Consider the following 57,671-nt stretch of genomic DNA (forward strand, 5'->3'; position numbering starts at 1 on the left):
CGTGTGTTTCCTAGGCCTCGTAGTTTGTTTGATGCTGGTTTGGTTAGGGGTTTGAGGGAGGTTATGTCTTATCGGGTTGGTGTTGGGTTTTACCCGGTTGATGTTTGGGTTAGGGTTTATGAGACGCGTGAGGGTGGTTATATTTATCATGTTGAGGAGCCTAGGCTTAATGAGCTTGAGGTTTCTATGTATGAGGATATTATGAATCTCTTGTATTTCGAGCCACCTGAACCGGAGGATTCTTCGAGGTTTTTTGAGGCTGTTGTTAAGAGGATTGAGGAGCTTTTGTTGAGGTATGCTGCTGTTTATGAGGGTGCTAGGACGGGGTTTATTCGTTATTATTTGTATAGGGAGGCTCTTGGTTTTGGTTATATTGATCCTTTGATGAGGGATCCCCATATAGAGGACGTCTCCTGTAACGGTTATAATTTGCCTGTTTATGTGTGGCATACTAATTTCGAGTATGTTCAGACTACTATGAGGATTCCGGAGAAGGATCTTGATAGGCTTGTCTTGAAGCTTGCTCATATAAGCGGTAAGCACTTGAGTATGGCTAATCCTATTGTTGATGCTATTTTGCCTGGTGGGCATAGGTTGGCTGGGACTTATAGGAAGGAGGTAACAACTACGGGTTCGAGTTTTACGGTTAGGAAGTTTAGGGAGAAACCGATATCTATTGTTGAGTTAATTAAATTCGGTACTATTGACCCGTTCATAGCTGCTTATGCGTGGGTTATGATGGAGCATAAGAGGAACGGTTTGATCCTCGGTGTCACTGGTGCGGGTAAAACCACGTTGCTTAATGCTGTAGCTACTCTGATACACCCTAGCTATAAGGTAGTGACGATAGAAGATACTCCCGAACTCAGGTTACCTCTACCTAACTGGGTTCAACTTGTGTCCAGAGAGTTTGCGATGAGGACAGATATCGTTACCTCTATAACACTGTTTGATTTAGTGAAGCTTAGCCTGAGATATAGGCCTGAGATAATTATGGTGGGAGAGGTACGAGGAGAAGAGGCATACGTATTATTCCAAGCAATGGCGAGTGTGTCGGGGGATACGCCTATTGTTATCAGAGATAGTGATGGCATGGTTAAGTTCATGAGTATTGGAGAGTTTGTGGATAAATATTATGAGGAGGGTGAAGGGAGGGTTGCCAAATCCGTTGAGGGTGTGCAGGTTCTGAGCCATGATGGTTATAATGTTGCTTGGAAGCCGTTGAGGTATGTTTTGAGGCACAGGGCTGATAGCATTTATCGCATTGTTGCTGAAGGCGGTGTGGAGTTAAGGGCTACGGGTAGCCACAGCGTTTATGTGCTTGACCCGGAGACCCTTGATGTGGAGGTCAAGCGTGTGGATCAACTTGCCCCTGGGGATTTATTGTTGACTTTTGTGAGCGAGCCTAGGGGTGGTGGAGGAGATTATCGTGATGGAGGTTTGGTGGAGGTTGATAGTCTTGGCGTTTTGGATGAGGATATGGCGTTTGTTTTCGGGGTGTATATTACTGATGGCTGTGTAAAGCATTACAGGGGGTCAAGGATATGTTTTACTAGGGGGTTGAGTGAGAATAGTTTGGCAGATAGAATGCTTAGAGTGATGTATGAGAAATTTGGTGTGAAACCTTATGTTGATGGCCGTGGGTCTTATAAGATATTCGAGTTTAATAATACTGAGCTTGCAAGGAGGTTTGAAAAGGTTCTCGGAGGAAAGCTTGAAGAGAAACGGGTACCGCATGCGTTATGGAGTTCTTCTTCTAAGATTGTCAGGGCATTCTTTGAGGGATTGAAAGCTGATTCTAGAAGGACTTTTAAGGAGAGATATGTGAACTATGTGACTGCTACCGAAAGACTGGCCCAGGAACTGTTGTGGCTTGCGAGGATGAAAGGGTTCTATGCTTTCTTACATGTTGAAAAAGGTACAGGTAGGAATGTCGGGAGGGAATACTATAATGTTAATGTTTACTTGGATACTGATTACAGGAAGCCTGATGTAGCTGAACGAGTTCCAGCCGGGTCTCTGCTTAGGCTTGTAAAGCTTCTAGGATTGTCTTCGCTCCCATATAATTTAGAGTATATTAAAAGGAGGAAGTTTGTGAGTGTGAGAACTGCTGATAAGGTAGTTGAATGGGTTGGGTCGAGGAAAATACTTGGTAATGGGGTAGGAGAGCATGTTAATAGAATAAAGGAATATGCCGCGGGTAACCTTAGGGTGGTGCTTGTTAAGGAAGTTAGTTTAGAGTCGTTTGACGGGTATGTGTATGATGTGAGTGTGCCGGGGACGGAGTCGTTTATAGGCGGTAAAGTTCCCGTGTTACTGCATAATACTGGTCATGGAGGTGTTTCTACTATGCACGCTGAGAGTCTTGAGAGCGCTGTTGACCGTTTGACTAGTCCTCCTATGAATATTCCTCCTAGTTATATTCCGTTGATTCATTTCTCTATGATGATTAGGCGTGTGGATAAGGGTGGTAAGGCTGCTAGGAGAGTTACTAATATTTGGGAGGTTGAGGATTATGGTAAGTATGTTGAGGTGTTTAAATGGAGGGCTAGCAAGGACGAGTTCGTTAGTAGGCTTAAGAATTCTGTTACACTTAAGAGGATTGCTAAGGAATTGCTGGATGTCCCTGTAAGCGACCTAGTGTACCGGGAGATCCCTGTCAGGGCATTATTGTTCCACAGTATGGCTTTGCGTAATATGATATCGTTTAAAGATGTAGCTGAGGTTATCTCTAGGTATTATCATGATCCGGGTATGAGGGATAGGATTCTCGAGGAATCGAAGGATTTGGCTAAGAAGGATGAGAGTGGTACGGTTAAGAAGTTGCTTGACCAGGTTAAGAGGTAAAAACAGAATAGAAACTTTTTTGACAAGTTTATATTAAAAAGTAGTGTGAATCTTTACTTGTAGGGTGTAATTATTGAAAGTTAAATTGTTTATATTGATTGTTATTGTTGCAATGCTTATATTACCACTTTTCACCGGGTTTACAGAGGTTTATAGTGATTCACCCGTTTCCCAGGGTAATGGTTGGGGAGTTTTCAGTGTAGAAACACATGGACTAGCAGTCTACGACTATGATAGTGATAATGTTCAGGAGGTGATAGTTTCTCCTGATAAGGTGATTGATATATACAGCTTATTTAAGGGTCCCTACAAGAACTTGGAGAACCTTGAAGTTATAGGTTACTATTTAGTAACCTATGGAAGCTCAGGTGTTAGGGTATTCAAAGGAATGAACCAGGTTTACACTTATGCTAATGTTCACAAGGTTACTAGTGACTTGGAGAAACAGGGCTTCATATTGGATGATAAAGTAGTGACCGCCTATAAGACTTGGGATATCTTCATCCCGTCCTCGAACCCTGTGTTAGCTTTCCATTATAATTCTCCCATAATTGCCTATCAGAGCACAGTAAACGGAAATATCAATATTATATACGATGGACATACTAGTGAAATAGGTATAAAGGCTCAGCCGATAGCTGCTCATGTAGTTGGTAGCTCTTTGTTTATACTAGCAAAGACTGCTTCACAACTTATACTAGTGGATGTTACGAATATGACTTCATGGAGTTTTGTCACAGAGGGATTATCTCTTCCTACTAACTCTAGTGTCATAGGATTCGATATACCTGAGGCTAGTTTTGTTGTAGCTGCTCGAGGTATGATTTATCTTGCAGGTTTAAACGGTGCTGTTACATTGTTTCCCGCGAGACCCCTTTGTACTTATGGTTCTGACATGCTTATACTGCAAGAGGATAAAATAGTGGATTTCAACGGTTACTCTGGGCTTATAGTGAGATCTTATCCACTCCCACCTATAGATGATATAAAGTATGCGGCCTGTAATAGGAATGTGATTGCTGTATCAGATGGATCTAGTGTTGCCGTCTACTATCCAGCGGAGAAGCCTAGGCTAACGATAATCGCGGATAGAACGGTTTTCGCCCTCTCACCCCTGTATTACAGGGTTGACTATAGTGGAGCTGAGAATGTATTAGTAACGGTAAACGGGAGTATAGTTAGTAGTGTGGGTTCTATTGTTTTCAATAGGAGTGGAGTATATAGAATAAAGGCTGTTGCGTCTAATAAGTTCATGGAGTCCACGGCGTACGCTGATATTACGGTTCTTCTAAGGCCTTTGAAAGTAGATATTAAGTTTAATGGGACTCCCATCGTATTTAAGAAGGCTGTAGTAACCGTTGAAACATATGATGCGTTGACTAATGAGAAAGTCATTACTCCTTGTACTATGACGGTTCCGGGTTTGAGTAAGCCGCTTTTGACTGATAGTTGGATGCAGGAATCCTTCCTTGTTAAACCAACACCGGGAACATACGCTGTTTCTGTGACATGTGGTGATGGTGAAGTTTATCAGAAAACGAATTCCTCGTTTGTAATGATTGTCAAGCCCGCTCAGACATTCCTAGAAGTACGTCACCCCTACAAGGGTGTCGTGGCGTTCTATGTAACAGATGAGCTGGGACAATTGGTTAGAGGGAAGTTATCCGTAGCATGTTGTAATGGTACGGTGGAGAGCAGTAACCCGTTGACATTTCAGTTATCACCCGGTAACCATTCAGCGTTAGTTACTTTTACACCGTATGAGAGCTACTATCAGCCTCTTAGAGTGAGAGCTCAACTTGTATATAGTTCTCCAGTGAATGGGACTTTAAAGGGATATAAGGTTTATGTAGAAAAGGTTCCATACAATGTTACGAAAACTCTTACTCAAATGATTCCAACAACATTAACCAAAAATGTAAAGCAAACAAACTATATGGTTCTGGCTTTGGCTGTCATCGTTACTGCAATAGCCTCGCCTGTTGTTTATCATTATATGCATGAGAAAGGCTTACTTGCTAGGATATCCGCGTTTTTCTCTAGAAAACGTAAAGAAGGAGTTACTGAGGTTGGTGAGGAAGAGTCTGGAGCAGAATCAGAATAGCATTTCATTCATTCAAGGTAGTATTCTAACAATCTCTTCTTTACCATTTCTCTGAATAACCGCGTTTATCTCTGTGTATTTCCCAATTCTTGTTCCATGTATTTTTGGCAGGAGTATCTTCTCTATCTGGAAGAACCCTGCTCTATCATCCATTAGTACGGATATTTTGACAGGTCTCTGGTCTCCTTGTTCTAGATATACTTTTTTTATGCTGAGTGCTGAGAGAGCATGTATATCGCTCTTCCCTCTTTTATATGGGTATCTAGCTCTGCCTTCAGCCATATCTGTACCGTCCCCTATTTTCACTACTCCAGCTTCCACGGTAAGGGCTTCGGCATCCATGTTCGTCGCGTAGATGGTGTGGAGTATTTCTTGCCTAATAGTGTATAGATAGGGATGGTTTTTCCCTAGTATTTCTGGTAGTAGCCTGTTAAGTATATCTATGGATAGGAGTGCTCCAGTGTACTCGTGGTAAACCCGGTGAATAGAATTGCCGATATCGTGTAGTAATGCTCCGAGCATGACGACCAGCTTTGCCTCTTCGATGCTTCCTACAGTTTTGTCTGCCAGTGTTGTCGGTTCTACTCCCCTTTTCACCAGCATGTCGAAGAGTTCTAGTGCTGATCCCGCGACTATTTTAGCATGGACAGGGCCGTGGTCATTGTATAGTAGTCTGGATACTGCGTTCACATTACTCATCTTCCATAGTTCCTGGACTTCCCGGTCTTTAGTGAAGAGTGTGTAGGCGTTGTATAGGAGCCTGCTTGACCTAACGTGTTTCTCTATTAGATCTGGGCCTACCTTGCTTGCCATTGTCTACACCTCTTCTTGGCCTAACGAATCACTTATCCATTTGAGGTAATCCGGGTTTCCACCTATTATGGGGAGAGCGATTATCTCCGGTACCTCGTAGGGGTGGAGTTCCTTTACCTTTTTGGCTAGTTTTCCTAGGAGGCCTAGTTCTGTTTTCAGTACAAGTAGGCTTTCACTGTCTCTCTCCACTTTTCCTTCCCACCAGTAAATACTGTCCACCTTATTTACTATATTCACACAAGCGGCAAGCTTTTCCTCTACTAGTTTCCGGGATAATTCCTCTGCTTTATCCCGCGGTGCTGTTATGAAGACGACTATCCTCTGGTAGAAAGCCAAGCTGTATCCCCCCACTTTTTGGCTAGTATTTCGTGTGTGCCTCCCTGAATACTTCAGGGATCAGGTGTACTAAGTCTTTCGCCATAATCCTCTCACCATACAATTCGGCAGCCAATACGCTTGCCCTCCCAGTAATGTAGGCGGCTGTAGCGGCAGCGTTAAACGGGTCGATCCCCATGGATACTAGAGTGGCTATTACCCCGGTTAACACGTTACGAGTACCGCCTGTACTCATAGCTTCATGGCGGATTCTATTCAACCTGTAATCTCCGTCGGGATTAACTATAACGTCTACTGGAGCTTTCAATAGGACGATTGAACGGTATTTCCTAGCTATATCTAACGCAGCTTGAATCCAGCTGTCCTGGTCTTCTCCCACTCTCCTACCCAGTAGTAGGGAGGCTTCCCCTATATGGGGGGTTAGAATGAATTTGTCTGAAAGTTTCATGTCTAGGTTAGCGAGGGTTTCCAAACCGTCAGCATCTAATACGACGGGAATATTCTTCTCTAATGCTAGCCCTATAATATTCCTAGCCGCTTTAATTGCCTCAGGGTTCGAACCTAGGCCTGGGCCGAGAACTATAGCTGTTGCTCTCCCCCACTCGCCTCTGTAAAGCTCTATGCACTCCGGATTAAGGCGGTCTCCCGGGCAGCTACGCACTATTAAGTCAGGGTCAAATCCTGCTATGATGGGAGATGACAGGTTTCCAGTGTAGATGAAAACGAGGTCTGCACCTGTCCTGAGGGCTGCTAGTCCTGATAGGGCGGGGGCACCTGTATATAGTTCTGATCCTCCTATAACGGCTATCCTACCGCCTATACCTCCACTGGCTTGAGAGGGTTTACTAGGGATCCTGTGTTTAACATCCCCTGGACCCGTATATACTCTGGCTTCTCGTGGTATACCTATTTTTGCAACTATTACCTCACCAGTATGTTTCACGGCTTTCCTAAGTCCGGGTTTCATATATTGCATTGTTACGGTCACATCAGCCTTGACAGCCGGCTTAGCTGTCTCCCCCGTATCACTGTTAACACCCGTGGGAGCGTCGATCGCCACTTTAAGCGAAGCTTTGCCTTCATTGAATTGTTCTACAGCTGCTTTAACAGGGTTTCTGAGATTCTTACCGGAGAAACCTATTCCTAGAAGGGCGTCTATGAAAGCATCTCCTATTAACAGTCTTTTCTCACAGTAATCTTTGACAGCTGAAATATGTATGCTGTTAAGCCTGGTAATCAGGTTTAAATTAAACTTAGCGTCCCCGTGTGTTATGGATTCTGGGGGATAGTAGAGTAGGACTTTAACGTTCGCCCCCCTTGAAGCCAGATGTCTTGCAGCGACAAACCCGTCCCCGGCATTGCCTCCTTTACCGGCAAACACGATGATATCTTTTCCTTTGACACTACCACCGAGCTTCTCCCCGACTACGTCGGCAACACTCCTTCCAGCATTCTCCATTAGATATATTAGAGGAAGTCCTAGGAAAACGGTGTTCGTCTCTGCAACTTTTATCTCTAGAGTGTTAAGAGTCTCGTAATTACTCACTGTTATTCGCCTCATCTAGTAATAAACCGACGATACTATATTAGATTCATTTTAGTAGAATAATAACATTGACGTCATGATTACAGTAGTATTGTCCTTTGGGGTCGGGTTCCATGGTCAAGGTAGATGTCCCTGGAATAAAAATAGAGGACAAGGTTATTCTCCCCGCGAAGGAGACAGCAGTCATTGTTGTCGATATGCAGAATGATTTTGTTAAGGAAGGCGGTAAACTGGTTGCACCTGCAGCGGAGGGCACTGTTGAGCCTATTAGAAGGCTTCTGAAGAAAGCTAGGGAGAACGGTGTGAGGGTGATCTATACGCAGGATACTCATTGGGAGGGAGATCCGGAGTTCCTACTGTGGGGTGAGCATGTGAAATACGGGTCTTGGGGCTGGAGGATAATTGATGAGCTTAAACCGGAGGAGGGGGATATAGTCCTAGTTAAAACAAGGTATGATGGTTTCTACGGTACACCGATGGATGACATACTCAGGAGTTATGGTTATCAGAATATTGTCATAGTGGGAACGGTGGCTAACATATGTGTATTGCATACAGCTGCAAGCGCTGGCCTCAGATGGTATAAGATACTGATCCCCATGGACGGGATATCCGCGTTAACAGAGTTCGATTACTATCTAACTCTAAGACAGGTTTCCTGGCTTTACAATGGACTGATAGTTAAGACCGTTAACTCCATTGAATTCAAGTAGAGATAAGGGCAGCACCATTGTTTCGAGGTTTAACCACGCTAACTTCAACTGCATGGAATCCCAGGCTAGTGGAAACCTCTTTTGCTAATTCAGCTATTTTAACAGCATCTTTACTCGCCGTTATAGTATATAGTGTGGGCCCCCAGCTTGATTGCATTAGAACAACACCTTCTCCACTCAACGCATTAACTAAGTCTATAACTAGACCATCTGTTACCCCTTGGTTTAGGGTGGAGAAATACTGCCCAGTTAACCTGTCTAGTTCCACAGCAGCTTTTACGAACGAATCCAGATCTCTCAAATTAGCAGCATAGGCTAGGGTTTTAACTATCCGTTCACCCTTATCATTCATTTCCCTCTGAGCAACTGGTAGGGTAGCCCACATGTTCTCCTCCCACTCTTCCCCGGGCCCAGGCGTACCGCCGGGATCAACTAGAAGTATAGTCCAATTCCTAGGCAAGCTCGCGTGATAGAGTGATTTAATGCTTTGATGGCCTCCCACTACTTCACTGCCATCGATTACTAGTCCACCGTACTTGAATAGGAGTGCTCCCACTCTACTAGTCTTAAAACGACCTAGCTTCGACACCATTTCCTTCCAATCGAAACGTTCACCTTTATACAATGCTAGTGCTTTCGCAGTTGCTAGATACAATTGTGTCGATGATCCCAGCCCCCTGTGTGGAGGTATACATCCATGTATTTCAACACCCGCTTCCTCTCCAACTAGTCCTATAACATTATTCCTTTGCTCTGCCCCTATACAGCTAGGAAAACAGGATTTACCCTGGGTAATACATACAGTTACGTGAGGGGAAGATAGGTATATTCCCGAGCCTCTCCAGGGATTAGGATGGGGAGGGTAGGTATAGAATCCCAGGTGAATACGGGCAAAGGCTCTGACGCAGGCATTCATCTAGATCAACCTTGCCAGAATAACGATGAAGCCTGTGTGACTGGATGGTGTGTTAACAGGCCTTGTTTTCCTTGGCAACACTACCCACTCTCTAATCCATGACTCGTATGTACCAAGCCAATAATACTTATCTGACCCCTCTAATTGACCCTTCAGTCTCTCCACCTGGCTTATAGTGGGTAGGTAGACAGCAATCCTAGCACCCGACTTCATGTACTGGTGGATATTAAGTAGAGCTCTATAGGGGTTTGGTAGATCGAGTAATGCATTATCGTAGGGAGGATCCTTGAAGTCTACTTCCTCTATATTGCCAGTAAGAAGCTTAACATTCCTATATCCTAGCTTAGCCATATTCTTCTCTGCAACAAGGATCATATCCTCCCGGAGGTCAACACCGGTAATCTCCCCGCAGTCACCTAGCAACCCCGCGAAGAATGCTAGAGAGTATCCAGCACCCACTCCACTCTGAATCATCCTCATACAGGGTCTCACTCCTAGAAGCATAGATATAATGGCCAGATCCTTGGGGTATATTACTTGGCTTTTCCTTGTGAAAACCTCAAGCTCCTCAATAATGCTGCCTCTTAAAGCATAAAACTCGACTCCAGCACTGGTCTTAACGATCGAGCCCGGTTCGATGCCAAGCAGGTCACTCGCCTTTATGAACCCTCCTACAGTCATATAAACACCGGATTCTTCGAGTAAGATAACGTATTTCTTACGATTATCCCGTTGAACTAGTAATACTATATCGCCTGGTTCGAAGATGTCTCCACTCAATACAGACAACCACCCTCGTTAGGAGTGCTCAGTCCTGATGTCTTTCCTCATGTTTAAATCGGGAATACCAGCCTGCATCACAGCACCCCGAATATCTATCTACTAGTATTGAGGTCTAATAATTTAGAAGTAGATATAAGGGATCCCCGGTTTATCGTATACTGTCTAACCTGCTATAGCTATTTTTACATAAGACGGTATGGTGACCGGTTCGAACGGTATTCCCCTACCACTGTAGAATTTGCTGAACCATTCATAGAAGTGAAGCCTTAAGCTGTGAGCGAATGCTATAATCGCCTCTAGACCTGCTGTAAGTAGATTACCAGCTATGTATGTGAGTATGGCGACCACAGCCATTACAGGTCCTTTCCATAGGAGCTCTGTAATTATGGTGAAGCCGAACATTAGGCTGGCATGTGCTAGGCTTAACCCCATGATCCTGAAGAATGAAGGTATGTTGCCTAGGAGCATTAGTATAACCTCGAATGCTTCCATGAATGAGGAGGATAGGCCGTGTTTAAGGCCGGCGATTCCTTCTTCCATTAAACCTAGGAAGGGTTCTCCTAGTAGTATCCATAATAACGATAAGCCGCCCACAGTGGCGACTAGTTTACCGAATGGAGTGTGCATCCCCCCTAAAGTAGCGTCTTTGATTACTCCACCACCTTTATATGCATCCATATAGACGAGAAACGGGAGTGTTACTATTGTGAATAAAAGGAATTTTGGCAGTTTAATGGTAAGTAAATCTCCATATTCCCTTTTAATTAAATCGTTTACTACTCCAAGGAATGTTCCGAGAATCAAGACTATAGCGGCCACTACCAAAGGGACTGTTAAAGCTAGTTTAACCAGTTGATTCAGTATTAACGTGTTATTTTTCTCAATACCGTATAATGGAGTCGCGTAAGGCGGGTATTGGAACCCCATCTTATTCCATACTTCGGCGAAGTGGGTGAGAGGACCGAAGAACTCTCCTGCAAGGAAGCCGGTGACCATTCCAGCTGCTCCAAGTATCATCACTAGGATCCATGTGAGTTTGCTATTCTCGTTCCTAGCTCTACGGTAGAATAAGTAAGCAACTAGTACAACAAGTAACCCGTGCCCGAGATCAGGGAACATTAAACCGAAGATAACCGGCATTGTTATCGCTAAGAAAACCGTCGGCACTACCTCATCCGGATCAGGTTCACCGTACATCCTAACTATCTGATGGAAGGGTTGGAGAATTTTCGGGATGACTATTCTACTAGGCGCTTGCCTTTTCCCCGACCTCCTCAAAAGGCGTATTACCTGGAGTATGAAGTTCCCATTAGTTGCATCCATTAGGGCTTTCTCGAGTTTATCTATATCTGACTTATCGACGTAGCCTTGTATTACCACGACCCTGCTTGTAATTTTCGCGTTTGCCAGAAGCCTAAAAGCCTCCCTGAGAGCTAGGAGTGTATGATAGTATTCTCCTGCATCGTTTATTGTTTTAAGGAGATTCCTCCTCTTTTCCTCTGCATCCCTTAGTATATCCTCGATTCTCTTCTCAAGGTGTTCGACAAGCTTTTTAGGGTTACCCGGCATACCTTCAGGTATCCTGAGGGGCTGAAATTCATAGTCTGAGAGCAGTTTAGCCAGCTCGCTTTTCAGGTCATATGAGCAGGAGATAAGTATGATGTAATCCTCCTTCCCAGACTCATCGTATGTTAGGACGCATCCCTTCTCCTCTGCAAACGATTCAATGTTCTCTATATATTCTTTAGCTATGAATCCAACAACTACGCTGACGAGGGATAATTCCATTACTTCTGGAACTTCTAGGTCTATATAGGATATTCTATCATAGAACTCCTTCAATCTCAGAAGCTCCGTTGCCTTGCCCTCTGCTTCTGTAATGAATCTGATTCCCTCGTCATAAGTCTTTTCTAGCTCCGAGAATTTACCCTCAATTCCCTGGACAGCTTCTAACCATCCTCCTGCTTTTAGCTCTATACTATCAGGATGCGGGGGTGCTGTTTTTAAAACATCAAAGTATCTCTCGAATTTTGATGTTTTATCCGCTAGATGGCTAAGCCATCTTTTGTGTTCCTTGTTTAAGTCTCCAGGTAACTCTTTTTCAGGCTGGATAGGGTGGAAGAGGCTTTCCGGGGCAAGCGTGGCAACAGTCCTGTCAAACATTTCTAGAGGTAGTACTATCGCTGTTTCTGCGACCATTCTAGGTATAAGCGTTAGCCCCACTAATTCTACACCCCTTACACTCCAAGGAATTCGGGTTTCCTGTTTGGTTATATAAAATTGTATTAAACGGGGAACAACACTTATAAAAATCCCGAAAGTCCTCCATAGCGAATATGGATTATAGGAGCGGGATATAGCTAGGTGTTAGATGTGGGTAAAATAGTGGTTTTGGGAGACGAGCATACACTGATCCCTTTCAAGCTCGCTGGAGCGGAGGTTAAAGAGGTTTCTAGTTGGGATGAAGCAAAGGCTGTTATAACAACTGAATTAAACGGGGAGAAAGGCGTCTCTATAGTTCTTTTAGCCGCTCACCTTATCCCAGAGGAGAAGAGAGCAGAGTTCAGGAGTATTGCTAGTACTGTACGCTTTACACTTGTAAGCCTTCCAACTAAATGGGCTCCTCCCAAACCCGTCGATATGAAGAAACTTCTTCTCGAGGCATTAGGTTTTGGGTGATTTAGTTTGAAAACAAAAGGAAACATAGAAAGGTTCGCATCAACCATAATCTCAAAGGAAATGGAGGAGTATAAATCGAAGATTGAAGAAGCATACAAAGCGGCTTTGAAGTTGATTGAGGAGACGAGGGATACAGAGTATAATGAAGCCTCCAGGAAAATACAGCAGGACATTGTTAACGCTGAGGAGAGGCTTAAAAGCGAGGGATCATCACTCGAACTTCAATTGAAAACCTCTAAGTCTGAATCTATTAGCAAGTGGGTTGAGCAGGTGCTTGACGAAGCTATAAGCAGAGCGTTAAAGGAGAGGGATTCAGACTGGTATAAGAAGTTTATGAAAGGTTTAGTTGATAGGTTATCAGAGGAAGCTAGTAGTACTTTTATTGTAAGATGTGCTAAGGAGGACTACAAACTTGTAGAAAAATTATTGAAGGATACAGGGTTATACGGTAAAACACTTAAGCTTTCCAGGGAGCCGGCTGATATTAAAGGCGGTATTATAGCGGTCTCAGAGGATGGGGACGCTGTTCTTGATTACAGTTTCGAACTTTTCTTGGAGAATATTAAACCTAAAATAAGGACTAGAATAGCTAGATTACTAGAGGGGTGAGGTATAGAATGGCGATTAAAGGTAGAATAACGAGGATATCCGGCCCGCTTATCATAGCTGAGGGTATGAAAGGAATACAGATGTATGAAATGGTTGGTGTGGGAGAAGAAGGCCTCATAGGAGAAGTTTCTAGGATTATGGGCGATAAAGCTTACATACAGGTGTATGAGTCCACTAGCGGTCTAAGGCCCGGAGACCCTGTCGAGGGAACGGGAGCCCCGTTAAGCGTTGATCTAGGCCCTGGACTATTGACAAGCATTTATGACGGTGTTCAGAGGCCGTTGAATAAAATAGCTGAATTCACTAAAGACATTTTCATTAGAAGAGGAATACATGTAGCTCCTATTCCCAAGGATAGGAAGTGGACTTTCACACCAGTCAAGCTAGAGAAGGGAGATAAGGTTTCAGGTGGAGACATAATCGGAACAGTCCAAGAGACAAGCCTCATAGAGCACAAGGTAATGGTTCCGCCTAACGTTCACGGGAGGATAAAATGGATTGCAATGGAGGGAGACTACACTATTGAGGATATGATTGGAGAAGTGGGGGTGGACGGGAAGAATATACCGCTTAAACTATCTCACCGTTGGCCGGTTAGACTACCAAGACCGTTCAAAGAAAAATTAGAGCCCAGTGAACCACTAGTCACAGGTGTTAGAATAATTGACACAATGTTCCCAATGGCGAAAGGAGGAACAGGAGCCATCCCCGGAGCCTTTGGTACGGGTAAATGTGTATTACCCCATACGCCTATATTGCTCGCTGACGGTGAATTGCTTCCAATAGAGGAGGTATATGAAAAATTCCATAATAAGGGTATGATGGTTGAATCTCGTGAAAACGAGGAGATTATAGATGTCTCACGGCTAGGCCTCACTGTTGTTACCTTCGATGGTAAGCAGCTTAAAACAGCTCCTATAAGCCACTTATACAAGGGTAGATCGAGGCATATTATGAGAATACATACTAGCCTTGGAAGAACCCTAGAAGTTACCCCTATTCACAAACTGCTTAGACTAGAAAGGAATGGAGCTATAAGAGAGGTTCATGCTGCTAACCTTAAACCCGGCGATCAGCTCGTAGTTCCAAGGAAGATTCCAATAAATGGTATGCCCCAAGAGATTGACCCCTATAAGCTTGGTCTTACGGATGCTACTGTTGCTGATAGAGATGCACTGGAAGATATGCGTGTTATACTTGAAAGATTACTTGAAAAATTAGGGGGTTATAAACGGCTTGCTAACGAGCTTGGTGTTCATCCTAAGACGCTTGAGTTGATAGTTCATGGTAAGAATAGGCCGAGTCTTATGCTTGTATTGAAGGCGTGTAAGCTGGCTGGACTTGAGCCTCCGAAACCAGAGTATTTAGGTCTTCCAAGGTCAAGTCTTCGCATGAGATTACCTAAAGTATTGGACGAGGATTTCGCTGAGTTCTTGGGCCTCCTCCTATCTGGCGGTGATATAACCGGCAGGGGCATTAGATTCTATAACTCCGATCCTATTCTTAGGCAAAGGTTTAGTCAGCTAGTGGAGAGGCTCTTTGGCATTAAAGGTAGGGAGGAAAGGTATAATACTGTTTTAACTGTGGTTGTGAACTCTAGGTTGTTAGTAACCTTGCTGGGAAGACTGGGCACCCCTAGTAGGTTGAGGGCTAGAAATGTAATGCTACCTAAACCCGTCTTAGCTTCACCTACTCCGGTGATAGCAGCCTTCCTTCGAGGCTACTACCTCGGCGGCGGTGCTTTCAGCGAAAACGAGGTTGAATTCATAACAGCTTCAAAGAGGATGGCATCAGGTCTTTCATATCTTCTGGCACGCTTGGGGGTATTCTATAGTTTTGTTGTAAAGAATGTTAGGGGAGAGGAGTATTATAGAGTTATAATAATGGGTAGAGATGAGCTTGAGAGGTTCTATGATACTATAAAGCCTAGTGAACAACTAAGCCTTGCAAAACTAGAGAAGATAAAGTCTTATCTAGTAGCAGAGGATCAAGGTGGAAAGCCTAGAGACGTTGTATACAATGGGTCTCAGCTGCTTACCAGGACAGCAGCGGATTATAGAAGCAGACTCGAGAAGATTATAGGCGAACTCTCAGATTATACTGTTCAAAATGATAGGATAGGTGTAGCTAAAATAGCACTTATGACTCAAGTAGCGGGGTCAGAGTCATCGGGTAGTCTTTCCATAGCTTTCGAAGATGTCGCTGTCGATACTGTGAGGAAAATAGAATGGTTAGAAGGTGATTTTGTAGTATATGATGTTACAGTCCCTATTACTCATAACTTCGTCGGCGGGGATGTCCCTTCAATACTACATAATACTGTCACACTCCACTCCTTTGCACAGTGGAGTGCAGCTAAGGTGGTCATATACATAGGTTGCGGTGAGAGAGGTAATGAGATGACTGAGGTTCTGGAGAGGTTCCCACAGTATATTGATCCTTGGACGGGGAAGCCCCTCATGGAGAGGACTATTCTAATAGCTAACACAAGCAATATGCCTGTAGCAGCGAGGGAAGCCAGTATTTATGTAGGTATAACACTTGCAGAGTACTATCGCGACATGGGTTATGATACTCTCATCGTCGCAGACTCTACTAGTAGATGGGCGGAGGCCCTCCGTGAAATAGCTGGCAGATTGGAGGAAATGCCTGCAGAAGAGGGATACCCGAGCTATCTAGCTAGTAGGCTTGCAGAGTTCTACGAGCGTGCAGGTAGGGCGGTAGTGACAGGGTCTCCTGAGAGAATTGGTAGTGTGACAGTTGTAGGCGCTGTATCACCTCCGGGAGGAGACTTTACGGAACCAGTTACTAGTCACACGAAGAGGTTCATAAGAGTATTCTGGGCGCTTGATGCTAGATTGGCGTACAGTAGGCACTACCCTGCTATTAACTGGATAGATAGTTATTCAGCATACATTGACTTGGTTGCCAAGTGGTGGCATGAGAATGTTAATGAGGAATGGAAGGGGTATCGTGAAGAGGCTATGGATATTTTGTTGAGGGAGGATGAGTTGAGGGAGATAGTTAGGCTAGTAGGGCCTGAGAGCCTCAGTGAGCACGATAAATTAATACTTGAGACGGCTAGATTGCTGAAGGACGGGTTCCTTAAGCAGAACGCTTTCGACGAAATTGACGCATTCTCTCCGCCTGAGAAACAGTTCTTACTACTTAAGATGATTATTAACTTCCATAGGGAAGCGGATAGACTTGTAGAGAAAGGCATTACTGTTTCAAGGATAAAGGAAGTCGCCCAAGATGTGGTTGTTGAAATGTCGAAGGCTAGATTCACAATACCCAACGATAAACCGGAGCTCGTTGAAGACCTGGAGAAGAAGGCTGTTGAGAAGCTTAAGAGTCTAGAGGTGACTGGGTGAGAGGTGAAGGAAATGGCAGCCATAGGAGTAAGGGAGTACCATAGGATAAAGGAAATAAAAGGCCCACTACTAGTTGTTGAAGGAGTATCAAGGGTAGCGTACGACGAAATCGTAGAAGTAGAACTGGCTTCCGGAGAGAGGAGGAGAGGCCGTGTCCTAGATGTTTCACATGGAATAGCTGTTGTTCAAGTCTTCGAGGGAACGACTGGAATAACGAGTACAGGGACTAAAGTTAGATTCCTCGGTAGGCCTCTCGAGATCCCGGTAAGCGAAGATATGCTGGGGAGAATATTCAATGGTCTAGGGGAACCTATAGACGGTCGCCCGCCTATACTAGCTGAGGAGAAGAGGGATATTAACGGAGAACCTCTTAATCCATCCCAGAGAGCTTACCCGGAAGATTTTATACAGACAGGTGTAAGTGCAATAGATGGCATGAACACTCTTGTCAGAGGGCAGAAGCTACCTATATTCTCGGGAAGCGGTTTACCTCACAATATCCTTGCGGCACAAATAGCTAGGCAGTCAACTGTAAGAGGAGAACAGGAAGAGTTCGCAGTAGTCTTCTCAGCTATTGGAATAAAATATGATGATGCATTATTCTTTAAAAACTTCTTCGAGGAGACAGGTGCATTAAACAGAGTTGCAATGTTCATGAACCTAGCCGACGAACCTGCTATGATCAGGCTTGTAACACCTCGTGCTGCATTAACATTAGCTGAATACTTAGCATACGAGAGAGACATGCACGTCCTCGTCATATTAACGGACATGACCAACTACGCTGAAGCTCTCCGTGAAATTAGTTCTGCTAGGGAAGAGGTGCCTGGAAGACAGGGATATCCTGGTTACATGTATAGTGATCTTGCCAGTATTTATGAGAGAGCTGGAAGAGTGCACGGCAAGAAAGGCAGTATAACGCAAATGCCCATTCTAACAATGCCCAACGATGACATCACACACCCTATACCAGACCTCACTGGATATATTACGGAAGGCCAGATAGTGCTTGATAGAAACCTACATAATAGGGGGATATATCCGCCGATAAACGTTCTAATGAGCTTATCAAGGTTGATGAAGGAGGGGATAGGCGCCGATAAAACAAGAGAAGACCATAGTGACATAAGCAACCAGCTATATGCGGCTTACTCTAGGGCAGTAGAACTGAGGAGTCTTGCAACTGTTGTAGGAGAGGAAAGTCTTAGCAATGTAGATAGATTGTACCTCAAATACGCTGATCTATTCGAACATAAATTCCTTGCCCAGGATCCAAGGGAGAACAGGAGCATAGAGCAAACGCTTGATCTGGCTTGGGAAATATTATCTATATTGCCTGAAGCTGAGTTAACCAACATTAGAGACAAGCATATCAAGAAGTACCATCCTGCATATAAGTCAAAATAACCCCCTTTATAACTAACATCTTTATTCCTCTTTGAATAATACCCAGTAACCTGCGAACAATACGATAGCTAGGAGAGTAGCTGACAGCCACATAGATATTTTAATGGTAAGTAAATCCCATCCTTTCCTAGGCGGTTTAAATAATATCCAGGTGTATAACAAGTATAATACTACTGTAACTAGCAATCCTATCCTTAGTTTGCCCATATTACTCACACTATTCTAGATGGGATTTATTGTAAAATATATAATTTAGATTATCCAGCTAGATCCAACGGGAGTCCGGTAACAAGAATAGGTGTGGCAATATGGCTTTGGATGCTAGGAAAGTTTTGCCGACGAAGATTAACCTCATACGGTTAAAGAGAGAGGAGAAGGTTATAAGGAAAGTAAGGATGGTTATGGAGGAGAAAAGAGAGGTTCTACTCCTATATATTAGGCAGGCTATTTCTGACTACGAGAAATACTACAATGATGTGGCGAAATCGCTTACCGAGTTCTATGACAATTTTTACCTTGGTGTTGCTGACGAGGGGTTCTCGTCTGTTCAGAGAATGGCTGGAAACGTTAAGCCGGATCTTATGGTTAAGAAGTTTGAGAAAGTCCTTTTTGCCGTCAAGGTTCCTAGCTACGAGATTGACGAATCAACATACCCCAATCTCAGGTATTCCCCTGGTACGAGTCCTTATTTAGTGGATTCGCTGGAAATGATGAAGTCAATTATGCCTAACTTGATGAAGCTGGCTGAGCTGGAAGAAGCTCTTAGGCTGTTGATTAAGGAATTGAAGGAAACCCAGAGGCTTATAAACGCGATAGATTACGTTATACTTCCAAGCTATGAGAAGGTTACTAAGTTCATTAACATGGTTCTAGAGGAGCGTATGAGAGAGGAGTTCATTAGGCTCAAACTGTTGAAAAGGAAGTTGGAGAGGAGAGAAGAGGCTGCTTCTTAGAATACTTTCTTACTCTGCTAAGCCTTCTCCTCCCTTATAGTTCAAGTATTCCGCTATCGAATAGTGTTGCCTCATTAAAAACCTGTTAATGTAAAGTTTTATACAATCTTCAATGATTTTATAGAAAATATTTATATATATCAAATGGCTACACTAAATATATTCTGAGGTGGTAGGAAATGGCTCAATCAGACAAGGAAGTCAGATTAAGGGTTAGAGAAGCCGATCAAAGAGACGTGGGTAGGAAGATTGCTAGAATAGGTAGAAATGTAATGAAATTACTAGGACTAGAAACAGGCGATTTCATAGAGATAGAAGGACCCAAAGCAATAGCTGTCGCTACTGTTTGGCCTCTGCATGGCGGTGAGACGCAGAAGGATATAATCAGGATAGACGGTTACATAAGAAGTGCTACAGGAGCAAGCATCGGAGACTATGTTAACGTTAAGAAAGCCGAAAACGTAGAGCCCGCGAAGAAAATAGTTCTCGCTCCGCTAGAACCTATAAGATTCGGAAGGGACTTTGTTGACTACGTTAAGAATATACTTAAAATGAAGCCAGTGGGACGCGGTGAGACTATAGTAATCCCGGTCTTCGAGGGATTGCCCTTAGTAGTAGTATCGACACAGCCAAGCCACTATGTCTATATTACCGATGATACCGAGGTTGCTATTAGAGAAAAACCGTTGAAAGAAGCAGAACTTGAGAAAGCAAGGGGAGTTCCGAAGGTCACTTGGGAAGATATAGGTGACCTGGAGGAGGCTAAGGAGAAGATAAGGGAGATCGTGGAGTTACCAATGAAACACCCGGAGCTATTCAAGCATCTGGGTATAGAACCGCCTAAGGGTGTACTACTTTACGGCCCGCCTGGGACAGGTAAAACATTATTAGCAAAGGCTCTTGCAAACGAGATAGGAGCATACTTTGTAATGATTAATGGACCCGAGATTATGAGTAAGTTCTATGGAGAAAGTGAACAGAGGCTTAGGGAGATATTCAAGGAGGCGGAGGAGAATGCTCCGAGCATAATATTCATCGATGAGATAGATGCGATAGCGCCTAAAAGAGAGGAAGTGACAGGTGAGGTCGAGAAGAGGGTAGTATCTCAGCTTCTCACGCTTATGGATGGTATGAAGGAAAGAGGGAAGGTCATAGTTATCGGTGCCACAAATAGGCCAGATGCTTTAGACCCTGCCCTTAGAAGGCCGGGTAGGTTCGACAGGGAAATAGAGATAAGACCTCCAGACAAGAGGGCTAGAATGCTAATATTGCAAGTTCACACTAGAAACATGCCGCTCTACGATGATGTAAATTTAGAGAAGCTAGCAGAACTGACTCACGGCTACACAGGCGCTGATCTTGCAGCTCTCGCCAAAGAAGCTGCCATGAGTGCTTTACGGAGGTTCATAAGGGAGGGCAAGGTAGACTTATACCAGGCAAAAGAGCTTCCGGCTAACATGCTGAAGAACATTACGGTTACAATGACGGATTTCCTCGAAGCTATGAAGCTGATAAGGCCTACCCTAATCAGGGAGATATACATAGAGGTTCCCCAAGTTAAATGGGATGATATCGGTGGATTAGACGAGGTAAAGCAAGAAGTCAGGGAAGCTGTAGAATGGCCTATTAAATACGGCGAAATATTCGAGAAGATGGGTATAAGGCCGCCGAAAGGTGTAATGCTATTTGGCCCTCCTGGAACGGGAAAGACTTTACTAGCCAAGGCTGCTGCCACTGAGAGCGGTGCAAACTTCATTGCAGTCCGTGGCCCTGAAATACTCAGTAAATGGGTTGGTGAAAGCGAGAAGGCTATTAGGAAAATATTTGAGAGGGCAAGGCAAGCCGCTCCAACGATAGTGTTCTTCGACGAGGTAGACTCGATAGCTCCAGCTAGAGGATTAAGGCATGACAGCGGAGTAACAGACAGAATAGTTAACCAGATACTAACAGAGATGGATGGAATTGTGCCGTTAAACAAGGTAGTAGTGATGGGAGCGACCAATAGGCCTGATATAATGGATCCAGCTCTGCTGAGGCCTGGAAGATTTGATAGGGTAATATATGTACCGCCGCCGGATAAGGAGGCTAGGAAGGAGATATTCGAAATACACACTAGGAGCATGCCTCTAGGAAAGGACGTTGACTTCGACAAGCTTGCAGAGATGACGGAAGGATATACGGGAGCTGATATAGAAGCGGTTTGCCGCGAAGCAGCTATGATAAAGTTAAGGGAGAAGCTTGAATTAGGACCAGTGGAGATGAAGCATTTCGAAGAGGCGTTAAAGAAGATACCGCCGAGCATAACTAGAGAAGACATAGAGAAGTATATGAAACTCGCGAAGGAATATAAGAGAATGACTCTAGGAGGCTAAGCTTCCTTCATTCCTTTTTCATAGATAACCTTGCCTTCACGATCCTTTATGTAGACTATCCTATGTAACGGTATAACAGTCCACTCGTCATCCAAACTCAACGCCCAGTTATCAGCTGAAACGATACGCTCTAGAGGGATCTCCTTAATCATGGAGCCAGAAACATCCCTTGTTCTATGGATATAGCCTATAACAATTCCATTAGGCCTCTCATGTAAGAGCCATCTCAACTTATCATACAAAACGCTTCTCCCCAAAGCAACACACCACTATCGATACTGTGGGGAGGGGTAGAGCCTCTCGGTCATACCTCGTACAATACGGGCTGATCCCGGGATTGTCGCGTCCCTCCCCAGGATTTATTGTGGTATTCTAGATGTATAGATTTTTGTATGAAGATGGTAGCCGGGCGGGGATTCGAACCCCGGTCACGGGGGTTCTCCCAGCAGGCCCCGGTACAAGCCTGCTGTCCAAAGCCCCGCATCCTTGGCCGCTAGACGACCCGGCTCTCCACCGGCCGGTGGCTTCCCATATTATTAGTATTTCATATTAACCTATGTAGGATATATTTATTCTTCGGATTCTAAGAGGGGTGTTATCCTGGATTGACGTCGAAAAACGGTCTCATAGTAATTATAATTCTCTTCATAGTAATTCTCGGTGGTGCTGTATACTATCTTCAGCAAAGTAATAACGGTGCAGGTGGAGAAACTTCTACAACAACTCAGGTAACTCAGACTCAGGGGAATCTTTCTTGTAAGGGTGATCAAATAATGCTTGATGATGGGGTATACATTTATACTTCTAAAGGTATAACGAAGACGAGTCTGGGCAAAATAGCAGAGTTAAAGGATAAGCCGATAATAATGTTATTCTATAATAATCAATGCCCTCATTGTAGGGATTTCGACCCTACCTGGTGTCAACTAGTCGAAACTTCCTCCCTTTCATCAAGGTATTATATGGTTAAGGTAGTATGCGACTGGTTCACAACGGCATGTACGAGCCAGGATGCTCAGCTGCTCTTCACCAATATGGGTGTAAGGGTGTCACCTACTATGGTTATAGCTAAGGCTAGTGGGAAGAGTATTACCGGTATCCGAATGCTAGTTCCAGGTGATCCTGTTGGTTTTACATATAAGGATTTGCTGGATTACCTCTCGAATTATACTCCGAGCAGATAATGATGATGGAAAAGTTTAAATAGCACAACTCCTATTCCTTCTTCCCGTATATAAGGTTTTCTCTATTATTTAATGGAGGAAGCCTTATATATGGATGGGTGAATGCGGTGGCGAGGAAAGAACGTAGGGAGGAGAAACGTAATAGTCATCATGATTGCCCCCCTGATCAGATATACTTTGACCCGGTGAGAGGGGAGAAGATCTGTTTGCTTACGGGAGAGGTTATCGAGGAGCAGATAATTGATACAGGCCCGGATTGGAGAGCTTATAATCAAGAGGAAAGCGAGAGGAGAAGCAGGGTAGGAGTTCCTCTAACTTATACAATGCATGACCTAGGAGTTTCAGCTATAGTGGATTATAAGAATAGGGATGCTGCGGGGAGAAGGCTAACAGGTAGGAAAAGGCTTGATGCTATTAAAATAAGGAAATGGCAGAGTAGAAGCAAAGTACAGACAAGCATTGACAGGAATCTCCAGCAAGCAATGCAGGAATTGGATAAACTGGCAAAACAACTAGGTGTGCCAAGACACGTCCAAGAAGAAGCAGCTAAGATATACCATATGGCTGTGAATAAAGGATTGGTACGGGGTAGGAGCATAGAGAGCGTTATAGCTGCAAGCTTATATGCAGCATGTAGGATTCACAGACTACCCCATATGCTAGATGAGATAGCTCAGAAAGTTAGGGGTAGTAGGAGGGAGATCGCTAGATGTTATAGGCTAATAGTCCGAGACTTAAGCCTTCGTGTGCCGGTAATAGATTCCAAGACCTTTGTTGCGAGAATAGCCGGAGCACTCGGTCTACCGGATGAGGCCATAGTTCAGGCGAGCAAATTCCTTGAAATAGCAAAGAAAAGAGGACTAACAGCAGGTAAAGACCCTGGTGGATTGGCAGCCGCTGCTGTTTATTTAGCAGCACTCATGCTGGGAATAAAGAAGACCCAGAAAGAGGTCGCTAAAATAGCTGGAGTTACGGAAGTAACTGTTAGGAACAGATATAAGGAATTGGCACACGAGTTGCATATTTCTATAGATCTTGAAGACGATTCCAGTAAAAAGAAGAAAGCTGAAGCGAGTGCTTCAAAAACAAATTAATTTTTCATGGTAAAAGGATTTAGGCGCTTTTCTTCGCTTTTATCCTTTCCATCAGCACAGGCAGGAATTGGTACAGATCGGCAACAACGCCGTAATCAGCGTTCTTGAATATTGGAGCGCTTTTATCCTTGTTTATGGCAACCACTATTTTAGCGTCAATTATACCTGCAAGATGCTGTGGAGCTCCGCTTATACCTATTGCGAAGTAGACTTTCGGAGCTACCTTCTTACCGCTGAGGCCTACCCAGTGTTCTTCACTTAACCACTGTAGATCAGCTGCTACTGGCCTGCTACAGCCTATTTGAGCGCCGAGAAGATCGGCTAGTTCGAAGGCTAGTTTCAAGTCTTCCTTGCTCCTAAATCCTCTGCCTGCGCTTACAATTACCTCCGCCTCCTCTAGGTTAACTCCACCCTTCTCCTTAGGCTTTCTTTCAATTACTTTTACCTTGCCTTCTTCCTCGACGGCAACATCTTCTATTTCAACAGCTTGGTCTCCCAGTGTTGCTGGTTTGAATTTCCTAGGCGGTAGGCTCACAATACTGGGCAGTGGGAGCGATATCTTGGCTACTGCTCTACCGCTTAGTATGCCTCTCTCGATAGTTATCTTAGCTTCTTCAACTGAGAAGGTTAATGCATCTACTACGAATGGGATATTCTTCTTGGCCGCCAACCTTGAGATAGCGTCTCTAATGTTCTTTGCAGTTATAGTAATCACTAGGTCAGGGTTCACCTTGTCGTAGACTTTTTCAAATGCCTTAGCGAGTGGTTCCGGCTTGTCTGTTTTGATGCTAAAGGCTTTCTTAGCGCCTTTGGATACTTCGGGTAATATATTGATTGCACTACCTGCCCCGGCTACATATACTTCTCCGCCTAGGGTTGAAGCTGCACCGATGGCTTCGGGTATATCTTTTTCATTAATCGCGAATACGAGAATCTTCATCTTCCTCCTCACCTCATTAAAGCTTGATTGCTCCCTCATTAACGAGGGCTTCTAGGAGCTTGTCTGCTATCTCCTCGGGGTTGTCGCCCTCTATTATCGTCTGCTTCCTTTGTACTGCTAGTACTCTAGCTTCTAGGATGCTTGATATGCTTGATATATCTAGCCCTAAGTCACCTAACGTGTATTTTGTCAACGGTTTCTTGAACGCTCTTCTTATTTGTATCAGGGTAGGGAGCCTTGGAGTGTTTATTTCTCTTGTAACGCTTACAACTGCAGGTAGGTTGGCTTCGACTTTTTCCATGAAATCTTCTAGGTCTCTTTCAGCGGTTATTTTGTCACCGCTTATCTCTATTTTCTTTGCAAAGCTTATGTAAGGTAATCCCAGTAGCGCTGCTAGTCTTCCAGGTACCTGTCCGGTGAACCCGTCTACAGTGGCTTCACCGGCAAGTATGAGCTTCGGGTTTATTCCTAGCTTGTCTAGGAGGGCTTTTAGTGTAGTAGCTGTGGTAGTGGGGTCTCCTGGGATTAGCTTGTCATCTGCTAGTATATGGGCTTCATCCACTCCCATTGCAAGAGCTTCTCTTAGACTGCTCTCAGCGTCTTTCATTCTCTTAGCAACAGGCCCCCATGTTAGTACCGCTATTCCAATGATCTTGTCTGCACCAATAGTTGACTTGATATCACTGGCTACTTGTACTGCGTTTCTATCGATGTCACTGAGTTTTAGAGGTATGGAGTCTACGAGGAGGGTTCCCTGGACGTCTGCTTTTATCATCCCCGGATTCAGGGCTGGTTTCAATAATACTACAATTTCCGCCAATGACTACACCTCTCTACTTTATATAGCTATAGCCGTGGAATAGGGTGGTTCCCACTGGTTTATAATGCTTGTTTACATTTTGTAGTCTAGAAATAGGAGATTCAGTGAATTACAAGTGATTGGTGAAGAATATGAGGGGAATGTTGTTTGTTTAGCTTTCTGCATTACTCATTTTACGGAGCTCTTCGTCTCTTAGCATTCTTCTCAGAATTTTACCTACAGCAGTTTTAGGGAGGTCATCTCTGAATTCCACCACTTTAGGAACCTTGTAGTCCGCAAGGCCCTTCTTAGCGAACTCTATAATTTCTCCGGGCTTTACCTTGCCTTTACACTCGTCTTTGAGTACTACGAAAGCCTTTACATATTCGAACCATTCTTTGTGCGGTGCTCCTATGACTGCTGCTTCTTTCACACAAGGATGCCTATATAAGACTTCCTCTACCTCTCGCGGGAAGATACTATACCCCTTGTATTTTATGAGGTCCTTCTTCCTGTCTACAATATAGAAGTAGCCTTCATCATCCATCTTCGCTATATCTCCTGTTCTAACCCACTTGTATTCACAGCATTCAAAGAAGGCAGAATCATTTTCTTCAGGCATATCTTTATAACCGAGCATTACTTGTGGCCCGGCTATGACAAGTTCCCCCTCCTTGCCTGGAGGCAGGATTTCGGGTTCTTCTATATCTGCAACGGCTGCTATTGCATTAGGGACAGGTAATCCTATACTACCATGCTTTGCCTTACCCATTATCGGGTTGACGTGTGTAACAGGGCTTGTCTCCGTTAAACCATAGCCTTCCCGTAATTTGGCTCCCGTCAGCTCCTCAAACTTCTCTGCAACCGCGACTGGTAAAGGTGCCGCTCCACTGATACAGGCTTCGAGGCTGCCTAGATTAAACTCCTTTACCATAGGATGATTAACTATAACTTGATACATCAATGGAACTCCATGGAATAAATTAGGCTTATGCTTATCTATTCCCTTCATTACCTCTATAACATCCCACTTAGGATAGACCAAAATGGTTGCAGCCCTAAGCATCGCCGAGTTCAACACGGCGCTCTGTCCATATATATGGAACCATGGGAGAACCCCCATCATAATGTCTCTAGCCTTGTTTCCCCTCTTATACCATGAGTCTACTTGGTAAGCGTTAGATACCAAGTTGAAGTGTGAGAGCATAGCGGGCTTCGGTAAACCAGTTGTTCCGCCGGTGAACATTAATGCTGCGATGTCTTTTTTCGGGTCAACTTCTGAGAGTTTTTCAATGGGCTTAAATCCTTTGAAAACGTCTTTCAGGAAGGCTATTCCATTTTCTCTCCGTATTTTCGGTATTTCCTTCCTCATCTTTACCCTGTAAAGAAAACCACCTAGCCCAGGTAGGAAATCATCTAATCCTGTATATATTATAGTTTCTACATTAATGCCTGCGGTATCTATTTTGTTCTTAAAAATGTCCAGGGCTACCATTACTCTAGCTTTTGTTTTCCTCGCCTGATGCTCTATTTCTCTTGGTGTGTAAAGCACATTCATCGGTGAAACAGTTGCCCCGGCAATTAGTGTGCCATAGTAAGCGATAGCGAACTGAGGCGAGTTAGGCAACATTAAGAGTACAACATCCCCCTTCTCGACACGTTTATTTTCTAGGAAAGACGCGAATCTCTTTGCTTTATCAAAGAGTTCACTGTAACTTAAGTCTCTCCTAAGAAGGGAGCTGGTTTTTCCACCGTAGAAAATCATTGCCCTATGGCTTGGATATTTTTGGGCGGAATCTACTAGGAACTGGTAAAGCGGTATTTCCGGGATCTCTATCTCCGGCGGAACATCTGGATCGTAATTCTTTATCCAGGGTTTCTCAAGGTAACCCTTTGCAGCTTTCTCACTCAATACATGCACCTCTCGCTTGATATTATAAAGCCTAGAATCGTTTTGTATGTCATAGGAGTATAAATGGAATAACCGTTATAAACTGGGGTTGGAATAGAGTTATCCTGGATGCCTTGCCGCCGTAGCTCAGCTGGGAGAGCGCCCGGCTGAAGACCGGGCGGTCCGGGGTTCAACTCCCCGCGGCGGCACCATTTCCAGCGCTGTCTTCTACAAATCCGATTAAAAGCAATTTATCTATAGATTCTATGTACAGAATACTCCGGCATTTTCTATAGGTACTCAAGTATTTACGTACTATAGAAATCACTGTTTTCTCCAGGTGTTTCAAAGATCCTCTCAAGGATATCAACAAGTTAACGCAATCTCCGTTTAGGATAGCCTTCACAAACTTCTCTATAAACTTGGGGATTTCGTCAGGCTCTTCTAACAGATAGCAGTCTGAGACTGGTATGACTTTATCAATGCTTGTCAGAATTTCATTTTCTACTAACCTATAGGCTCTAGATGGATCAACCTTTGTATAAACTAGGAGAACTCCTCTGTAAGGGGTTCTTTCTATGCTTACGTTAATGTCATATGGAAACAGGATGTCGCCTACTTCTTGCTCTGCCCAATACTCTTTTCCAGCTTGGTGGTGGATAATGAGTGCTGGGCAGCGTAGGGGCATATTTCTCTCAGGGGGCACTCCTTGCATTTCGGATTCCTCGCAGTACACCATTTCCTACCTAAGGCTATAACAAGTTTATGTGCTCTTACTAGATCCTCTCCTTCGAAGAACTCGGTGAGTGCCCTGCTTATTTTCTTGTAGTTATTAGACTTTGTTAAACACCATCGCTGGGATATTCTTTTTGCGTGGGTATCAACAGCGAAGACTTTTTCCCTTCTCATTTGGGACAGGAAAACATCCAGCGTCTTCTTGCCTATTCCAGGCATCTTTTTAAGTATCCTCCTCAGCTCCTCCGGTGGCAGTTCTACTAGTATTTTTTCGCCCCCTAGTTCTTGGATACATTTGGCTACTTCAACTATCCATTTTGATTTTTGACTGGATAATCCCGCAGGGCGTATAGGCAGCTCGATCAGCTCAGGTCCTAGCTCGATCACTCGTTTTGGCGTGATATTTCCTCTGAGGAGTTTGTGAAGCCTTGTATATGCATATATTGCAGCTTTGTCTGTTGTATTTTGGCTTAATATTACAGCTACTAATAGGGCGAACGGGTTTCCATTGAGTTTTTTGGATACTAGGCTGACAAATTCGTCTTCTCTTATCTCAAGTCCTGATTTACCTAAGAGTTCAATGACTTTATGCCCAGTGAAACCTTCGGGTTTAAAGCATTCTTTATTGTTGTCACTAATACTTTTCAAAGCCATCCTCCTATAATCTAGCCTTTTCTCTTATTTCTACTGTTGTATAAATATACTATTTAACCTGTGAGCAATTTAGCATATCGATTATATATCTTGCTATAATACCTGAAACCCTTCTGTCCTTCATGTATTTCCTTAGGCAAGGCATTTCCTCTAGGAGTTTATCAGTGTATTCGTAGTTTAATTTCCTCTGGCCAGATGCTAGGAGTCTTAGATAGAACTCGGCTTTGGGTGTTATTTCACGGATGCAGTTCCTTAATGAGATATAGTCTGTGAATACCGTTTCCACAGATTCTTCCATGAAGACTTTCAGCTCAATAGGATCTACAGTGAACATGTCATCTAGGAATACTAGTTCGACACCCAATTGTTCCGCTAGTTCTAGTACTTCATCGTTGGAATAGCTTCTAGCAACTAAGAGTGGTTTACAACCGGTTATTCTCGAGTTGACGTATGCTTGCCTGACACCGTTAATATCGGCATAGCCGGATTTTACTTCTACAGCCCAGCAACCTCCTTTCCCATCCCTCGCCAGTATGTCTACTTCCCCTATTTCCCTACCGTTTCTCTCTATTCTTAGATTCGTGTCTTCTATAGTGTAGCCTTTCGACTCCAATAGTTTTACGGCTGTCCTGATGCTGGCTTTTTCCCTTCTATGATGGGATATGTTCTGGGGCAGCTACTATCACCTGTTTACATGGGATATGATATGACAATGCTTATATATTAACCAAAACAAATGGAGATAGGTACAAAAATGAATGAAGGTATAATGCCTTCGAGGTGAATGAATTGAAGTTTTGCCCGAAGTGCGGCTCAGTAATGGTGGTTGTCAGGAAAGAAGGGAAGCTGTATTACCAGTGTACTAGATGTGGTTACATGGAGCCTGTGAAGAAGGGTGAGTCTATGAAGATTGTTGAGAGGGCTGATAAGAAAAAGAAGGTTGTTTCAACAAAGTCAGTAGCTGAGAACACGGCTATAATGAGGAGTAGAGAAGAGATTCAACAAGAGATAGAGGAGTATTATGAGCAGGTGCTTGACCAGTTAGCTGATGAATACTGAAAAACCCCCGTTACTATTTATAGTTTACTAAGTTCCTTGCTTGCTTCTTCTATGTCTTTATGGGTATCTATGCTTTTCCAGAAGATTCCCTCATACCTTACTGTGGCCAGGGCACCTTCATACGCTAATTCGGGGAAGCCGCGTCTTTCAACATCTCCCAGCTCTGGGAGGTAGTCGAATACGTTGGGTGTCATAACATATACTCCTCCATTAATCCAGTAGTCAGGTATGTATGGTTTCTCTATGAACTTCTTTATTAGATCGCCTTCAATGTCGAGTATTCCATACGGGCTTCTAAGCGGGACGGCTGCTAGTGCTGCATATACTTTCTTTTCTCTCACCTTGTTCATGAGAGGTTTAGGGTCTAGGTTTGTTATGATGTCACCGTTTAGTACGAGGAATAGTTCTTCCGATTTCAGGATGTGTTCAGCGTTTTTTAAAGCGCCAGCTGTACCTCTGGGTTCCTCCTCTATTACATAGGTAGCTCTTATTCCAAGCCTGTTCCCACTACCTATTCTCTCAATTATTTTTTCCTTCTGATATCCGACGAGTAAAACTATGTTTGTAACTCCGTGATTCCTAAGCCATTCAATTTGGTGTTCGAGTATGGGTTTGCCTGCTACTTCTACTAATGGTTTAGGTATGGTTTCCGTTATCGGTCTGAGCCGTTTACCGTATCCTCCGGCTAGAATAGCCGCCATAACCATGGCTGTTTCACCGTTTCTATATTATTAGTTTCAATTATATCATAATAAGTATTGGATAGGTCTCTTAGTGAAGTTATATTGTCCCGTTATATGTAAATAATACTAGCCTTTATTACTTTCAGTCAGCTGGGAAACTTTCATATAATAGGGTGGTGTAATTATTGAGGCTCTTTAAGGACTACATGGTCTTCACAGAATCATACATACCGCCAAACCTTGTGAATAGGGAGGAGAAGCTCAGCAGGTTAGTTGACTTCTATAGGTACATGACTGAGTCTCCCGGAGAATTCTCTCGAATAGCTGTAATATATGGTACAGTGCGAGGCAGATCAGGTATAGGAAAAACTACTCTGGCAAAATTAACTGCTAAAAGAATATCGGAGTTAGCTGCTAGGAACGGGTATAGGATAAGACCAGTGTATGTCAACGTTTATTCTATGACTGGTGTGAATCAGATACTAACTTCTATAATAAACCAACTGGGCATTAAAGGAATCAAACCCAGGGGCAGTAGTCCCATTGAACTAATGAAGGCCATTCTAGACGATACGTTGAGCAAGGATTACTATGTAATGCTGACAATAGATGAGATACAGTCTATACTCAAAAGAAGAGGCTTCAATGAAGAGCAATTGATATACTTATTCTTTAGATACACGGAAATCTTTGAAGGTGTAGTGGATGCGTATAGGATTTATCCCCTACTAGTTGTTTTCGACATGATCGAATGGGGTAAAATGCCTGGGCAACTCAGGTCAATGGTTGGCTTAGAAGTAGGCTTACAGCCTTACAAATCATATGAGCTGTATGACATATTATATGATAGAATTGAGAGAGGCTTAGTGGACCCTGTTATGTTCCCTCCAGCACTAGTAGAGATGATCACAGACTACTTGGGATACGATAAAAGCGGGGAAGGTAACGCTAGGACAGCGATTAACGTCGCACGCCAGGCTGTTGAAGCAACCGAAACCAAAGGAGACGACTTGATTAGAGAGGAATATGTTAGAGAAGCCTTGTCCATGGTGGGGACATTCAAGATCTCGGAATACAGTGTGGAGAGCTTGGGATTGCACCAGAAAATACTGCTCTACGCTCTCTCACTCCTAAGCCTCAAGACGGAGGGTGACTGGATTACTATGGGCGTATTAGAAGAGGAGTACAAAACAGTATGTGAATGGTTGAATGAGAAGCCAAGGGTTCACAGCCAGTTATTCGAGTATATCAAGGAACTATCATTCAAAGGCCTACTACAAACAAGCCTTTCGGGGAAAGGCATGAGGGGGAGGACAACGCTTATCAGGATATCACCAGATATCCCTGTTAGTCCTCTTAAGATGCTACTAGAAAAAGAGTTACACCTGGTTTGATAATAATGGGCATCGAAGACGTTCTCTCGAGCAGGGGAAGGATAAGGATTATTAAGATACTATTGAAGTATGGGGCGACAAACATAAACACGTTGATTAGGGAATCAGGGTTAACCCACAAACTCGTATCGAAATACATCTCTGAATTAAAGGAGGAAAACCTCATCGCAGAGAGGAGGTACGGACGGCTCAGGGTTATCGAAATTAACTATCAAAACCCGAAGATTTCCATGCTTAAAATGCTCCTCGAGGAATAAACTATAACCGGTGTAAGAAGTCTTGAGTAAAACAAATGGAATGATAGATGTTACAGAGAAACCCGAAGTCTACAGGGAGGCTACTGCTTCCGGAGTAATCAGGCTGAAGCCTGCTACAGTCTCCAAAATACTTAAGGGGGAAATAGAAAAGGGAGACGTGCTCACTACAGCGAGAGTAGCAGGCCTACTAGCAGTTAAGAATACTCCTCAGATCATCCCGCATTGCCATCCCATACCCTATACAGGAATAACTGTAATGTTCAACGTGGTAGGAGAGGATAGGATTAAAGCTACAGTTAGAGTGAGAACAACATGGAAAACGGGTGTTGAAATGGATGCATTAACCGGCGTCATGGCTTCTCTACTCACTATATGGGACATGGTAAAGAAATACGAGAAAGACGAGTCAGGTAACTACCCCGAGACTTTCATAGAACAGGTCAGGGTGGAGGAGAAAGTCAAATCTAGAATAAAGGCTTGAATTTAGCATCCTTACCTGATTTCCTTTTCTTACTAGATCTTCTCCTACTCGTAGAAGCCTTCTCTGTCGTTAAAGTTTGCACGGCCTCCTTACTAGCTTCCTTGCTATATCTCAGTGACTCCATTACCTCCTTAATCTCACGGCTACGGCTTCCAGCTAGGAAGTCAACCATCTTATCCTCTAACTCCAAGCCTAAAGCAAGCCTAGCAGGTATACTAGGGTCTTGACTATACCTAAATATTACGGTAAGATAGGGCAGGACTTCAGACTTAACCCTCCTCCTGGACTCAAGAACCCGGTGACCTATCAGCCTAGCCAGGTTTTCCCTCCTCTCTCTAGCTTCCTTACTCCTACCCATCAACTTTATCTTATCAGGGTATCCAAACCTGTCTTTTTTAAGCGGTCCATACTTTCTTGCGAAAGCGACACCCGGGCCTATATAGTCGAATACGTATGAGAGGAGTTCCCAGAATACTTTGAACTTGGCTCGAGAAAGCATGATGTCAGCCCTTGATAGAGAGTCAAACCCTCTATAAAGATCTCGCGGATCACCGAATTTACGCGACATGTTATCATTAATCCAAGCCATAACGGTCTCATAATCCTCTTCACTGCTCGTAACAGCGTTCTTCGCTACCCAAGCGTATCTAGCATAGAATATTCTCATCAATGTCTTGAAGATGTCTATACTCTTGTATCTCTCCCTAACAAGTGCAGCTACAAGATCTAATGTAGCTTTCCCATACCCTTCTCCAACGTTTTGCAGGTCATTTATAGCTGCTCTCAGATCTCCTCCAGCCTTATCAGCTATATATGATAATGCCTGATCTTCACACTCTAATTTCTCTATACTACAGATCTTTTTCAGAATCCTGATTATATCCCTCTTACCGAGTGGTTTGAACTGTATCAATAGGACTTTATCACGAAGCGGTCTAAGCTTATCCTGCCAAGGATTATTTGCAGTCATAACTATGGGGTTCCTAGTATATTCGATAATCCTGTTTATAGCTTCAACCCCACCGTAATCCTCTCTACCGGCTATACCATCAACCTCATCTAGGAGTATAATATACCCCTTCTTGAACAGGCTTCTCCTAGTTGCTGCTGCCCCCACTATTCTTTCCACATCCTGTTTCCTCCTGAAATCACTAGCATTCAGCTCGACTACTTCGAAATCATAACTCCTAGCTAGTGCTTCAACGAGACTGGTTTTACCGACACCGGGCGGTCCCCATAGGAGCACTCCTCTCTTGGGCGGTATACGGCCTTCAGCCCATTCATCGATCCATGGGATAAGAACTTTCTTAGCCTGGTCTTGGTTAATTACCTCTTCAACCCTACGCGGGCGATACTTGATGATCCAGGGAATTCTTTTAGCCACCGCTTATTACTCCCCCAATTTACGCCCTAGCATAGACAACCATGCTATGAATGCTGTGAGCTGAATATCGTCATCTGATCCCTCGACTACCCTGAAATGAATCTCTCCCAGATAGTCAGCTATTAGTATCCTGTATTCCTCAGGTACCTGTATTTTATTTCCAAACAACTCCCGGTGAATTTGCTTCAAGACGTCAGTACCTGCCAACCCGTATTCTATCATAAGCTTCCTAAGCTTCGACCTGGCAAGGTCGAAGTCTCCCTTCAGAGCTGTTTGAACCATCTCTCTTATTTCAACAGGATGGGCAAGGCCAACTACTTTGTAAACCATTGAAACCGTTACCTTCCCAAGAGAAGCAGCTGCTTGAAGCACATTTATAGCCTTCCTCATGTCCCCCTCTGATATGTCGAATATACTTTCTAATGCATCTTCATCATACTCTATACCCTCATTCTCCAATATATATGCAAGCCTGGAAACCACATCTTCCTTGCTAAGCGGTGTAAACCTGAACAACGCGCAGCGACTCTGAATAGGGTCAATAATCCTGGAAGGATAGTTCGCTATGAGTATAAACCTAGTCGAAACCGTATAAAGCTCCATAAGCCTTCTCAGAGCCTGTTGTGCATCACTAGTCATATTATCAGCTTCATCCAATAAAACTATCCTAAACGGTATCCCTGGCGGTGTCCTACTCCTCGCAAACTCCTTAACCTTGCTTCTAATAATATCAATTCCCCTCTCATCCGATGCATTCAACTCCAAGAAATAAGTCCTATAATCTTCCCCATATAGATCATGGGCAAGCGCATGTGCCGCTGTTGTATTATGCAATATTACTGGTCCATAACCTCCAATGAAATTCCCTAGCTCTGGCACAGTTAAATCATACACTACGGTTTCTTCTTCGACGGTTTTAATTGATTTAATATCATCCCAGAATACATCGAGCTGTAAAATATTATTAGTATCATAGAGTGCTTCTGCTATTTCTTTGTACAGTATAAGAAGCCCATCGTAAACAACTTGTCTTAGTTGGTCTAATTTCCTAATCCTATCTGCTCTGATGTTATCTTTTAACATGGTTTTTACCGATGAACCAAACGGATAGAGCCGTCTCCCTACATACTCATAGCTTAGATATTTTCGAATGGAGCCGTCTAAAACGGCCCTGTACTTATTCAACGAATTGACAGAGTCAAGATTATTGATCAGCTTAATTACTGTATTTAAACGCGGTATCCCTTGCTCATTCTTATACTCAAACACTCTGAATCTTCTTCCCATTGAAACTTTTAGTGTGTCGAGTTCTCCTATGATTTGATTCGTCAGGGGTTCAAGCGGATTTCTTAGTACCTCTAGCCTCTGCTCTATATCCATTAATAATCTTTGAAGATCTGGGATGATTTTTGCTGCTAAATTATTGAATGTTTCTACTCCAATTCTTTCTTCTTCTAGGAGCAGCCTCTTTTCTGCTTTTGTAAGATCCCTTGATAGATGCTTACTTAGTTTCGGTATAACTCTCCTCAAGCTATGTGGGATGTAAACAGTATCAACACCATCCATGGTTTCACGGTTTTTCAAGAGACTCATTATAACTGGCTTCTTCTTTGGATGTATAAGACCTATGTTGTTTATAAAAGTGTTTAACTGTTTTTCTCCAGGTACGATTATATTGTAATATACGTTATTTTCGGTTCTTTCTTCTTCAAGCCTTGCAATTACACCTAATATATTAAATGCATACAGCAGATCTAATGCCACAGCTTTACTCGAAGTGTTAATAATAACACCGGTTTTATCAATAGTTCCACCTGCATCCGTATAAGCACGTAAAAATGCCGCAAGTGTTTTCTTTGATTTCCACACAAATGGAGGAATCCCGGCTCCCCCGGCTTTTCTTCCACGAACATCGCTCTTCCCCGTAATATCTTCCACAATATTTCTCTTATTCACCCTAATTCTAAGGGTTCTTCCTATCGGAAATTCCTCCCTCGCATCTGTTCCATAGATTAACTGGAACAATAATTTTACTCTTGAGCGCAGGGTGTGGCCGCTATTATGGAAAGTAACATATGAGCTATTATCCATTGTATTTATATATACGTCACCGTTAGCCAATATGTAACCTGTTAATTCTGCTAAAAGTACTTCCTTTTCTTCTATGATGCTTTCACTTATATTGATAGTCCTAGGAACCGCTATCTTCATATCTTTATCGATCCCGGGAGGTAGCTTCCAATCTATCCTACCATACCTATTCATCACCAAGAGAGGGTGTCTCAGTGTAACTTCTATTTTTCTTCCACTTGAAAGCTCTATTTTCACTATAAAGTTTGTTTTTCCTCTATAGATATGAGATGTTTTAGCTGGAATTATCCTCCCATTCTTACTGAGAGAATAGATAGACACATTTGCCTCTTCAAAGACCTCTTCCCCCTTAACTTTCCTGGATTGTATTATTTCCTCAATTATTTCTCCTATCTTTCTCGGCCCATTATTTGTTAGTACTGGGGTATTATAGGTAACGCATTTACCTGTACCAGGCGGGCCAGCGAATAAAAGGTGCGGCATGTTTTTTTCTCCTATAAATTTCTGCATTCTAATAACTATTTCCTTCTGGTTTATGATGTTTTTCAGCGTCTTGGGACGGTATTTTTCGACCCACAGTAACTCGTATATTTCACTGCTCAACGCTTAAGCACCTTTTTGAAGCGTGGTTTATCCTATTTGTTCATATTTGACTGTTGCGATATAAAACCCTGCGAACTAATGGTTTTGATGGAAACCCTATTATCACAGTTTACACAATATTAATGATAGATGTTGGGGGATTATTGGAGTTGTGGTTCCATGACTGATATTCGTGACAGGCTTAAACTGCTTGAAGGGGATTACGAGTTGGAGCCTGTTAGAGTTCTAGTACTGAGGGAGGCGGAAATACCGGCGCCTTCCGGGGTTACTGTAGTCCAGAGAGGCGAAGAACTAGATCTTCCCAGGTGGCAAGCAAGGAAGCTTCGGGATAGCGGTATAGTCGAGATAAAGGAAGCCGAGATCGGTTCTGAGGAGATCGCTCGAGTTCATTTTACAGAAGTCAACTCTAGAGGCGCGATTCAGTTAGCCCAGCTTCCCCCTAGGTTCTACTTGAAGGTTAGAGAATACATTGAGAACTTGAATAGAGCTATAAAAGAAAACCCTAGTCCCTCATTATTCAATGATAGAGCGAATACAGAGAAGCTTCTCGCGGATATTGTAGACAGGAGGCTTAACAAGATAGTGAGACTTGTTGTTGCAGGCGGTGACGATAGTGTGTTAGATAAGATGACTCCTGAGGAAAAGATATTGTATAAAACGCTTCTTGAAACTTTGAAGACTTGGCGTGAAGGAATCATAGGTTATCTAGGAAGGTGATTAGGCTTTGACTATAGAGGTTGAGTTGGCTGGGAGAGAGGCGTATATAGACTTCCTGAGGAACTTCAGGGATAGAAGCGGTGCTCTGAAATATATGGAGAGAATAAGGAGAATGATTAACCTCAGGCAGAAAAGCCTTATCATAGACTATCTAGACCTCTATACATACAAACTAGACCTTGCAATGGAATTAGTCGAGAATCCGCAGAAGAGCTTAAAGGATGTTGCTGCAGCTATACGGGAAATAGTGTTAGTAGAGGATCCTGAATACGCTGAGAAGGCGGGTGAATTCTATCCTAGAATAAGGGGCCTACCGGAAACAACTCCAATTAGAAGCATCAAAGCCGATTACATTGGTAGACTAGTTCAAGTGGAGGGAATCGTGACGAGAGTCACGCCGATAAAAGAGAAAATGATCAAAGCTGCATACAGGCACGTGATCCAGGACCCTAATTGTGATGGGGAACTCTTCTACTATCCGGAGGAAGGCGAGATAGAGGACAGACTGGAAAGACCGCTCATATGCCCTAGATGCGGCAGGTCCGGCGGGAAATTCGATCTGGTCAGGGAGAGATCAGTCTTTGTTGACTGGCAGAAAATAAGTGTCCAAGAAAAACCGGAGGAAACTCCAGGGGGACAGCTTCCAAGAAGCATTCAAGTAAGGCTAACTCGTGATCTAGTCGATATAGCCAGGCCGGGGGATAGAGTCACAATCGTAGGAACCGTACGCTTAAGCCATGACACGCAGTCTAAACCCTATTTCACACCCTTCATAGAAGCAATATCCGTGAGTGTATCGCAGAAAATGCTGGAAGAGGTAGTGATAACTAGGGAAGACGAGGAGAAAATAAGGGAACTAGCGAGTGACCCATGGATAGTTCAGAAGATCGTTCTAAGCATAGCACCTAGCTTATACGGAATGTGGAGTGAGAAAGAATCCATAGCATACCTCCTATTCGGTGGGGTACCAAAATTCACTCCAGATGGGACAAGGATTAGAGGCGATATACACGTACTACTTGTAGGAGATCCTGGTACAGGTAAATCGCAAATCCTGCAAAGCGCAGTCAAGCTAGCCCCTAGAGGAATATATACTAGCGGTAAAGGATCGACGGCAGCTGGATTGACGGCTGCAGTTCTAAGAGACACGACAACAGGGGAATGGTATCTAGAGGCAGGAGCGCTTGTAATAGCGGATGGAGGAATAGCTGCTATAGACGAGATAGATAAAATGAGGGAAGAGGATAGGAGTGCGATACATGAAGCAATGGAGCAACAGACGGTTAGCATAGCAAAAGCCGGTATAGTCGCTAGCCTGAATAGTAGGACGAGCGTGTTAGCAGCCGGCAACCCTAAGTTCGGAAGATACGATGAGACATTGTCGATACCGGAAAACCTCAACTTACCGCCTCCTATAGTTTCCAGGTTTGATCTAATTTGGCTTCTAAAGGATAAACCCAACGAGAAGAAAGACAGGGCACTTGCAGAGTATGTACTAAATGTTCACAGTGATGTTGACAAGTTTTCACCTCCAGTAAACCCTGACCTACTCAAGAAATACATAAGCTATGCAAGGCGCTATGTCAAGCCTAGGATATCGAGGGAGGCAGCTAAGCTCATAGAGGAGTTCTATGTTAATATGAGGAAGAAAGCCCTGGAATTCGAGAAAACAGGTGAAATGGGTGGAACACCGCCTATACCCATAACAACCAGGCAGCTCGAAGCTCTTATCAGGCTTACTGAGGCTCATGCAAGGCTGAAACTGAAGCAAGTAGCCGACGATGAAGACGCGGCGGCTGCTATCAGGCTTATGGACGAGTTCCTTCACAACATCAATCTTGATGTTGAGACAGGTTTACCTGATATTGATTCTTTGACGACTGGTAGGACGAGGAGGAAGAGGGAGATTATTAAGATGGTTACAAGGATAATAAAGGAGCTGAGTTCAGCTAGCGAGAAGAAGTGTGCTTTAATTGATGATATTTACCAGAGGGCTAGGACTAGGGATATAGGTGACGAGGAGGTGAGAGAAGTTCTAAGACTCCTGAGCTCGGAGGGCTCAGTGTTCTTCAAGACTGAGGGAGGTAAGAGGTGTTATAGCCTCGTAGAATAGTTATAACATGGTCTCTGTATACTTTTAGGAGTGCTAATGGAATTGAAGATAAACGGTAAGCCGCGGAAGCTATTAGAATGCCTGGGAATACGAGAACTATATCCGCCTCAGATAGAGGCGGTTGAGAAAGGCCTGCTCGAGGGTAAGAACCTTCTAGTCACAACTCCTACGGCTAGCGGTAAAACTCTAGTGGCAGCACTAGGCATAGCCTCACAAGTCAATGGAGGAGTATCTAAAGCTTTCTACACTGTTCCCCTGAGAAGTATTGCCTTCGAGAAGAAGATGTTCTTCGAAGCGGTAGGCAGATGTCTTGGTTATAGAGTGGAGACCATCGTAGGAGACCTCGAAGTACCTGAATGGAAGCTCAAGAAAGCTGATATAGTCGTGTCCACCTATGAGAAGATGGATAGTATCATAAGGAAAAACCCGGACTTCCTAACGGAAATAGGCGTCGGCGTCATAGACGAACTCCACTATATATCAGACCCGAAGAGAGGGCCTATTGTAGAACTAATAGTATCAGCACTAAAGTATAAGGCGCCCCAGATACAGCTTATAGGATTATCTGCCACGGTCTCTAATGCAGAGGAAATAGCTGACTGGATCAATGCAAGGCTAGTAAAGACGAACTGGAGGCCAGTTCCCCTAAGAGAAGGAGTGTATAGGGACGGGTTCATATACTATGCTAACGGTAAAACCGAGCCAGTATCTCAGAGAACGGGGAATCCGACAATAGATCTCGTCTTGCAAGTATCAAGTAAAGGGGGCCAAAGCATAGTCTTCGTCCAGAGCCGCAGGAAAGCAGTAAGCCTAGCCAAGAAAATAACATCAAAACACAAGCATCTAAACTACGATCATAAAAACTCGTTAGAAGCTGCGGAGAGAATAAAGAAAACGTCTGAGAGAACAGAGCTAAGTGAGATACTATCCTCACTAGTATCCAAGGGAGTATCATTCCACCATGCAGGGCTCTCCAACCAGCAGAGAACCGCAATAGAGGATGCCTTCAGAAGGCAGGGAATAAACGTCATAGTGGCAACACCGACGCTTGCCGCCGGTGTAAATCTGCCTGCGAGATATGTAGTTGTAGATGAATACGTAAGGTATGAGGAAGGCTTCAGGACACCGATAAGCGTATCTGAGTACAAGCAATTAGCTGGTAGAGCAGGCCGCCCCGGATATGACGAAGTTGGTACAGCAGTTATCGTAGCCAGACCATCAGACGATCCTGAGGAGTTAATTGACTATTACATCAAAAGACAGCCTGAGCCTTTGCACAGTAAATTAGCGAATAAAAGGGTTCTCAGAATAATATTGTTAGCCTCAATAGCATCTGGGTTAGCTAGGAGGAACAAGGATATAGATAAGCTGGTAATGAACACTCTATACGCAGCCCAGACACAGAGTAGGACGATCATAAGCTTCATACTAAAAGAATCTATCAAAGATCTAGCCAAATGGAATATGATTGTAGAAGAGAGAGGTATTTACCAGCCAACCCGTCTAGGCCTCTTAACCAGTCTACTCTACCTTGATCCTATGTCTTCTAAATTCATAACGGAATACTTGAGGAAAAGGCCTCTCAAGAGTGTTTTCGGTATACTGCACCTGGTATCAATGACAGAAGACGCTCAGCTGGTTAGGCTGCAGAGAAGAGATATAGAAGCACTATACAAGCTTATAGATGAAAGGTATTCAGAGCTTATAGTGGCACCCGAGAAATTCATAGATGATGAAGCTAGGTATCTTCAGGCTGTGAAAACTGCTGCACTCCTTGAGGACTGGGTTAACGAAACTCCTCTCAAAGACATTGAGTCCAAATATAATGTCGGCCCTGGCGATGTCTCATCTATCGTTGAGACAAGTGTTTGGCTAGTATACTCGGTCTCCAGGATAGTGGCACTCTTCCCGGAGACCCAGGATTTACAAGGGTTTGCTAAGAGGCTGGAGGAAAGGCTTAAGTATGGTGTCAAAGAAGAGGTCCTCGAGCTGACTAGGATAAGGGGAGTAGGTAGAGTGAGAGCCAGATTGCTCTATAAATACGGGTATAAGACTGTTGCTGATCTAAAGAAGGCTGAATTGGAGGATTTAGTTAAGATACCTACAATAGGCTATATAGTAGCCCGCGAGATCCTCGAGCAACTAGGTGTCCATGTGGAGGGGTCAGAGGAGAAAGAGAAAATTGAAAGGCATGGGATACTTTCATTCACCTAGACTTCGAGGAATACGGGCTCCTCGTCGGTTGAAACCATACCTTTATACTTGTCAAGATTTTTCCTAACGAATAATGGTAAACTCCTCATCCATAGTAGGGACTGGAAATCAAGCGTCTCAAGCCCACCTTTAATTCTCTTCACTCTATTATTAAAAGTCTCCTCATCGAGTGATGACAGTCTATACTTCATGCCTGTAAGATTGAACCCCCACATACTGTCAAACCCCCTCATATACGTCATATATGGTTCAACCCGATCGAACACCGATTCTAGGGTGGATTTTATTATCCCCATAGCGCGAGGAGTCGACGTTGGGCTGGTGCTCTGCGTAACGAATATACCGTCACTAGAAAGAAGCTCCTTCAGCTTCATATAGAACTCTCTAGTATAAAGCTTAACAGCAGGGCCGGCCTCGAGAGGGTCAACCAAATCACCTATAATAACGTCGAACTCTTCCTTACTAGCGTTCTCAAACACGTATCTTCTAGCATCTTCGATTAACAGTTCAAGCCTCTCATCCTCAAACGATCCCTGATGCCACTCCGGGAGTAGTTTCTTAGCAAGCTCAATTAACTCGTTGTCAATATCGACCATAACCACTCTTTCAACCGTGTTGTATTTAAGAGCTTCTCTAGCAGTAGCACCCTCTCCGCCTCCCAGGATTAAAACCCTTCTAGGGTTCGGGTGGAGCAGCATAGGTGGGTGGACGAGAGCTTCATGGTAAACCTTCTCATCGAGAAGGGTGGACTGAATCTTACCGTCCAAGATAAGCGATTTACCGTAAACTCCTAAATCCATAACCTCAACCCGCTGGTGCTTCGTTGACCCGGTATAGTACACTTTGAACACCTTAGTCAGATGGCCATCATCCAGGGTATCCCATTCAACATGCCAGTTCCAGTAATACATCCCTGTATCTTTCAAGATATACCACCTCTATTCAACCCTTGAAGATTGTGTTTAATAAGAATAAAGGGTTGACGTTGTTACTACCGTTGCTCTGCTAAGAAAGGGAAAGATGTTTTTAATGTAATTGTCATATACAAACCACCGTAGTTTTGTGCTGACATTGAAAGGGTTGGGAGAGGCATGGCAAAATGGCTGGAACTAATATTGTATGGATACATCACTTCTGGCATACGGAGGATCTAGAGCCAATAGTATATATTTTGGCCACATTAGCAGTAATTGGAATCCTATACGGTTTCTATAAGCACTACAAGCTCTGGACTTACGGAGGCCAGAAAATACCGTTTAACCAGCTGGGTAAAAGGACTTGGAATCTCGTTAAATATGCTCTTTTACAGTATAAGGTGATAATGAAGCCTTGGGCTGGGACTATACATCTTCTCATATACCTAGGTATGGCATGGCTTCTGATAGCAACCTTGTTGAGAGCAGTAGACCTCCATGTGGTTAATATACTAACTGGAGATGTTTACAAAACCTATAAGCTACTCAACAACCTAGCAGGCCTATCAGTTATAGTGGGAAGCATTCTCGCTATAATAAGAAGGGCAAGCGGCCAAGACAACTTGCCGCAGGATAAAGTATACTATGTAATACACTTATCCTTCCTAACAATAGCGACGACAGGCCTCTTCTTAACAGGTATGAATGATGCTGGCTATAGAATTGCGGAGGGAGCTTCGAGCCCTTACTTTGACCCGGTAGGATACCTTATTGGGAAGTGGATGCTAGGCGTGAGTACATCGACACTAATTCTCGCGTATAGAATAACTTGGGTTACACATCTAACTATCGTAATGGCTACTTTAGCAACGCTTCCCTGGACTAATCTATGGCATATACTCGCTGGAAGTGCAAACGTTGCCTATACTAGGGAGAGTATGGTTGATTTCGTGGAGATCGAGGATATAGAGAAGAAAGTTGATGAAGGAGAAACGTTTGGAATAGTCAAGCTGGCGGATACAAGCTGGAAGCAGAGAATGGATTATGACGCTTGTACAAGCTGTATGAGATGTACTAACGCCTGTCCAGCTTTTAACGGTGGTAAACCGCTCTCGCCGAGGGACTTGTTAATCACTATGAGAAACCTTATGCTAGAAGGTAAGTGGGATGACAAAGTAATCGGGGATGATGAAGGTAAAATACATCCAGATACCGTATGGAGTTGTGTTACATGTGGTGCGTGTATCTATCAGTGCCCCGTATTGAACAACCATGTTGATACGATCCTTAACCTCAGGAGAGGACTAGTCAGTGAGTATAGCATACTGGAAAGCGAGGAGGCCGAGAAGGCTATACCTGAGGATGCTAGGAACGCCCTCTACAATATGATGCAAATGGGTAATCCCTTCGGATTTAACCCTGCTGACAGGGAGGACTGGATTAACGAGCTAGCAGGGAAATTTGGAGATGATATTATAGCACAGCCGGATGAAGAATATGACTACCTATACTGGATAGGATGTGTGACGAGCTATGATCCTAGGATCAGGCCTGTAGCTGAGAGCTTGATAAAGATCCTGAAGAAAGTGGGGTATAAGGTTGGTGTCATAACGGATGAGGCATGCTGCGGGGAGCCGGCGAGGAGAATGGGGGACGAATTCCTTTTCAGCGAAACAGCTAAACAGAACCAGGAGATACTAGGTCAATACAAATTCAAGAAACTACTGGTCTCATGCCCACATGGATACCACGTATTCAAGAATGAATACAGGAAATACGGTATAAACCTAGAAGTTGAGCATCACTCAATACTACTTGCCCGCCTAATAAAGGAAGGGAAGATCAAGCCAAGCAAAGAAGTTAGAATAGCATTAACATATCACGATCCCTGCTATCTTGGAAGATGGAACGGCCACTTCGACGAACCTAGAGCGGTGATAAAGAGCATACCAGGCGTAGAGCTGAAGGAAATGCCTAGAAACCGTGAAAACAGCTTCTGCTGCGGTGGCGGAGGAGGTCAGATGTTTTACGAGATCAAACAAGGAGAGAGGCTGGCTACTATAAGAGCAAAGGAGGCGAGTGAGACCGGTGCTAAGGTAGTGGCTGTAGCTTGCCCATACTGTAATACAATGTTCAGAGCGGAAGTAGATCAGTTCGGCATGGAGGTCAAGGACATAGCTGAAATACTGGCAGAATCACTTGAGGATGCTGGGGGAGAATCCGGCAGCCAATAATGAAACCCTAATTTTTAACTTCGCATACATCTTTCCAGGTCTTTAACCTATAAACTAGAATGTACATTCATATTATTTGGTGACCACTTATTGGATGATCTCCTAGTTAAGCCTGGAACACACCTTATGAGAGACCTGGGAGACAAAAGGGTATCGAACAAGCTGGATTCACTAGAGAATTCTAATATAGTATTGGTTGGAGTTCCTTGGGACTGGAATGTAACTGGGAGACCTGGATCAAGGTTCTCCCCTCAAACCGTAAGGAAATACTTGTACTCGCTAACAACGTTCCACCCCATATTAGGAGACTTCGACTGTGAAATATATGACGCTGGGGATATTCGCATAGCTTCTGGGGATTGGAGTACTAGTAGGGAAAGAATAACTAGTGTAATGAAGAAACTATTCACATACAATGATAAAACTATGGTTATCATAGGTGGGGATCATAGTATAACAGGAGCAGTACTACGCGGATTACTAGAATCAGGTAAAGTCGGTTTACTATTCTTCGACGCCCACTACGATATGAGAAAGCTAGAGGAAGGATACAGTAGTGGTACATGGCTCAGGGAATTATACGGGAAGTATGGCTCGAATAACTTGAAAACAGCCCTAGTAGGTGTCCTAGAATACAGTAATCCACCCTACCTTGCCGAGCTAGCTGTTAAATACGGTGTGAAAACAACCAGTCTCAATGATATCCTTCGAGACGGGATGAAGCCGGCATTCAAAGCAGTCGACTGGTTAGCCGATGAAAAACTAGACTACTATTATATAAGCGTAGATATGGATCATCTGGATCAGGCATACGCTCCCGGGGTTAATGCACCGTCACCTATAGGAATGAACCCCAGGGAAACGCTAGCCATCCTCGAATATGCTGTTAAGAAATTGAATCCGAGAGGAATAGACTTCACTGAAGTATCCCCTCTTGTCGACTTAAACGATATAACTAGCAGGTTGACTGCTAGTTTAGTAATGCATGCTATGCATTTCATCTGCAGAGGTAGTATAGGTTGAAGGAGAAGGTAGACCTTGTCATATATAACGTAGGGGAACTAGTAACATTCAATAATACCGTTCCTGGAGATGTATCTGAGGAGAATGCTGGGATACTAAGGGACGCGTCTATAGCGGTGAAAAACGGGGTAATATGGGATGTGGGTGATACTGATGAGCTGCTTGGAAAATACGTGGGAGAACTAGTAGATGCTCAAGGCAACCTTGTTACTCCAGGGTTAATAGATACACATACCCACATGGTTTTCGCTGGAAGCCGGGAGGACGAATTTGAGTATAAAATAATGGGTTTGAGCTATGAGGAAATCCTAGGAAAGGGAGGCGGTATTTATAGGACTGTTAACGCTACCCACCAAGCCACAGTAGACGAGCTTGTCTTGAGGGGGCTAGAGATTCTAGGTGAAATGATTCAGCATGGATCAACAGTAGTTGAGATCAAGGGAGGATACGGTCTTGACTTGGATGGGGAAATTAAAATAATGGAAGCTGCTAATATAATTTCCACAAAAACTCCTGCGGGAATAATTCCGACAATGCAAGCCCATGTAATTCCATGTGAATATAAGAATGACCGGAAAGCATACATAGATTACTATGTAAACAAAATGCTAGTAGAGGCGTCGGAAAGAAAACTGGCTGTGTACTCTGACGTCTTCTGCGACAAAGGAGCATTCACACCCAGTGAAACCAAGTATATACTAGAGGAGAGCCTCAAACTAGGATTCAAACTAAGGATCCATGCAGACCAGCTCGCATATATAGGCTGTAGCAAGATAGCAGGGGATCTTCCCGTAGATGCCATGGATCACTTAGACTATATGCCACCAGAGAATGCTAGGATATTAGCTCATAAGGGTGTTGCAGCCGGATTGACCCCTACGTCTGAACTAGCTATGTTCTCAACGGGGCATCCGCCGGTTGAGGAGTTAAGGAAATTGAAAGTCCCTATCGCGTTGGGAACGGATTATAACCCTAATAACATGACACCTAACATCCAACTGGTAATGGATTTAGCGACATACAAGTACAGATTAACTCCCTTAGAAGCCCTAGCCGGTGCTACGGTAAATGCTGCATACAGTCTGAGGATCCATGATTCCAGAGGCAGGATTAGGAAAGGATATAGAGCAGATATCGTGATCTGGAGGATTCCAAGTCACAGGTGGATAGGGTATCTGTGGGGAGTGAATAAGGTTGAAAAAGTCTATGTATCTGGAAAAGAGGTATGGAGGAGGAATTATTGACTTTTCTTCTTATCCATATATTCTATGTAAGGTAGCTTTACACCCTTCTCGCGGGCTATCCTTATAGACTTCTCGTAACCCGCGTTTGCATGTCTCATTATACCGCTCCCAGGGTCAGTAGTGAATACTCTCCCGGCACGGATGTCCATTTCTTCACTTCCATCAAGCACAACGCTTAATCCTGCGTGAATACTGTAACCTACGCCGACTCCGCCACCATGGTGTACTGCAACCCAGGTTGCTCCCGCTACAGCATTCAGCAGAGCATTGAGGAGAGGCCAATCCGCTATAGCATCACTACCATCCTTCATTCCCTCCGTCTCTCTATACGGGCTTGCGACACTACCACTATCCAAGTGGTCTCTACCTACCCATACCGGCCCTGAGAGCTCTCCACGTCTTACCATGTTATTAACTATTTTAGCCCACCTGCCCCTCTCACCATATCCAAGCCAGCATACTCGGGCGGGTAGTCCTTGGAATTTAACGTATTTACGGGCTTTCCCAATCCACCTAGTTAGCTCTTTATTATAGCTGAACTCGCTGAGTATCATGTCATCTATCTTGTATATATCATTGGGGTCTCCGACGAGGCTCGTCCACCTGAATGGGCCTCTTCCTTCCTCGAATAACGGTCTAATATATGCTACAACGAAGCCAGGGTACTCGAATGCATCCTTGAACCCTGCATCGTACGCTCTTTTCCTTATATTGTTCCCATACTCGAATGCAATACTTCCACGCCTCTTCATCTCAACAATCGCTTCCACTTGCTTCTCCATGCTCTCCATACTCATCTCAGTATACTTCTCCGGGTTCTCTTCCCTCAGCACTGCTGCTTCCCCAACAGTGAGGCCTTCCGGTACGTATGCGAGAGGATCGTGTGCAGGGGTCTGGTCAGTAACTATATCTGGTATGATGGCATTCTTAACAAGCTGATAGTAAACTGTCGCAGCGTTCCCTAGCAAGCCTATGCTGAGAGGCTCCCTTTTCTCCTTCGCTTTAAACGCCATATCTAGTGCTTTGTCTAGGCTATCCGTCCAAGTATTAAGCTGGCTCAGCTTTAACCTTCTCTCAATCATTCTTTTATCGACTTCGACATCAATCACGACACCACCATTCATAGTTACTGCTAACGGTTGAGCACCGCCCATTTCCCCTAATCCTGCTGTTAAAACTAACTTGCCTTCCAGGGTTCCATCATAATGGGACTTGGCTACTGTAGCGAACGTCTCGTATGTTCCTTGAAGTATTCCCTGCGTTCCTATATAGTTCCAGCTGCCAGCAGTCATTTGCCCATACATTATAAGGCCTTTTGCCTCCAACTCTCTGAAGTACTCCCAAGTAGCCCATTTAGGTACAAGGTTACTGTTAGCTATGAGTACTCTTGGCGAATGCCTGTGCGTCCTGAATATTCCTGCTGCACGGCCGCTTTGGACGAGCAGAGTCTCATCATCTTCCAAGGATAGAAGGGCTTCAACTATTGCCTCGAAATCACCCCAGCTTCTAACTGCCCTCCCAGTCCCACCGTATACTATAAGGTTCTTAGTGTCCTTAGCGACCATAGGGTCTAGTACATTGAATAACATACGGAGAGCTCCTTCTATCTGCCAACTGGCAGTGTGGAGTTCAGGTCCAGTGATTATATTTACTGTCCTGGCTTCAGGGTCATAGAATCCTTGTGAGATGAGGTCTTCTAATGTTGAGTGTGGCAAGAATTATCACCAATAATAGATTATCGGTGACTTGGAGAATTATATTTTTGTGAAAGGTAGTTGGGGAATTATTTCCGGTTTTCTTTAAGTGAGAGGCAGACTGTGTCACCGGCTAACTCGTCTAGTATATATAGCAGGTCTTCTGTTTTAGCTTTGAGGTCAGGGTATCTCTCTGCATTTTCAGCCATGAGGTTGTTTACCTTCCTCCTTATCCCTTGGTATAAATGTATTCTTTTAAGGCTCTCTGACAAGTAGCTTCCTACTGCTTCCCTGAACGCTATGATAGTTTTACTAATTATAGACCACGCCGTTTCGTCTCCCTGGTATCTAGCTGCTATCCAGGCTAGACCTGACATAATTCTCGGGAGAACGCCGAGTATTGATGAAGCGGAGTGCCTGGACATTCTGTCTCCCTCTCTTACAGATGTTTGCGAGCATGTTTTGTTTATTGATAATCTATAGAAGTTGTGGAGCCTGTCTAGGGTTCCGAGTGTTTCCTCTATTCTATTATTGTCTACTCTACCCGTTTCATACGAGTCTCTTATCGTCTCGACTAGGTTCTGGTATTCTACGAATATTCTCCTAAGATATTTCTGCGGATCTGTTCCATCGTCTCTGAATCCTATTACGACGGTATTATACTCTTCCCGCACGCCTGCTACATAAGATAGTTTTTCAGCGATTCCAATTATATCCTCCGGCTTCTGATAGCTGGCGGCATACTCTATTCTTATAGAATTATACCCATTCAAATACGCGCACTTAATCATCCTTTCCAAACCAAGCTCTTTAACGTTCTTGGTATACTTTGTAGTTACCTGCTCCTTAATACAAGGCTTCCTACTGCTTCCAGGTAATATCTTCAAGTGGCCTCCTTCATCCACCATGTATATAGGATCCCCAGGCTTCAGATTGTTCTTCCTAGCCCAGTTTTTGGGAAGCGTAACGACCAAGCTACTGCTACCCAGTCTCTGTATTTTCCTCGTTTCAACCACGAGTGTCAAGGCTTATTCCCAAGTTACCATTGTAGCTCTACAAATAAAAGTTTAACTCATGTTAAATATCTAATAGAGAACTAAAAACTCTCCCATCCACCCGAGCCTTCGAAACCAGATAATACAACACCTGGCTCTCCCTTCCCGGCAAGACCCACAACCCTACAAGCCCACATACCAGAAGCGAACCCGCTACAGTAACCGAGAAAATCATCTACACAATCATTAGAAACCAATAGAAACAAGTTGTAATCCTCCCCAACACTAAGCTTTCTCCAATCACCATCAGCAACAGACAAAGCTTCCTCGTCAAACCACAAATCGCTAACAACTAATCCAACCCCAGAACCCTCAGCTAGAAACCTCAGCGAATATAGGAAACCATCACTATTATCAATAACAGCCCTCACACACTTATGGGAAACTACGTAAGGAATCCAACTAGGAATAACTGGTCTCACACTCCACCCCATCACACTTGGAAAATCCTCAACGGACAAGCCTTCCTTATAGATATAATATGCAGCACTACCCAATCCAATAGAACCAAGCTGAATAACGGCGTCTCCAGGAGAACCTCCACTCCTATCTAAGAGCCTTCCAGCTAAACTTTTTCCTACAGCAAAAACATCTATCCAAGCATCACAACTGCACCTATTGGTATCCCCGCCAACAAGTTTACCTCCATAGAAACCAACTGCTTCCCTAATCCCACGAGTTAATTCCTCGGCATTCTCCCGTGATCCCACACCTATAGAGGCAAGATAGAAGACTGGAAGACCACCAGAGGAATATACATCCGATATAGCCGACGTAACAGCCTTCCACCCTAGATCCTCTAAGGACATCCAAGGATACAATGCTTCCTCAGCAGAGTAACCGTCGACTTTGAACATCCAGCCAGACTCGTAGTAGGCGTCTGCATCTGGAATACTCAACTCTCTTAACAACCTGTATATGAACTCATGCTCACTCAATCTTTACCCCAGAGAAAATATCTGGCCGGCTGTAAACTATAAACACCTAACACATCCCGAGGAATCAGATTACTTATATACCCTTCGATCCACGCGGAGGAAAGAGCCCAAAAGTACTCCATCCAAATAAGAATCGCGGACCTATATGGGTCCAGCATATAAGATGTGAAACACATGAAGAACAAGAAAATGGGAGCAATCGTTCCATTGTTACTACTTGCAGTCTTGGCTGTAGGTATGTTCGGTGGAGCAATGGCTCTCTGGTGGGAAAGACTCAACGTCGATGTAACCGTTAACACAGGATCATTAGACGCTCAATTAAGCGTTGAAGGCTCTGGTGATAACGAAATAGCCTTAGCTCAAGCAGCAGGTGAAGATGACCCAACAGTCAAAAATGTATCATACATAACTTGTACACTGGCTGAAGATGGTAATAGCATAGACATTGTAGTAGAAAACGCTTACCCTAGTATAACATACTACTGTGACATAAACCTAGAGAATACTGGTACAATACCCTTCAAGGTATACGGAACACCTACGATTGAAGGCAACATAACTAGTGTCTTAGCAAATGATAGTGGATTAGTGAATGGTACGATCTATGATGGATTACAGATGCACCCTGGTGACATAGTATACGACACAATAGTTATACACTTAACAAACGATGCTCTAGAGAACTCAGTCTACACTGGACATATGAACATAACCGTCGAACAGTGGAACGAATACCCTGCAACACCCCCTAGCTAATGCTAGGACATTGAGGTGAACTATTAATACTATGAGCCTGGGAAACCTGGGCTCTATTCCAAATATGGATTAGGTGAAAAATGAAATGAATAAAAATGAGAGAAAAGCCGCTCTACCACTAGGCTTACCGCTACTACTAGCGCTTATACTAGCATCGATCGGCGGAGCATCAGCATTATGGTATAAAACCATGACGACAGATGTAACCGTTCATACAGGCGAGCTCGACTGGGAATTCAGGAACAATACAGTATTCGACTCAGATCCTTGTGCGGATCCACTAGGAAATAATATGACCTGGCCTGACTCTAACGCGTTTCCTCCAAACTATAATGTAGTTATAGCTCCGGAGGGTAAGGATGTTGGATGTACAGGAATCCACTTAGCAGACATGGATGGCGACGGCGACTATGATACATTGAATGTGACACTAAATAATGTGTACCCTTACTATGCAACTGAAGTAGACTTTAGAGTATGGAATATAGGGACTATACCGCTGAAAATATGGAGAATACAAGTCATACTAGACAACGGTACGATATACGAGTTCACTGAAGAGAACCCTAACCAGGTAGAAAATGAAGGACTATACTTAGATCTAAACAATGATACAAAACCTGACGTGCTCTTCCTATGGGGAGACAATTTCGGGAACCAGCTTGAAACTGGGCAAAATGCAGATATCAGTCTACACATAGTAGTACTACAAACGGCCCCTCAGGGTGCAACACTGCACTTCATGATAGGATTAGACGCGGTTCAATGGAACGAATATAATGAAGTAGTCCCTCAATCGGGAACATAATCCGAAGAGGGATTAAAATGAACCCTTTTTTAAAATCAATACCGGTTTATTCGCTTAAACTAGGCTTTCTTTTTGTTATTGTTATTCTAACATTAACTGTTATACCGGGAGCTTCAAGTCTTTGGTATGAGAAGTTACACACTAACATAACAGTGAAAACAGGGGATTGGAGTCATCCAAGATCGAAGGGATATTGGTGCCATGCACTATCCTCGAGCCTCTGCGGATGCCACGGTAATCATGGCAATAATAATGCATTTCCAACGTATTCGCAGCTTACAAATTATTTACGGGATATAGGAAATAGATCCAATGTATTTACATTCAATGGAACTGACTTTGAGAACGTAAAAACTGCTATTCATATACTTCAGTGCTGTAATACAGGATGTAATGCCTGGAACCATAATTCAATGGAGAATAAGTTGAAAGCACAGCTTCTAGCAGTTTGGCTGAACGTAGTATCGGGCTATGGTGATGGCTACAAGCTAGATCTAGGCAACACTACAGTGCTGACTGGAGAAGAGATAATAAATATGTCAGAGACCGCTCTTCTGAATAATAATACACCGAGTTATGAGTCATTGAAGAACATCTGTGAGGAATACAATACTAGGTGGGAATAACATTGAGGAAACCCTTAGCCTTCAATTCCACTCCTTTCAATATTTTTCAGAATTCCAAGTTTAATTATAGTTCATCACTCCTTATACTGGGAGTACTATTCTATCCCCTGCAAGCTTTCATAATCCCGCAATCCCTACCCATATGGCTAATTCAACCCGTGAATGCGTTGGTATGGTTCACGCTAGGGATCCTATCTATATTATACCTTAGACAGTTGAAAATAACGTATACCACTTCATATACAATCATATCACTGATTAGTGGAGTAGTATACATGCTAATCTATTTCACCCTGGGATCTTTTATGGGAAGCATAGGCAGAAACCCTCTCGCACTAACACCCGTATCAATAGCTATTAACACAGTTTGGGCTATAAGCATAGGATTTGGAGCTGAGTCGTTTAGAGCAGTCCTTTTAGCATTAACTAAGAGGAAGTCACTCATGATAGGACTAACGTCTCTAATGTTCACTGCAGTAATGATACCATTAATGTCCATCCCCGAAAACATGATGACGGAAAATGCGGTGAAAATGGTTGGAGGAAAATTCCCAATATTTGCCATATTCTTGATAGCAGGGATCTTCAATTACATGGGAGGACTCAATTCGGGTCTCGGATTTCTAACAGCCGCAATGCTAGGTAAAACCCTAATACCTGTGTTGCCTAATTTGAACTGGATAGAAGCTTCATTTACAGCTATAATAGCTGTAATTACAGTCTACATAGTTGCCTCGAGGAGCTTTCCTTCAGTGGCAAGTGATATGGAGCGCTCCGATTACGGTAAGCTGATTCTAGGGCTTGTTTTCGTCGGCCTGATATGGCTTAGTAATGGTTTACTTGGATATCAAGTCGTTGTAGTAACGAGCGGTAGCATGAGGCCTGGGATCGATGTAGGTGACCTAGCGATAGTTAAGCTATCTCAAAGCGACTATTCTGCTGGAGATGTTATCCTCTTTAGAATGAATAATGGATATGTGTTACATAGAATACATGATGTAAGTAAGGTAGATGGAGCAACGTATATTCATACAATAGGAGATGCTAACGGAGAAGTTGATCCGTGGGAAGTGAGTTCGAACCAAGTTGTTGGCAATATGATTTTCAAGGTACCAAAGCTTGGCTGGCTAACTATATGGTTTAAGAATTTAGCTTCGAGGTTTGCCTAACACGTAATAATAATGCTATAAATATATTTATAATGGTTAAATGATAAGTTTTATTAACCATATATTCGGAGGAGCGCATAATTGAATAAATATATTCGAAATTCGATTCTAGGCATTGTCCTAGTAATTACAATCACCTCGTTACTCATGATATCTCAAGGTACAAATGCACAACAAGAAGCACAAACAGTAAGAGTAGACGTAGGAACATATCCAATAGATCTACCTGTAATTGTTGATGGGGTAATATACACTCCCAGTAAGACAGGTAGACCAGTCTTCTACTGGGACATAGGTAGCGTACACACAATTAGAATAGTGGAACCTGTGTACTACGCTGCACCTGGTGCCCGTGTAGTATTTAAAGGATGGAACACCGGTGACACAGGAAAACAACTAACGATAAACGTAACTAGAACAATCTCAATCATAGGCTTATACCAGCGCCAATACTTCATCGAGGTAACCTCAACATACGGCAACCCTACAGGCTCAGGGTGGTATTCTGAGGGAGCAAGAGTCAATATGAGTGTGGAAAAGATATTTCCACTAGATCTAGGAGTCAGAGCTGTATTCAAACAATGGACAGGTGGAATAACACCTGAAAATCCTACCAACTTTGTATATGCATTCGCACCAACTACTATTAAAGCACAATGGACCATAGAATACTATGTAAACCTAACCTCCAACGTGAATGCTAGTCTATCTGGTTCAGGATGGTATGAGAAAGGGAAGGTTATCAGAATAAATGCTCAAGACAAAGTTAACAAGGACGATAATACGCAATACAGATTTTCTGACTGGAAAGTAGTTAAGGGGAACATAGTTCTCGATTCGCCTAATAAAAGACAGCAGCTCATATCAGTAAACGAGCCTGTAATGCTGGAAGCCGAATATGACACATACTATTTAGTTAAAGTGCTTTCACCGTATGGAGCACCACAGCCCCCCGAATACTATAAGAAAGGATCACAAATTCTAATCAACCTAGAGTCTCCAGCTGAGATCAATTCTGGTGTAAGGAAGATCTTCGTGAAATGGAATACTGGAAGTAAAGCATTACCGTTGAAGATAACTGTAGATAAACCGTTGACATTGGCAGCTATATGGAAGACACAGTACAAGCTAGTTATTGATTCTAAAGTACCAGCTGTATCAGGTGATGGATGGTATGATGAGAACAGTAAGGCCAAGATCACAGCATACGAGAGTGCCCCATCGAAATTCGGTTCTAAATACTTGTTCAAGGGGTGGCAGGGAGATTATAAGAGCCTATCAACAACAGGAACTGTTCTAATGGATTCACCCAAGCATATTGTAGCAGTTTGGGAGAAAAGCTATGCAGGAACCTATGTAAGTATAATAATAGCGGTAGCAGTGATACTGGGATTCTACTATGGATACAAGAGATTTCTATTGCCACGGATTACTAAGCATAACGAGGAAATTGAGCCGGTAGAATAGTGAATCATGTACTCATATCTCCTAGCATCCTTGAACCAATTGTGTATCCTTTTTCTGTGAGCCTATAAAGCTTTAGATTGTTTCTAACATAAGCTACTTCTATGAAGCCAGCTGCAACCAATCCTTCAAGGTATTTGATAACATTTTTATGATTCATGTTCACATTTCTAGCTATCCTTCTCACTGTAAATAAATCAGTTTTTCTATGGTTGTTCATGAATTCTATTATTCTAAGGTAAGGGGTACCCTTGAATAACTCTATTACTGCAAGTAAGCATGATAATACATGCGTCTCCTTACGGCGCGCGTTTTCAGGAGCCGCTGTCTCATTACATGTAACGTTTAAGTCTATAGTGTTCAAAATTATTACCCCTATGATCGTATATACACGCTAGGACTAAATAAATCATATATAAAATATGTTAATATACATAAACAACTTATATATTGTTAATATATAAAAATTATTCATCTATTGAGAACTTGGGAGAAAAGTTTAAAACGAACAGTCAATTAAAAGAATTCTATCAATGCTAGCACAATCATTCCTTCATCCAAACTTGTACTCTCAAGATCTTGCTTAAGAAAAATTACAAGAATATTGGGAATACGAACTAAATACATTGTATTACTAATCATATCGCTCATCTATTGAAAACACAGACATACATCAATAAACTAGAGGGGGATGACAGAGTCACAAGTTAACAACAGTATTACATTAACTAATATCTTACAGGTAGGTTAAAGAAAGAATACAATAATGGAGACTGAAATATATAGAAACGAACTAGGATGATTTTACTTCAGGCTTCAATATAATGTAGAGATAATAGATTGCTGATCCAATAAGGAAGGTCATAAACCCTGTCGTTAACATCATCACTCCCCGCAGTGTTGCCAGTTGGTTAACGTTTTCTAGAGATAACACTTGAGCTAATACAGGAACCAAGTTCTTAGGAACTATCGCTAAGACCCTGGGATCCGTTAGATCCGCAATGAAATATGGGTATTGGCTAAATGCATTTAGATACTCGCCTATTAAAACAGTAAACAGTGCAATCCCTCCGCCAAATAACATCCACTTACTGATTCCAGCATCCAATGATCCTTTTCTAATAGCGTTATATGCTCCGATGATGATCACGAACTGAATTGCTACAAGGATCACCTTGAATATAAATAGCCAGCTCATGTCATAGTGTACTATTCCATCTCCTACCTTCCATCCTAGATTAGCGAAAATGTTGTTAAACTTGTATGCAACATTTTGAAGTGAAAACGCGTACCATAGCCCTAGGAACGCCATTATTATTAGGCCAAGTAATACATATGGTACTGTTTTCTTAACGAATAATAGAGAAACTCTCTTCATTTCTTCATCGCTTGATTTTACGTATCTATAAGCATATGCTGATGCCAACGCAAATGTCCCAGCAGTAAGAGCTCCTATAATACTCTTCAGATATAATGGTGGTAACGTGGGATTAGCGAGAGCCTTCATTAAATCGAGCCTAGGTACACCGTCTTCGAAGTATAATCCTTGTGGAGTGTTAAGGAAGGCGAAAACAGCTCTAAAACCGAGAGGTATCAGTAAAAACGTCAATGCCATAAAGAACCCTATACTCAAATGAGTACTAGGAGCCCACCTATCCCAGCCATAGTAGAATGCTGCTATAGTGAAGAAATTGAGAACTATAGACAATATTGCTATGGCAAATGGTGACATTGCTATATTACCGGCCAGTCCTATGAAACCAGGATAAAAACTCAGTAGGAACACGGTGAAAGCAGTAGCAAATACTCCGGCTAGAGCATAAGTTGCCGCAAGCATCCTAGTTAATTCTCTTGCAACACGCTCTAACCCCTTATCATCCTCCTTAAGCGACCTCCACCTAAGATACGGTGCAAGTATTCCAAGTGTTATGCCCATGTTGACAAGGACGATGTGGAACCCGAAGACAAAGGCCAGCCAGAATACAGACTCCATCACTTGGC

The 57,671-nt window shown here is 43.4% G+C and carries 50 protein-coding genes, 2 tRNA genes and 1 pseudogene (1 of these 53 running past the window's edge); 27 read left to right on the top strand and 26 right to left on the bottom strand.

From position 1 onward, the window contains the following. Both tadA and F7B60_02070 read left to right on the top strand, forming a co-directional pair. A partial coding sequence (gene tadA / locus F7B60_02065) for a Flp pilus assembly complex ATPase component TadA (protein ID MCE4614306.1) occupies positions 1-2,847 on the top strand: 2,847 nt, incomplete at its 5' end. Positions 2,848-2,920: 73 nt separating this feature from the next. Next, complete coding sequence (locus F7B60_02070) at positions 2,921-4,951, top strand: hypothetical protein (protein MCE4614307.1); 2,031 nt, start codon at positions 2,921-2,923, stop codon at positions 4,949-4,951. 12 nt (positions 4,952-4,963) lie between these two features. Here F7B60_02070 and F7B60_02075 read toward each other — a convergent pair whose 3' ends face one another. From F7B60_02075 to F7B60_02085, 3 genes are read right to left on the bottom strand one after another with little or no spacing between them, the layout of a single operon-like run. Further along, a complete protein-coding gene (locus F7B60_02075) occupies positions 4,964-5,764 on the bottom strand; it encodes a phosphohydrolase (protein MCE4614308.1) in 801 nt (266 codons plus the stop codon). A 3-nt stretch (positions 5,765-5,767) separates the two neighbouring features. Further along, positions 5,768-6,100, bottom strand: a complete 333-nt coding sequence (locus F7B60_02080) for a divalent-cation tolerance protein CutA (GenBank protein ID MCE4614309.1) — start codon at positions 6,098-6,100, stop codon at positions 5,768-5,770. A gap of 22 nt (positions 6,101-6,122) precedes the next feature. After that, complete coding sequence (locus F7B60_02085; protein ID MCE4614310.1) at positions 6,123-7,646, bottom strand: NAD(P)H-hydrate dehydratase; 1,524 nt, start codon at positions 7,644-7,646, stop codon at positions 6,123-6,125. Positions 7,647-7,759: 113 nt separating this feature from the next. Here F7B60_02085 and F7B60_02090 point away from each other — a divergent pair, with 113 nt between their 5' ends. Further along, entirely contained in the window at positions 7,760-8,359 is a 600-nt protein-coding gene (locus F7B60_02090; protein MCE4614311.1) for a cysteine hydrolase, read from the top strand. Here the strand turns inward: F7B60_02090 and F7B60_02095 are convergent. The 3 genes from F7B60_02095 to F7B60_02105 form a co-directional block, all read right to left on the bottom strand. Further along, positions 8,352-9,275, bottom strand: a complete 924-nt coding sequence (locus F7B60_02095) for a hypothetical protein (protein MCE4614312.1) — start codon at positions 9,273-9,275, stop codon at positions 8,352-8,354. The genes F7B60_02090 and F7B60_02095 overlap by 8 nt on opposite strands. Next, positions 9,276-10,055, bottom strand: coding sequence for a methyltransferase domain-containing protein (locus F7B60_02100; GenBank protein ID MCE4614313.1), 780 nt, complete (start codon positions 10,053-10,055; stop codon positions 9,276-9,278). It abuts the gene before it with no gap. A 165-nt stretch (positions 10,056-10,220) separates the two neighbouring features. After that, the gene (locus F7B60_02105) at positions 10,221-12,281 is read right to left on the bottom strand and encodes a hypothetical protein (protein ID MCE4614314.1); all 2,061 of its coding nucleotides are present in this window, start codon (positions 12,279-12,281) and stop codon (positions 10,221-10,223) included. Between the two features lie 150 nt (positions 12,282-12,431). On the opposite strand from F7B60_02105, the gene F7B60_02110 reads away from it, so the two are divergent. The 4 genes from F7B60_02110 to F7B60_02125 are packed head-to-tail and all read left to right on the top strand — an operon-like array spanning position 12,432 to position 18,127. Beyond that, on the top strand, positions 12,432-12,737 hold the full coding sequence (locus F7B60_02110; GenBank protein MCE4614315.1) for a hypothetical protein: 306 nt from the start codon (positions 12,432-12,434) through the stop codon (positions 12,735-12,737). 6 nt (positions 12,738-12,743) lie between these two features. Then, positions 12,744-13,346 (top strand): V-type ATP synthase subunit E, encoded by a 603-nt coding sequence (locus tag F7B60_02115; protein MCE4614316.1) that lies wholly within the window; start codon positions 12,744-12,746, stop codon positions 13,344-13,346. An 8-nt stretch (positions 13,347-13,354) separates the two neighbouring features. Beyond that, complete coding sequence (locus F7B60_02120) at positions 13,355-16,720, top strand: V-type ATP synthase subunit A (protein ID MCE4614317.1); 3,366 nt, start codon at positions 13,355-13,357, stop codon at positions 16,718-16,720. A gap of 12 nt (positions 16,721-16,732) precedes the next feature. Next, positions 16,733-18,127 (top strand): V-type ATP synthase subunit B, encoded by a 1,395-nt coding sequence (locus F7B60_02125; GenBank protein MCE4614318.1) that lies wholly within the window; start codon positions 16,733-16,735, stop codon positions 18,125-18,127. A 21-nt stretch (positions 18,128-18,148) separates the two neighbouring features. On the opposite strand, the gene F7B60_02130 is transcribed toward F7B60_02125, so the two are convergent. Further along, entirely contained in the window at positions 18,149-18,334 is a 186-nt protein-coding gene (locus tag F7B60_02130; GenBank protein ID MCE4614319.1) for a hypothetical protein, read from the bottom strand. Between the two features lie 101 nt (positions 18,335-18,435). On the opposite strand from F7B60_02130, the gene F7B60_02135 reads away from it, so the two are divergent. Both F7B60_02135 and F7B60_02140 read left to right on the top strand, forming a co-directional pair. Further along, complete coding sequence (locus F7B60_02135) at positions 18,436-19,080, top strand: V-type ATP synthase subunit D (GenBank protein MCE4614320.1); 645 nt, start codon at positions 18,436-18,438, stop codon at positions 19,078-19,080. 179 nt (positions 19,081-19,259) lie between these two features. Then, positions 19,260-21,452: a CDC48 family AAA ATPase gene (locus F7B60_02140; GenBank protein ID MCE4614321.1), complete on the top strand. Its 2,193-nt coding sequence runs from the start codon at positions 19,260-19,262 to the stop codon at positions 21,450-21,452. Here the strand turns inward: F7B60_02140 and F7B60_02145 are convergent. Together F7B60_02145 and F7B60_02150 are read right to left on the bottom strand one after the other, a co-directional pair. After that, positions 21,449-21,709: a DUF504 domain-containing protein gene (locus F7B60_02145; GenBank protein MCE4614322.1), complete on the bottom strand. Its 261-nt coding sequence runs from the start codon at positions 21,707-21,709 to the stop codon at positions 21,449-21,451. The genes F7B60_02140 and F7B60_02145 overlap by 4 nt on opposite strands. 142 nt (positions 21,710-21,851) lie before the next feature. Then, a tRNA-Gln gene (locus tag F7B60_02150) sits at positions 21,852-21,960 on the bottom strand. A gap of 97 nt (positions 21,961-22,057) precedes the next feature. Here F7B60_02150 and F7B60_02155 point away from each other — a divergent pair. Together F7B60_02155 and F7B60_02160 are read left to right on the top strand one after the other, a co-directional pair. Continuing rightward, positions 22,058-22,636, top strand: a complete 579-nt coding sequence (locus F7B60_02155) for a protein disulfide isomerase family protein (protein MCE4614323.1) — start codon at positions 22,058-22,060, stop codon at positions 22,634-22,636. A 107-nt stretch (positions 22,637-22,743) separates the two neighbouring features. After that, entirely contained in the window at positions 22,744-23,730 is a 987-nt protein-coding gene (locus tag F7B60_02160) for a transcription initiation factor IIB (GenBank protein MCE4614324.1), read from the top strand. A gap of 19 nt (positions 23,731-23,749) precedes the next feature. Here F7B60_02160 and F7B60_02165 read toward each other — a convergent pair whose 3' ends face one another. The 3 genes from F7B60_02165 to F7B60_02175 all read right to left on the bottom strand — a co-directional run bounded on the left by F7B60_02165 (position 23,750) and on the right by F7B60_02175 (position 27,381). Beyond that, complete coding sequence (locus F7B60_02165; protein ID MCE4614325.1) at positions 23,750-24,670, bottom strand: electron transfer flavoprotein subunit alpha/FixB family protein; 921 nt, start codon at positions 24,668-24,670, stop codon at positions 23,750-23,752. 16 nt (positions 24,671-24,686) lie between these two features. Beyond that, positions 24,687-25,490 carry an electron transfer flavoprotein subunit beta/FixA family protein gene (locus F7B60_02170; GenBank protein MCE4614326.1) on the bottom strand — a complete coding sequence of 268 codons (804 nt, stop codon included), beginning with the start codon at positions 25,488-25,490 and terminating at the stop codon, positions 24,687-24,689. A 151-nt stretch (positions 25,491-25,641) separates the two neighbouring features. Beyond that, a complete protein-coding gene (locus F7B60_02175) occupies positions 25,642-27,381 on the bottom strand; it encodes a long-chain fatty acid--CoA ligase (GenBank protein MCE4614327.1) in 1,740 nt (579 codons plus the stop codon). Positions 27,382-27,496: 115 nt separating this feature from the next. Here F7B60_02175 and F7B60_02180 point away from each other — a divergent pair. Then, a tRNA-Phe gene (locus F7B60_02180) sits at positions 27,497-27,572 on the top strand. Here the strand turns inward: F7B60_02180 and F7B60_02185 are convergent. The 3 genes from F7B60_02185 to F7B60_02195 are packed head-to-tail and all read right to left on the bottom strand — an operon-like array spanning position 27,551 to position 29,362. Further along, entirely contained in the window at positions 27,551-28,048 is a 498-nt protein-coding gene (locus tag F7B60_02185) for a hypothetical protein (protein ID MCE4614328.1), read from the bottom strand. The two genes, F7B60_02180 and F7B60_02185, sit on opposite strands and share 22 nt — an antisense overlap. Next, a complete protein-coding gene (locus F7B60_02190) occupies positions 27,976-28,743 on the bottom strand; it encodes an endonuclease III (GenBank protein MCE4614329.1) in 768 nt (255 codons plus the stop codon). Before F7B60_02190 ends, F7B60_02185 begins: the two co-directional genes overlap by 73 nt. A gap of 55 nt (positions 28,744-28,798) precedes the next feature. Then, on the bottom strand, positions 28,799-29,362 hold the full coding sequence (locus tag F7B60_02195) for an endonuclease NucS (GenBank protein MCE4614330.1): 564 nt from the start codon (positions 29,360-29,362) through the stop codon (positions 28,799-28,801). A gap of 176 nt (positions 29,363-29,538) precedes the next feature. On the opposite strand from F7B60_02195, the gene F7B60_02200 reads away from it, so the two are divergent. Beyond that, the gene (locus F7B60_02200) at positions 29,539-29,808 is read left to right on the top strand and encodes a transcription elongation factor (GenBank protein MCE4614331.1); all 270 of its coding nucleotides are present in this window, start codon (positions 29,539-29,541) and stop codon (positions 29,806-29,808) included. Positions 29,809-29,825: 17 nt separating this feature from the next. Here F7B60_02200 and F7B60_02205 read toward each other — a convergent pair whose 3' ends face one another. Next, entirely contained in the window at positions 29,826-30,515 is a 690-nt protein-coding gene (locus tag F7B60_02205; GenBank protein ID MCE4614332.1) for a nucleotidyltransferase family protein, read from the bottom strand. 161 nt (positions 30,516-30,676) lie between these two features. On the opposite strand from F7B60_02205, the gene F7B60_02210 reads away from it, so the two are divergent. The 3 genes from F7B60_02210 to moaC are packed head-to-tail and all read left to right on the top strand — an operon-like array spanning position 30,677 to position 32,623. Continuing rightward, positions 30,677-31,885, top strand: coding sequence for an AAA family ATPase (locus F7B60_02210; protein ID MCE4614333.1), 1,209 nt, complete (start codon positions 30,677-30,679; stop codon positions 31,883-31,885). A 5-nt stretch (positions 31,886-31,890) separates the two neighbouring features. After that, on the top strand, positions 31,891-32,142 hold the full coding sequence (locus F7B60_02215; GenBank protein MCE4614334.1) for an ArsR family transcriptional regulator: 252 nt from the start codon (positions 31,891-31,893) through the stop codon (positions 32,140-32,142). 40 nt (positions 32,143-32,182) lie between these two features. Beyond that, a complete protein-coding gene (gene moaC / locus F7B60_02220) occupies positions 32,183-32,623 on the top strand; it encodes a cyclic pyranopterin monophosphate synthase MoaC (GenBank protein MCE4614335.1) in 441 nt (146 codons plus the stop codon). Here moaC and F7B60_02225 read toward each other — a convergent pair. From F7B60_02225 to rfc, 3 genes and pseudogenes are all read right to left on the bottom strand, one after another. Next, positions 32,607-34,007, bottom strand: a complete 1,401-nt coding sequence (locus F7B60_02225) for a replication factor C large subunit (GenBank protein ID MCE4614336.1) — start codon at positions 34,005-34,007, stop codon at positions 32,607-32,609. The two genes, moaC and F7B60_02225, sit on opposite strands and share 17 nt — an antisense overlap. Before the next feature lie 6 nt (positions 34,008-34,013). Then, positions 34,014-36,491, bottom strand: coding sequence for a replication factor C small subunit (locus tag F7B60_02230; protein ID MCE4614337.1), 2,478 nt, complete (start codon positions 36,489-36,491; stop codon positions 34,014-34,016). A gap of 48 nt (positions 36,492-36,539) precedes the next feature. Next, positions 36,540-36,701 (bottom strand): annotated as a pseudogene (gene rfc, locus F7B60_02235) (replication factor C small subunit). A gap of 159 nt (positions 36,702-36,860) precedes the next feature. Here rfc and F7B60_02240 point away from each other — a divergent pair. From F7B60_02240 to F7B60_02250, 3 genes are read left to right on the top strand one after another with little or no spacing between them, the layout of a single operon-like run. Further along, the gene (locus F7B60_02240) at positions 36,861-37,418 is read left to right on the top strand and encodes a DNA replication complex GINS family protein (protein MCE4614338.1); all 558 of its coding nucleotides are present in this window, start codon (positions 36,861-36,863) and stop codon (positions 37,416-37,418) included. Positions 37,419-37,425: 7 nt separating this feature from the next. Further along, positions 37,426-39,531: a minichromosome maintenance protein MCM gene (locus F7B60_02245; protein MCE4614339.1), complete on the top strand. Its 2,106-nt coding sequence runs from the start codon at positions 37,426-37,428 to the stop codon at positions 39,529-39,531. Positions 39,532-39,573: 42 nt separating this feature from the next. After that, positions 39,574-41,745, top strand: coding sequence for a DEAD/DEAH box helicase (locus tag F7B60_02250; protein MCE4614340.1), 2,172 nt, complete (start codon positions 39,574-39,576; stop codon positions 41,743-41,745). Here F7B60_02250 and F7B60_02255 read toward each other — a convergent pair. Beyond that, positions 41,742-42,671 carry a fused MFS/spermidine synthase gene (locus tag F7B60_02255; GenBank protein MCE4614341.1) on the bottom strand — a complete coding sequence of 310 codons (930 nt, stop codon included), beginning with the start codon at positions 42,669-42,671 and terminating at the stop codon, positions 41,742-41,744. The genes F7B60_02250 and F7B60_02255 overlap by 4 nt on opposite strands. Positions 42,672-42,844: 173 nt before the next feature. Between F7B60_02255 and F7B60_02260 the strand changes: the two genes are divergently transcribed. The 3 genes from F7B60_02260 (at position 42,845) to hutI (ending at position 47,160) form a co-directional block, all read left to right on the top strand. Continuing rightward, a complete protein-coding gene (locus F7B60_02260; GenBank protein MCE4614342.1) occupies positions 42,845-44,893 on the top strand; it encodes a 4Fe-4S dicluster domain-containing protein in 2,049 nt (682 codons plus the stop codon). A gap of 90 nt (positions 44,894-44,983) precedes the next feature. Continuing rightward, complete coding sequence (locus tag F7B60_02265) at positions 44,984-45,916, top strand: agmatinase family protein (protein MCE4614343.1); 933 nt, start codon at positions 44,984-44,986, stop codon at positions 45,914-45,916. After that, the gene (gene hutI, locus F7B60_02270) at positions 45,913-47,160 is read left to right on the top strand and encodes an imidazolonepropionase (GenBank protein MCE4614344.1); all 1,248 of its coding nucleotides are present in this window, start codon (positions 45,913-45,915) and stop codon (positions 47,158-47,160) included. The genes F7B60_02265 and hutI overlap by 4 nt, the downstream gene beginning before the upstream one ends. On the opposite strand, the gene hutU is transcribed toward hutI, so the two are convergent. The 3 genes from hutU to F7B60_02285 form a co-directional block, all read right to left on the bottom strand. Beyond that, positions 47,154-48,875: a urocanate hydratase gene (gene hutU / locus F7B60_02275; protein MCE4614345.1), complete on the bottom strand. Its 1,722-nt coding sequence runs from the start codon at positions 48,873-48,875 to the stop codon at positions 47,154-47,156. The genes hutI and hutU overlap by 7 nt on opposite strands. Before the next feature lie 68 nt (positions 48,876-48,943). Next, complete coding sequence (locus F7B60_02280) at positions 48,944-49,879, bottom strand: AbrB/MazE/SpoVT family DNA-binding domain-containing protein (GenBank protein MCE4614346.1); 936 nt, start codon at positions 49,877-49,879, stop codon at positions 48,944-48,946. Positions 49,880-49,950: 71 nt separating this feature from the next. After that, positions 49,951-50,847 carry an AIR synthase related protein gene (locus F7B60_02285; GenBank protein MCE4614347.1) on the bottom strand — a complete coding sequence of 299 codons (897 nt, stop codon included), beginning with the start codon at positions 50,845-50,847 and terminating at the stop codon, positions 49,951-49,953. Between the two features lie 174 nt (positions 50,848-51,021). Here F7B60_02285 and F7B60_02290 point away from each other — a divergent pair, with 174 nt between their 5' ends. The 5 genes from F7B60_02290 to F7B60_02310 all read left to right on the top strand — a co-directional run bounded on the left by F7B60_02290 (position 51,022) and on the right by F7B60_02310 (position 55,673). Then, positions 51,022-51,603: a hypothetical protein gene (locus F7B60_02290; GenBank protein MCE4614348.1), complete on the top strand. Its 582-nt coding sequence runs from the start codon at positions 51,022-51,024 to the stop codon at positions 51,601-51,603. A gap of 85 nt (positions 51,604-51,688) precedes the next feature. Beyond that, entirely contained in the window at positions 51,689-52,411 is a 723-nt protein-coding gene (locus tag F7B60_02295) for a hypothetical protein (protein ID MCE4614349.1), read from the top strand. A gap of 17 nt (positions 52,412-52,428) precedes the next feature. Beyond that, positions 52,429-53,037 (top strand): hypothetical protein, encoded by a 609-nt coding sequence (locus F7B60_02300; protein ID MCE4614350.1) that lies wholly within the window; start codon positions 52,429-52,431, stop codon positions 53,035-53,037. 2 nt (positions 53,038-53,039) lie between these two features. Beyond that, positions 53,040-54,206, top strand: coding sequence for a signal peptidase I (locus F7B60_02305; protein MCE4614351.1), 1,167 nt, complete (start codon positions 53,040-53,042; stop codon positions 54,204-54,206). An 81-nt stretch (positions 54,207-54,287) separates the two neighbouring features. Continuing rightward, positions 54,288-55,673 (top strand): hypothetical protein, encoded by a 1,386-nt coding sequence (locus F7B60_02310; GenBank protein ID MCE4614352.1) that lies wholly within the window; start codon positions 54,288-54,290, stop codon positions 55,671-55,673. 4 nt (positions 55,674-55,677) lie between these two features. Here the strand turns inward: F7B60_02310 and F7B60_02315 are convergent, their stop codons facing one another. From F7B60_02315 to F7B60_02325, 3 genes are all read right to left on the bottom strand, one after another. After that, the gene (locus F7B60_02315) at positions 55,678-56,034 is read right to left on the bottom strand and encodes a hypothetical protein (GenBank protein ID MCE4614353.1); all 357 of its coding nucleotides are present in this window, start codon (positions 56,032-56,034) and stop codon (positions 55,678-55,680) included. Positions 56,035-56,463: 429 nt separating this feature from the next. After that, positions 56,464-57,663 carry a cytochrome ubiquinol oxidase subunit I gene (locus F7B60_02320; protein ID MCE4614354.1) on the bottom strand — a complete coding sequence of 400 codons (1,200 nt, stop codon included), beginning with the start codon at positions 57,661-57,663 and terminating at the stop codon, positions 56,464-56,466. After that, a protein-coding gene (locus F7B60_02325) for a cytochrome ubiquinol oxidase subunit I (protein MCE4614355.1) crosses the window boundary here: on the bottom strand, positions 57,663-57,671 show its end. Its footprint extends 1,665 nt past the window's final position; the window shows 9 of its 1,674 coding nt (coding positions 1,666-1,674); the start codon falls outside the window, past its right edge; the stop codon is at positions 57,663-57,665. Before F7B60_02325 ends, F7B60_02320 begins: the two co-directional genes overlap by 1 nt.

Origin of the sequence: Candidatus Tiamatella incendiivivens (assembly GCA_015522635.1) — an archaeon.
Taxonomy (GTDB): Archaea; Thermoproteota; Thermoprotei_A; order Sulfolobales; family Acidilobaceae; genus Tiamatella; species Tiamatella incendiivivens.

What these genes read in the sequence shown, in the direction of transcription:
- F7B60_02075 (MCE4614308.1), bottom strand. Translation starts at nt 5,764, where the DNA reads ATGGCAAGCAAGGTAGGCCCAGATCTAATAGAGAAACACGTTAGGTCA.
- F7B60_02090 (MCE4614311.1), top strand. Translation starts at nt 7,760, where the DNA reads ATGGTCAAGGTAGATGTCCCTGGAATAAAAATAGAGGACAAGGTTATT.
- F7B60_02095 (MCE4614312.1), bottom strand. Translation starts at nt 9,275, where the DNA reads ATGAATGCCTGCGTCAGAGCCTTTGCCCGTATTCACCTGGGATTCTAT.
- F7B60_02120 (MCE4614317.1), top strand. Translation starts at nt 13,355, where the DNA reads ATGGCGATTAAAGGTAGAATAACGAGGATATCCGGCCCGCTTATCATA.
- F7B60_02125 (MCE4614318.1), top strand. Translation starts at nt 16,733, where the DNA reads ATGGCAGCCATAGGAGTAAGGGAGTACCATAGGATAAAGGAAATAAAA.
- F7B60_02130 (MCE4614319.1), bottom strand. Translation starts at nt 18,334, where the DNA reads ATGGGCAAACTAAGGATAGGATTGCTAGTTACAGTAGTATTATACTTG.
- F7B60_02135 (MCE4614320.1), top strand. Translation starts at nt 18,436, where the DNA reads ATGGCTTTGGATGCTAGGAAAGTTTTGCCGACGAAGATTAACCTCATA.
- F7B60_02140 (MCE4614321.1), top strand. Translation starts at nt 19,260, where the DNA reads ATGGCTCAATCAGACAAGGAAGTCAGATTAAGGGTTAGAGAAGCCGAT.
- F7B60_02165 (MCE4614325.1), bottom strand. Translation starts at nt 24,670, where the DNA reads ATGAAGATTCTCGTATTCGCGATTAATGAAAAAGATATACCCGAAGCC.
- F7B60_02185 (MCE4614328.1), bottom strand. Translation starts at nt 28,048, where the DNA reads ATGCCCCTACGCTGCCCAGCACTCATTATCCACCACCAAGCTGGAAAA.
- F7B60_02205 (MCE4614332.1), bottom strand. Translation starts at nt 30,515, where the DNA reads ATGGTTATGGCGGCTATTCTAGCCGGAGGATACGGTAAACGGCTCAGA.
- F7B60_02215 (MCE4614334.1), top strand. Translation starts at nt 31,891, where the DNA reads ATGGGCATCGAAGACGTTCTCTCGAGCAGGGGAAGGATAAGGATTATT.
- moaC (MCE4614335.1), top strand. Translation starts at nt 32,183, where the DNA reads ATGATAGATGTTACAGAGAAACCCGAAGTCTACAGGGAGGCTACTGCT.
- F7B60_02240 (MCE4614338.1), top strand. Translation starts at nt 36,861, where the DNA reads ATGACTGATATTCGTGACAGGCTTAAACTGCTTGAAGGGGATTACGAG.
- F7B60_02260 (MCE4614342.1), top strand. Translation starts at nt 42,845, where the DNA reads ATGGCTGGAACTAATATTGTATGGATACATCACTTCTGGCATACGGAG.
- F7B60_02290 (MCE4614348.1), top strand. Translation starts at nt 51,022, where the DNA reads ATGAAGAACAAGAAAATGGGAGCAATCGTTCCATTGTTACTACTTGCA.
- F7B60_02295 (MCE4614349.1), top strand. Translation starts at nt 51,689, where the DNA reads ATGAATAAAAATGAGAGAAAAGCCGCTCTACCACTAGGCTTACCGCTA.
- F7B60_02300 (MCE4614350.1), top strand. Translation starts at nt 52,429, where the DNA reads ATGAACCCTTTTTTAAAATCAATACCGGTTTATTCGCTTAAACTAGGC.
- F7B60_02320 (MCE4614354.1), bottom strand. Translation starts at nt 57,663, where the DNA reads ATGGAGTCTGTATTCTGGCTGGCCTTTGTCTTCGGGTTCCACATCGTC.